Source organism: Halomonas sp. 328 (assembly GCF_015645095.1).
In the GTDB taxonomy this organism is placed as follows: Bacteria; Pseudomonadota; Gammaproteobacteria; order Pseudomonadales; family Halomonadaceae; genus Bisbaumannia.
This window is the reverse complement of the sequence record NZ_JADOTW010000015.1, coordinates 1-54069: the sequence shown is the minus strand read 5'-3', so window position 1 is coordinate 54069 and position 54069 is coordinate 1. Positions and strand designations below refer to the sequence as shown.

Genomic DNA, 54069 nt, shown 5'->3' with positions numbered 1-54069 from the left:
CTCGATACGCTCGGCGGTGGCCGGCGCCTGGATGGCGCCCAGCACGGCGCAGGCGCGGTCGTTATCGCCGAGGAACTTCTCCACGGCCTTGGCCAGGGCCCCGGCCACCTGATCGAAGCTCATGTGGCCGTCGGCGGTCTCGATGCCGCCCTTGGGCACGTAGATCGCCTGGGTGGTGGTGCACATCTGGCCGGAGTAGAGGCTCAGGGTGAAGGCCAGGTTGCGGGTCACCGCCTTGAGGTCGGCGACGCTATCGATGATCACGCTGTTGATGCCGGCCTTCTCGGTGAACACCTGGGCCTGGGTGGCGTTCTGCTCGAGCCACTCGCCGAAGGCGTTGGAACCGGTGAAGTCGATCAGCTTGACCGACGGGTTCAGGGCCAGCTCCTTGGTCACCGGTGCCTCGAGGCTGTCCGGGGCCAGGGCCACCAGGGCCGGGTCGAAGCCCGCCTCGCTGAGCACGTCCTGGGCGATCTTGACGGTCATCGCCACCGGCAGGATGGCGCCCGGGTGGGGCTTGATCACCACCGGGTTGCCGGTGGCCAGGCTGGCGAACAGGCCCGGGTAGGTGTTCCAGGTGGGGAAGGTGGAGCAGGCCACCACCAGGGAGATGCCGCGGGGCACGATATGGAAGCGCTTGTTCATCACCAGCGGGCCGTGCTTGCCCTGGGGCTTGACCCACTGGGCGGTCTCCGGCACCTGAGCCATGGCCTGCCAGGCATAGGTGACGGCTTCCAGGCCGCGATCCTGGGCGTGGGGGGCGCCGGCCTGGAAGGCCATCATCGGCGCCTGGCCACTGGTGTGCATCACTGCCTGGCCGATCAGCGGGCTCTGGGCATTGAGGCGCGCCAGGATCTCCAGGCAGACGCCGACCCGCGCCTGGGCACCGGCGTCGCGCCAGGCGGGCATGGCCGCCTGCATGGCATCGATCAGCGCCGCGGTGTCGGGCTGGTCATAGGTGATGCCCAGCTCGAAGCCGTAGGGGGAGACCTCGGCACCGACGCGCTTGGTGGCGCCGGGGCTGGCCAGGGTGAAGTGCTGCTTGCACAGCGCCTCGAAGGCGGCCGGCGCGTTCTTGACGGCTTCCTCGTCGTACTTCTTGAGGCTCTCGGAATAGGGGGTCCAGAACTCGCGGGAGTGGATGGCCTGGACGGCGCCCTCGAGGGTGTCACGGTGGCGCTCGAAGAACTGCTGGGCTTGCTGGGTCATGGGGGACTCCTGACTCAGGGAGGATATTTTGATACGCGATATCTCCAAAGACTATCCATAGCGTAACGAAACATCAATCGCCACGGGCCAATGACGCCCCGTGCGACTCCCCGACCCCGATCGCCACATGACTGTTTTTCCGGGGTTTTACCACCAGATCACTCGTCAGCCCCCTCCCCTTCGACCATGGTATAAGGGCCGGAAACCCAGCGACAAGGGCGATATTAAGAGGCTGTTTTTACGAGGTTTTTATTACAACCCTCGAGAAACACGATACAAGGATAGAGAAAATGCATCATTGATGCGTATCAAAAAATTCCTATACTCGACGTCATCATCGCTCTTTATGTATCGCTTTCACGGCATCCGAGCCGAATCGAGGAACCATGCCGAATCTGCTGCAACTCGAAGGCCCCCAGCGGGGTGTGCTGCGTATCACCCTGCACCGCCCCGAGGCCCTCAACGCCCTGAATACGGCCCTGCTGGGCGAACTGGCCGAGGTGCTGGCCAGCGCCGACCGGGATGATGCCATCCGCGCCGTGGTGCTCACCGGCAGCCGCCGCGCCTTCGCCGCCGGCGCCGATATCAACGAGATGGCCGAGCGCGACCTGGTGGGCATGCTCGACGATCCCCGTCAGCGCCACTGGGCCGCCATCGCCCGCTTCTCCAAGCCCATCGTCGCCGCCATCAACGGCTTCACCCTGGGCGGCGGCTGCGAGCTGGCCATGCATGCGGACATCCGTATCGCCGGCGAGGACGCCAAGTTCGGCCAGCCGGAGATCAATCTGGGCATCATGCCCGGCGCTGGCGGTACCCAGCGCCTGGTGCGGGCGGTGGGCCAGGCCCTGGCCACCCAGATGGTGCTGACCGGCGAGCCGATCTCCGCCCGCCGTGCCCTGGAAGCGGGACTGATCAGCGAGATCACCCCGCCGGAGCTGACCGTCGAGCGCGCCACCGCCATCGCCGAGCGCATCGCCGAGAAGGCCCCCCTGGCGGTACGCCTGGCCAAGGAGGCCCTGCACAAGGCCCTGGACACCGACCTGGCCACCGGCCTGCGCTTCGAGCGTCACGCCTTTACCGTGCTGGCCGGCACCGCCGATCGCGAGGAGGGCATCAAGGCCTTCCAGGAAAAACGTCGCGCCCAGTTTACCGGACGCTAACGCCCCGCTTTGACGACAGAAGGACAGCGCCATGACCGATCAGCCCCTGCTCTATTCCGTGGACGCGGGTATCGCCCGCATCACCCTCAACCGTCCCGACAGCCTCAACAGCTTCAATGGCGAGATGCACGCCGCCATGCGCGAGGCGCTCAAGGCGGTGCGCCAGGACAAGAGCGTGCGCGTGCTGCTGCTGACCGGTAACGGTCGCGGCTTCTGTGCCGGCCAGGACCTCTCCGACCGCAACGTGGCCCCCGGCGCCGAGGCGCCGGACCTGGGCGAGTCCCTGGAGAAGCGCTACAACCCCATGCTGCGCACCCTGCGTGACCTGCCCTTCCCCACCGTCTGTGCGGTGAATGGCGTGGCCGCCGGCGCCGGCGCCAATATCGCCCTGGCCTGCGACATCGTGCTGGCGGCGCGCTCCGCCAGCTTTATCCAGGCCTTCTGCAAGATCGGCCTGATTCCCGACTCCGGCGGCACCTGGAGCCTGCCGCGCCTGGTGGGCATGGCCCGCGCCAAGGGGCTGGCCATGCTGGGCGACAAGCTCGGCGCCGAACAGGCCGAGCAGTGGGGCCTGATCTGGCGCTGCGTGGACGACGAGGCCCTGGCCGACGAGGCCCTGAGCCTGGCCCGCCATCTGGCCACCCAGCCCACCCAGGGCCTGGCCTATATCAAGCGCGCCCTGCACGCCAGCGACGACAACGGCTTCGACGAGCAGCTCGACCTGGAGCGGGACCTGCAGCGCCTGGCCGGCCGCACCAGCGACTACCGGGAAGGCGTCAGCGCCTTTATGGAAAAGCGCAAGCCAGAGTTCAAAGGGGAATAAGATGTCCGCACTCGACACCCATACTGTGGTAGGCGTGGTCGGCGCGGGCGCCATGGGCGCCGGTATCGCCCAGGTGGCGGCCCAGGCCGGTCACCCGGTACGCCTCCATGACACCCGCGATGGCGCCGCCGAGGCCGGCATCGCCGGCATTCGTACCCAGCTCGAGAAACGCGTGGCCAAGGGCAAGCTGACCCAGGAAGCGGTGGAGGCGGTGATCGACCGCCTCAGCCCGGCGGCCAGCCTGGACGACTTCGCCGGCTGCGGCCTGGTGGTGGAGGCCATCGTCGAGAACCTGGAGGTCAAGCGGGAGCTGTTCGCCCGCCTCGAGGCGATCTGCGGCGAGACGGCGATCCTCGCCAGCAACACCTCTTCGCTCTCCATCACCTCCATTGGCGCCCAACTGGCTCGCCCCGAGCGCCTGGCCGGCCTGCATTTCTTCAATCCGGCACCGGTGATGAAGCTGGTGGAGATCATCTCCGGCCTGGCCACCGAGCCGGCCATCGCCGAGACCCTCTACGCCACCGCGAGCGCCTGGGGCAAGACCCCGGTGCACGCCAGCTCCACCCCGGGCTTTATCGTCAACCGGGTGGCCCGCCCCTTCTATGCGGAAGGCCTGCGCCTGCTGCAGGAAGGCGCCGCCGATGCCGCCACCCTGGACGCCCTGCTGCGCCAGGCCGGCGGCTTCCGCATGGGCCCCTTCGAGCTGATGGACCTGATCGGCCATGACGTCAACTACGCCGTCACCCGCTCGGTGTTCGACGCCTACTATGGCGACACTCGCTTCGAGCCCTCCCTGGTGCAGCTGGCCCTGGTGGAGGCCGGCCGCCTGGGCCGCAAGAGCGGCCAGGGCTTTTACGACTATCGGAAAGGCGCCGACAAGCCGGCGCCGCGCTTCGCCGCCCCGGCCCACGCCGACCTGCCGCCGCTGGTGGTGGAAGGCGAGGCGGGCTTCCTGGCCCCGCTGGTCGAACGCGCCGAGGCCGCCGGCCTCGAGCTGGTGCAGCATCCGGCCCAGGACGCCGAGGCCCTGCCGACCCTGCGCCTGGGCGAGCTGACCCTGGCGCTGAGCGACGGCCGCTGCGCCAGCGAGCGGGCCGCCGACGAGCGCCTGGAAAGCCTGGTGCTCTTCGACCTCTGCCTCGACTATGCCGAGGCCAGCGCCATCGCCCTGGCCGCCAGCGCCGCCACCGATGAGGCCCAGCGGGCCGTCGCCGCCGCCTTCTTCCAGCGTCTCGGCCTGTCCGTGGCCTGGGTCGACGACACCCCGGGCCTGGTGGTACTGCGCACCGTGGCGATGCTCGCCAACGAGGCCGCCGATGCGGTGCATCAGGGCGTCTGCAGCGCCGCCGATGGCGACCTGGCCATGCAGGCCGGGGTCAACTACCCCCGCGGCCCCCTGGCCTGGGCGGAAGCCCTGGGCCTTGGCTATGTGCACCGCACCCTGACCCACCTGCAGCAGAGCTACGGCCAGGATCGTTACCGCGCCGCCTTCCTGCTGCGCCGCAAGGCCATCGCCGAGGAGCGTTTCCATGAGTGAATCCCTGACCCCGCAACAGCTCGCCGAGGCCTGCGCCGAGTCGATGTTCGCCCGTGACGGCGCCAGCCAGGCGCTGGGCATGGAGATCGTCTCGGTAGCCCCGGGCCAGGCGGTGATGCGCATGACGGTGCGCGACACCATGGTGCAGGGCCACGGCAACTGCCACGGCGGTTATATCTTCACCCTGGCCGACTCCGCCTTCGCCTTCGCCTGCAATACTTACGACGAGGCCACCGTGGCCTCGGGCTGCAGCATCGACTACCTGGGCCCGGCCTGGGAGGGCGATGTGCTGACCGCCACCGCCGAGGAGCAGAGCCGCCGCGGCCGCACCGGCGTCTACGACATCACCATCCGCAACCAGCACGGTGACGCCATCGCCCTGTTTCGGGGCCGCTCCTACAAGATCCGCGGCAGCGTACGCCGCCTCGAGGAAACCACCGCCGCAGAGGACCCAGCATGAACGACGCCTATATCATCGACGCCATCCGCACCCCCATCGGTCGCTACGGCGGTGCCCTCGCCCCGGTGCGCGCCGACGACCTGGGCGCCATTCCGATGCGCGCCCTGATGGCCCGCAACGCCTCCGTGGACTGGTCCCAGCTCGACGACATCATCTACGGCTGCGCCAACCAGGCCGGCGAGGACAACCGCAACGTAGCGCGCATGTCGGCGCTGCTGGCGGGCCTGCCGGTGGAGGTGCCCAGCACCACCCTGAACCGCCTGTGCGGCTCCGGCATGGACGCGGTAGGTTACGCCGCCCGGGCCATCAAGGCCGGCGAGGCGGGCCTGATGCTGGCCGGCGGCGTGGAGTCCATGTCCCGGGCGCCTTTCGTGATGGGCAAGGCCGAGCAGGCCTTCTCGCGTAGCGCCGAGATCCATGACACCACCATCGGCTGGCGCTTCGTCAACCGTCAGATGAAGGCCCAGTTCGGCATCGACTCCATGCCGGAGACCGCCGAGAACGTGGCCGAGCAGTTCCATATCTCCCGGGAAGACCAGGATGCCTTCGCCCTGCGCAGCCAGCAGCGCACCGCCGCCGCCATGGAGCGCGGCCGCCTGGCCCAGGAGATCACTCCGGTGGAAGTGCCCCGCCGCAAGCAGGAGCCGCTGGTCATCGATACCGACGAGCACCCCCGCGCCTCCACCACCGCCGAGCAACTGGCCAAGTTGCCCACCCCCTTCCGCGAGGGCGGCAGCGTCACCGCCGGCAACGCCTCCGGGGTCAATGACGGGGCCTGCGCCCTGCTGCTGGCCTCCCGGGCCCAGGCGGAACGCTTCGGCCTCAAGGCCCGCGCGCGAGTGGTCGGCATGGCCACCGCCGGCGTCGAGCCGCGCATCATGGGCTTCGGTCCCGCCCCGGCCACCCGCAAGGTGCTGGCCCAGACCGGCCTGACCCTCGAGCAGATGGACGTGATCGAGCTCAACGAAGCCTTCGCCGCCCAGGCCCTGGCGGTGACCCGCGACCTGGGCCTTGCCGACGACGCCGAACACGTCAACCCCAACGGCGGCGCCATCGCCCTCGGCCACCCGCTGGGCATGAGCGGCGCCCGCCTGATCACCACCGCGCTGCATGAACTCGAGGCCCGCCAGGGACGCTACGCGCTGTGCACCATGTGCATCGGCGTGGGCCAGGGCATCGCCATCATCATCGAGCGCCTGTGACCCATAACGATATCCCTGCCGCCTGGAGACACCCCATGACGATTCAGACCAAGGTTCGCCCCATCGCCAACCTCGACCCGATGGAAACCGCCAGCATCGACGAGCTGCGCGCCACTCAGCTCAAACGCCTGCAGTGGAGCCTGAAGCACGCCTACGACAACGTGCCCTTCTATCGCCAGGCCTTCGACAAGGCCGGCATCCACCCGGAGGACATTCGTTCCCTGGCGGATCTCGGCAAGCTGCCCTTCACCACCAAGGCGGATCTGCGCGACAACTACCCCTTCGGCATGTTCGCCACGCCGATGCGCGACGTGGTGCGGGTGCACGCCTCCAGCGGCACCACCGGCCAGCCCACCGTGGTGGGCTACACCCAGAATGACATCAACACCTGGGCCGACGTGGTGGCCCGCTCGATTCGCGCCGCCGGCGGCCGTCCCGAGGACAAGGTGCACGTGGCCTACGGCTATGGCCTCTTCACCGGCGGCCTCGGCGCCCACTACGGCGCCGAGCGCCTGGGCTGCACCGTGATCCCCATGTCCGGCGGCCAGACCGAGAAACAGGTGCAGCTGATCCGCGATTTCGATCCGGACATCATCATGGTCACCCCCTCCTACATGCTCAATATCGCCGACGAGATGGAGCGCCAGGGCCTCGACCCCCGCCAGTTGGCCCTGCGCGTCGGGATCTTCGGCGCCGAGCCCTGGACCAACGACATGCGCACCGCCCTGGAGCAGCGCCTGGGCATCGACGCCCTGGACATCTATGGCCTCTCCGAGGTGATGGGGCCGGGGGTCGGCATGGAGTGCCTGGAGACCAAGGACGGCCCGACCATCTGGGAAGATCACTTCTACCCGGAGATCATCGACCCGGTCACCGGCGAGGTACTGCCGGACGGCGAGTACGGCGAGCTGGTCTTCACCTCCCTGACCAAGGAAGCCCTGCCGATCATCCGCTACCGCACCCGGGATCTGACACGCCTTCTTCCGGGCACCTCCCGTCCGATGCGTCGTATCGACAAGATCACCGGGCGCAGCGATGACATGCTGATCATCCGCGGGGTCAATGTCTTCCCCACCCAGATCGAGGAGCAGATCCTCAAGGTGGAGCGCCTCTCGCCCCACTACGAGATCGAGGTGAGTCGCCAGGGCAACATGGACATGGTGCGGGTGCGCGTCGAGGCCTGCAGCAACGAGGTAGCCAAGGACAGCGCCGCCTGCGAGCAGCTCGCCAAGGCGCTGCAGCACGGCATCAAGACCTATGTGGGCATCAGCACCAAGATCGAGGTGTGTGGCGTCGAGGAAGTGATGCGCTCCGTCGGCAAGGCCAAGCGCGTCAAGGATCTGCGCTAGCCTGACCGAGTGATCGCGCTGGGAATAGCCGAGGGGCGCTGGGGGCAGGATGGTGCGGGGGTCCGATGCCAGGGATGGCAAAAGTAGCGCCCAGGGAGGGGTTCACAGCGCCCCGCGATAGCCTGCCCCCAGGGTAGCCCCGTACCGCAAGGCAAGCTGTCGTCGTCCTAGCTCCCCCCTATCGTATTTGGCGCCGTCCGGCCTCGCCGGGCGGCGCTTTTTTATGCTTCTCCCGGCATCTCGCTAACTCATCTGAGCCATCCTAGCCAAAGGTCTAAAAGCGACACGCTTTTTATTTATTGATTTATTTTTTCGTGTCACTAAACTCTAGGTTAGATCAACAAGGTCCGATTCCCCGACCCGTCACTGGAGGTCACCCATGTACGCACAGCTGGTCGATACCGGCGCCAAGCGCCTCAAGGATCTGGAAGAGATGAGCGCCGAGGAGCGCGCCTTCCAGGAGCGCATCGACGCCGAGATCAAGATCGAGCCCAAGAACTGGATGCCGGACGGCTACCGCAAGACGCTGATCCGCCAGATTTCCCAGCACGCCCACTCGGAAGTGGTCGGCATGCTGCCGGAAGGCAACTGGCTGACCCGGGCCCCGACCCTCAAGCGCAAGCTGCAGCTGATGGCCAAGATCCAGGACGAGGCGGGCCACGGCCTCTACCTCTACAGCGCCATGGAAACCCTGGGCGCCGACCGGGACGAGGAGATCGAGAAGCTCCACGACGGCAAGGTGAAGTACTCCAGCATCTTCAACTACCCGACCCTGAGCTGGGCCGATATCGGCACCATCGGCTGGCTGGTGGATGGCGCCGCCATCGTCAACCAGGTGCCCCTGCAGCGCACCTCCTATGGCCCCTACTCCCGCGCCATGATCCGCGTCTGCAAGGAGGAGAGCTTCCACCAGCGCCAGGGCTACCAGATCCTGCTGGACCTGATGCAGGGCGGCACCGACGAGCAGAAGGCGATGGTGCAGGACTCCATCAACCGCTTCTGGTGGCCGGTGCTGATGATGTTCGGCCCCAGCGACGCCGACTCCCCCAACAGCGCCCAGTCCATGGCCTGGAAGATCAAGCGTCACAGCAACGACGAGCTGCGTCAGCGCTTCATCGACCAGACCATTCCCCAGCTGGAGTTCCTGGGCTGCACCGCCCCGGACCCGGACCTGAAGTGGAACGAGGCGCGCGGTCACTACGACTTCGGCGAGATCGACTGGACCGAATTCTTCGACGTGCTCAAGGGCAACGGCCCCTGCAACCGCGAGCGCATCGAGACCCGCAAGCAGGCCATCGATGACGGTGCCTGGGTTCGCGAGGCCGCCAAGGCCTATGCCGCCAAGCAGCGCGCCCGCCAGGCCGCCTGATAGCCACCCCCGAATTCAAGAGGATATGACCATGGCAGATTGGCCCCTTTACGAAGTCTTCGTGCGCAGCAAGCACGGCCTGAGCCACAAGCACGTGGGTAGCGTGCATGCCGCGGATCGCCGCATGGCCCTGGAAAATGCCCGCGAGCTCTACACTCGCCGCAACGAAGGCGTCAGCATCTGGGTGGTGCCCGCCAAGGAGATCACCGCCTCCGCCCCGGACGAGAAGGAGCCGCTGTTCGACCCGTCCCAGGACAAGGTCTACCGCCACGCCTCCTTCTACGAGCTGCCGGACGAAGTCGGCCACATGTAAGGGGTGGGAATCATGGAAAACGTGTCACAGACGTCCCAGTCAGCGCTGGTGGAATACCTGCTGCGCCTCGGCGACAACGCCCTGATCCTCGGCCAGCGCCACGCCGAATGGTGTGGCCATGCGCCGGCCCTCGAAGAGGAGATGGGGCTGCTCAACGTGGGCCTCGACCTCTTCGGCCAGGCCCGCCACTGGCTCGGCTATGCCGCCGAGCTGATCAGCGCCGACGGCAGCCAGGGTGAGGTCGACGCCGACCACCTGGCCTTCCGCCGCGACGCCCAGGACTTCCGCAACCTGCTTATCGTCGAGCAGCCCAATGACGACTTCGCCGTGACCCTCGGCCGTCAGTTCCTGTTCGATGCCTGGCACTACCACCTGCTGACCGGCCTGGTGGAGGCCAAGGATCCGCGGGTCGCCGAGATTGCCGCCAAGTCCCTCAAGGAGGCGACCTACCACCTGCGCCGCTCCGCCGAGTGGGTGCGCCGCCTGGGCGACGGCACCGAAGAGAGCCATGCGCGCATGCAGCGGGCCATCGAGCTCCTGTGGCGCTTCACCGGCGAGCTGACCGAGTTCGACGGGGTGGACGAGGCCATGCGCGAGGCGGGCATCGCCCCCGACCCCGAGGCCCTCACCGCCAGCTGGCGCGCCACCGTCGAGCAGGTGCTGGACGAGGCCACCCTGGCCCGCCCGCCCTTCGATGCCTGGATGTACCGTGGCGGCAAGCAGGGCCACCACACCGAGCACCTGGGCTTCTTGCTGGCGGAGATGCAGGCGCTGCCGCGGGCCTACCCGGACGCCACCGTCTGGTAAGCAATAGGAGATTCACGATGTCCGATGCCATTCAGCTGATCGATAGCGATCGTGGGGGCCTGCCCCCGGCCGGCGCCGAGGGCGATGTGGCCGCCGTGATGGCGGTGCTGCAGGAGGTGCTCGACCCGGAAGTGCCCGCGGTCAGCGTGGTGGAACTGGGCATCGTGCGCGAGGTGAGCTGGGTGGAGGGGCGCCTGAGCGTGGCCGTCACCCCCACCTACTCCGGCTGTCCCGCCACCGAGGTGATCGAGGAGGCGATCCATCGCGCCCTGGTCACCGCCGGCTACGCGGATCCGCGGATCGAGCGACGCCTGTCGCCGGCCTGGACCACCGACTGGATCACCGCCGAGGGACGCGACAAACTGCGCGCCTACGGCATCGCCCCGCCGGTGGGCAGCGCCAGCAAGCGTAGCCTGCTGGGCCCGGAGCCCCAGGTGCCCTGCCCCCAGTGCGGCAGCCTCGAGACCGAGCGGGTCAGCGAGTTCGGCTCCACCGCCTGCAAGGCGCTCTACAAGTGCCGCAGCTGCCTCGAGCCCTTCGACTACTTCAAGTGCCTATGAGCCCGGCCTGAGGGCGATGCCTGCCCGGGCCCCCGCGACAACTTCATGTGCCTCAAGCCGGCACGCGATCGACGAGAGATTACTATGAGCCGATTCCACCCCCTGGTCGTCAAGGAAGTCCGCCGCGAGACCCGTGACGCCGTCTCCATCGCCTTCGAGGTTCCCGAGGCGCTCCACGAGGCCTTCCAGTTCACCCAGGGCCAGTACCTGACCCTGCGCCATGAACTCGCCGGCGAGGAGGTGCGTCGCTCCTACTCCATCTGCACCGGCATCCATGAGGGCGAGATTCGTGTGGCGGTCAAGCTGGTGCCCGGCGGCGCCTTCTCTACCTTCGCCAACGAGTCGCTGAAGGTGGGCGACACCCTGGAAGTGATGCCGCCCCAGGGCAAGTTCTTCGTGCCCCTGGACCCGAGCCGCAAGGGCCACTACCTGGCGGTAGCCGCCGGTAGCGGTATCACACCGATCCTGTCGATCATCAGCACCACCCTGGAGACCGAGCCGGAGAGCCGCTTCACCCTGCTCTATGGCAACTTCTCCACCGCCACCACCATGTTCCGCGAGAAGCTCCTGGACCTGAAGAACCGCCATATGGAGCGCCTCAACCTGATCCACGTCTTCAACCGCGAGGAGCAGGACATCGACCTCTACAACGGCATCATCGATGCCGAGAAGTGTCATACCATTTTCAGCCGCTGGCTGGACGTGACCGAGCTGGACGCGGCCTTCCTGTGTGGCCCCCAGGCCATGTCCGAGACCGTGCGGGACGTGCTCAAGGAGCACAAGATGCCCGCCGAGCGCATCCACCTGGAGCTCTTCGGCACCCGCCCCAACGCCAGCGCCCGTCGCCCCCAGGCCGGCGTCGGCCAGGTGGCCCCCGAGAGCTCGCATATCAAGGTGATGATCGACGGCCGCACCCTGGAGTTCGACCTGCCCAGGAACACCCAGAGCATCCTCGATGCCGGCAACGAGCATGGCGCCGACCTGCCCTACTCCTGCAAGGCCGGGGTCTGCTCCACCTGCCTGGCCAAGGTGGTGGAAGGCGAGGTGGAGATGGACGCCAACTACGCCCTGGAAGACTACGAGATCGAGGCCGGCATGGTGCTGAGCTGCCAGTGCTTCCCGGTCAGCGACAAGGTGGTCCTGAACTTCGACCACTAAGCGCCGACCACTAAGCGCCGCGACTCCCCCGCCCCACTCCCGGGGCGGGGCTGCCCACCGATAACGACACTCCCAACGCTGACGACACCCTATGCCTAGCCAACGCCCGCACGGCGCCGTGCACCCGGGAATCAAGTGGGGCCGCTTCACCCTGCGCATCCCCGGGATCCACGTCGACCTGACCCCCAGCACCCAGTTCCAGGGCGGCCTGCTGCTGCTGGCCACCGGTGGCGCCACCGCGCCCCTGCTGATGCAGTACTTCGGCGTCTCCTTCGAGATCGCCTGGACGGTGATGCTGGTGATGTTCTTCTGGGTCTTCGCCCAGACCTTCCTGTTCGGGGACGTCTACTCCGCCGGCGGCATCGCCGCGGGCCTGCCCCTGACCATCATCTTCCTCAACGACTTCAGCCCCGGCCCCGAGGCGATACGCGCCATGATCGCGGTGACCCTGGTGGTCTCCTTCCTGTTCCTGTTCTTCGGCATCACCCGGCTCGGCGAGCGCTTCAACCGCCTGGTGCCCGCCACCCTCAAGGCGGGGATCATCATGGGCGCCGCCGTGGCCGCCTTCCAGTCGGAGCTCAATCGCCTGGAAAGCATGCCCTTCACCCTGCTCACCGCTTGGGTGGTGGTGCTGGCGCTGATGTTCTCGACCCCCTTCGCCCGGCTGCCCAATACCCGCCTGAAGATGCTGGTGGGCGCCAATGCCCTGCTGGTCGCCTTTATGGCCGCCGGCGTGGTGGGCCTGATCAGCGGCGAACTGCGCTTCGATATCCAGTGGGGCCTCTTCGTGCCGCCGGTGCGCGAGACCCTGGATACCCTGGCGCCCTGGTCGGTGGGCCTGCCCTCCTGGGGCGTGATCGTCAGCGCCATCCCCATCGGCGTGATGATCTATATCCTCGCCTTCGGCGACCTGCTGGTGGCGGATACCCTGCTCAAGGGGGCCGACAAGGCGCGCAGCGACGAGAAGCTCGATATCGACCATACCCGCAGCCACTATGTGCTGGCGATCCGCAACCTGGCCCAGCTGGTCACCGCCGGCCCCCTGGTGATGCTGCATGGCCCGATCTGGACCGGGGTGCAGGTGTTCCTGATCGAGCGCTACAAGAAGGGACGCTCCGTCATGGACTCCCTGTTCACCGGCACCACCAACTTCTATCTGCTGGCGATCCCCCTGGGGCTCTTGATGCCGGTGCTGGGACTGATCATGCCGATGCTGCCGGTGGCCCTGTCGGTGACCCTCGTGCTGACCGGCTTCGCCTGCGCCTATGTGGCCATGGCCATGGTGCAGGGCAATATCGAGCGGGGCCTGGTACTGACCATCGGCATGCTGACCGCGGTGATGGGGCCTGCCTGGGGCATCGGCGCCGGTATCCTGCTCTACTTCCTGATGCTGGGCCGAGGGGGCGAACAGGCCGCCGAGCCGGTGGCGGAAGAGGATGTCACCGACGCCCTGGAGCAGGAGGCTCCCTACTCGGCCGAAGGAGAGCGCGCATGAGCTACCGTCGCATTCTCGCCGCCCTGGATGGCTCCCGCCACGCCGAGGCGGTACTGGCCACCGCCCTCGAGCAGGCCCGACTGAACGAGGCCGAGCTGCTGCTGGCCACCGCCGTGCCCCACTACGGGGACGGGGCGCCGATCCTGGTGGCCGATATCGGCGGCCAGGCCCATCGGGCCCGGGAGGCGTTGCAGGTGGAGGCCCGGGAGGCCGGCAAGGCCCTGCTGGCCAAGGCCCAGGCGCGCGCCAAGAACGCGGGGCTCGCCCCCCGCAGCCTGCTACTGGAAGGCGAGGCCGCCGATGCCCTGTGTCGCTGTGCCGCCGAGCATGAGGTGGAACTGCTGGTGATCGGCAGCCGCGGCCTGAGCACCGTCAAGGAGCTGCTGCTGGGCAGCGTCAGCCACAAGGTGGCGCAACTGGCGCCCTGCCCGGTACTGATCGTCAAGTAACCCCCTACCGTGGGTTTCGCCAGGGTGCCATCGCGGCCCCTGGCTTTTTTGGTTCATCGCAGATCAGCGTGAAGCCACAACATGGATGATTCCGGCTTGCTATCGTGGGAGTTTGCGGTTCGGCGCTCCGACTATGCCGAACGATTGGGCGACGAAGTCGCCCCTGGTCGCAGCCAGGATCGCCCTTCGGGCGATATCGCGCGGAATCCGCGCTCCCACGGCGGCATTCACGCCAGAGTGCGAAGAGCCTTTTTTATGTCCCACCCAAACGACGAGGCCGCCCCGAAGGGCGGCCTCGTCTTGCCACGTCAGGGAGCGCTCAGGCGCCGCCCTGCTCTTCCAGCACCTGGGGGATGGTCTGGCGCACATAGCGCCCCGGGGCCGGTTCGAGGATATCCAGCTCGCCCTCGCCGGGCTGGCGGGCGGGGACCCGCTTGTCGGCATCCACATAGCCGTTGTCGATCATCCAGGCCTGCCAGTGGGGCCACCAGGACCCCTCGTTGAAGCTGGCGTCCTCCAGCCAGGCCTCCGGCGAGGCGGGCAGCTCGGCATTGGTCCAGTAGCCGTACTTGTTCTTGTGGGGCGGATTGACGATCCCGGCGATATGCCCGGAGCCGCCCAGCACGAAGGTCACCGGCCCCTTGGGCAGCTGGGTGCCGCCATAGGTGCTCTGCCACTTGGCGATATGGTCTTCCCGGGTGGAGACGAAGTAGCTGGGGGTGGAGATCTTGCGCAGGTCGATCTTGACCCCATCCAGCTCGATGCCACCGGGCTCGATCAGCCGGTTCTCCATGTACATATGGCGCAGGTACCAGCCGTGGGTGGCCGCCGGCAGGTTGGTGCCGTCGGTGTTCCAGTAGAGCAGGTCGAAGGCCGCCGGCTGCTCCCCCTTCAGGTAGTTGCTGACATAGAAGGACCAGAAGAGGTCGTTCTCCCGCAGCAGGTTGAAGGAGAAGGCCATCACCCGGCCATCCAGGTAGCCATCCGCCTCCAGCTGGCACTCGATGCCGGAGAGCACGGTATCGTTGAGGAAAACGCCGATCTCGCCGGGGTCGCTGAAGTCCTGCAGGGTGGCCATGTAGGTCACCGACTTGACCTTGCGCCCGCGACGGGTGCTGGTCAGGTAGGCCACGGTGGAGGCGGTCAGGGTGCCGCCGATGCAGTAGCTGAGCAGGTTCACCGACTTTTCGCCGCAGGCCGACTCGATGGCCTCCATGCTGGCGATGGGGCCCAGCTGCATGTAGTCGGCCCAGGTCAGGTCGCGCTGGGCCGGGCCCGGGTTGCGCCAGGAGATCAGGAACACCGTATGGCCCTGATCCACCAGCCACTTGACCAGGGAGTTGTCCTCGCGAAGGTCGAGGATGTAGTACTTGTTGATCCAGGGCGGTACCACCAGCAGCGGCGTCTTGAACGCCGTCTCGGTGGTGGGCGTGTACTGGATCAGTTGAATCAGCTCGTTCTCGTAGACCACCGAGCCCGGGGTCACCGCCACGTTCTCGCCGATGCGGAAGGCCTCCCGGTCGGTCATGGCCACGTTGATGCCTTCCGCCGAGTTGGCCAGGTCCTCGCGCAACCGCGCCAGCCCCTCCACCAGGTTCTCGCCCTGGGTCTCCAGGGTCAGGCGCATCACCTCGGGGTTGGTGGTGACGAAGTTGCTCGGCGCCACGGCGCTGACGTACTGGCGGGCATAGAACTCCAGGTTGCGCTGCTGCTGGGGCGGCAGGCCGTCGAGGCCCTGCACCAGCTGCTCCACCTGGCGGGAAAAGAGCAGGTACTGCTCCATCAGCGCCCGGTAGAAGGGCTCCTGGTGCCAGGCCTCGTCCTTGAAGCGGCGGTCATGCTTGGCCGGGGCGACCAGCGGCTCGACCTCTTCGCCGGCCAGCAGACGCAGGTTGTGTTGCCAGAGCTGCCACTGATCCTGCATCAACTGCCACTGGGCACCATAGAGCGCCTGGGGGTCGCGCATCAGCGCCTCCAGGCCGGCGCGGAAGGTCTCGCGCATGTCTTCCTGGACCTGCTTGGCGGCCTCGCTGGGGGCCGCCCGGGCCATCAGGTCCTGGAGCACCGCCTGGTACTCCTGGCCGATGCGCTCGAGCTGCTCGCTCCAGCCATCCCACGCTTGGGCACTGGCATTCTGGTCTGACTGCATCCCCGACTCCTTGTTAGTGTCTCGACGGAAATTACTTGGCGGTCCGGGCGGCGCGGCTGGTGGCCCGGGCGGGCCCCTCGGCGGCCTGCCGCGAGGCTGGTGTCCGGGGAGCGACGGCGCCCTCGCCCAGGGCATCGAACCAGGCCCGCTGACACTGGTTTCCCCAGGCCCCCAGGGCCTGGGCATCCTCGACCCACTGGTGCTGGACTCGCTGGGCCAGCTGCCAGGGACGAGCCGCCAGGGCCTCGGCGGAGTCGGCCTCGGTCAGGGCCTGGAACGACTCCTGGGCCAGTTGGCCGTAGCGGGTCAGGGACTGCCGTTGCAGGGCACTCAGGGAGGCGAGGGACTCGGCCAGGGGGGCCGGGAGAGAGGACAGCGGATCCTGCATAACGAGACTCCTTTCGTCACCGTGAAGGGCGCGATCATGGCGCTTGCTGCACTGCACAACAAGCCACTGACAGAGTAGTCCGAGGCGCCGCGCCTTGCAACCGTGGTCTCCTACCCCTGACGGCGGCGAGCGCTGGCGGCGCTGGCGCTGCCCTTGGGCGCCTTGTCGCCACCGCCCTGGGGGTCAGGACCGTTTCCGGCCGGAGATTCCGGCGGCGGCTCGGCGTGGGGTGCGGCGCTGCCGGCCTGGGAGGCGGCCTTGCGCAGCATCTCCATCAGCATTTGCTGGTAGTGACCGAAACCGGCCAGCCCCTGCTCCCAGCCGCTCCCCTGGCCGGCTGCGCCCTTCTGGCCCTGGAAGGCGTGCTTGAAGGCCTCGGGCATCAAGGGGTTATCGAGGAAGGGTTGCAGCAGGCTGAGGGGATCATAGCCTTCGACGCCGGCCTCCATCTGCTGCTTGATGCGCTCCAGCACGGCCTGGTGGTAGGCCTCCACATCGGGCAGGCCCAGGGCCTGGCGGAACTCGGCGGGGGTCAGGTCGAACTCGATATGAATCTTCATGGCGTGCCTCGCTGGGAGTGGTCTTCCCAGTCTAGCGCCGCCATCACGCAAAAGGCGACCGTCTAGCGGTCGCCCTCGGGGACACAAGAGACATCATCACGCCTGGAGGGTCGGGGCTACCCCGGGGGCAGGCCGTCGCGGAGACGCTGTGAGCCCCTCCCTGGGCGCTCGACTTTTTCGTCCATGAAAAAGACGCTCCGCTCCATCCTGCCCCCAGCGCCCCTTGCCCATTCGCACCTCTCCCCTTGATGAGAAAGGTGGGGGTTAACGCAGCACCGGCGTCTCGACGCGAACCTCGGCGTTCTGGGCGCGATGGCGCAGCCAGTGATCCATCAGGGTCAGCGCCATCATCGCCTCGGCGATGGGGGTGGCACGAATGCCGACGCAGGGATCGTGGCGCCCCTTGGTGACCACCTCCACCGGGTTGCCGTGGACATCGATGGAGCGCCCCGGCGTGGTGATGCTGGAGGTGGGCTTCAGGGCCAGGTGGGCGATCAACGGCTGTCCCGAGGAGATCCCGCCCAGCACGCCCCCGGCGTGGTTGGAGAGGAAGCCCTCCGGGGTCATCTCGTCCCGGTGCTCGCTGCCCCGCTGGCTGACCGCGGCGAAGCCGTCGCCGATCTCCACGCCCTTCACCGCATTGATGCTCATCAGCCCATGGGCCAGGTCGGCGTCCAGGCGATCGAAGACCGGCTCGCCGAGCCCCGGTGGCAGCCCCTCGGCCACCACGCTGATCTTCGCCCCCACCGAGTCCTGGTCGCGGCGCAGCTGATCCATATAGGCCTCGAGCTCGGGTACCCGCTCCGGGTCGGGGCAGAAGAAGGCGTTCTGCTCCACCGCTTCCCAGCTCTTGAAGTCGATGGCGAGGGGCCCGAGCTGGCTCATGTAGCCGCGAATGGTGATGCCCTGGGCGGCCAGGTACTGCTTGGCGATGGCCCCGGCGGCCACCCGCATGGCGGTCTCCCGGGCGCTGGAGCGCCCGCCGCCCCGGTAGTCGCGGCGACCGTACTTGTGGTGGTAGCTGTAGTCGGCGTGGGCCGGGCGGAACTGCTCCTTGATATTGGAGTAGTCCTTGGAGCGCTGGTCGGTGTTCTCGATCAGCAGGCCGATCGAGGTGCCGGTGGTGACGCCCTCGAAGACCCCGGAGAGAATCTTCACCCGGTCGGGCTCGCGGCGCTGGGTGGTGTGCCGGGAGGTGCCCGGACGGCGACGATCCAGGTCGCGCTGCAGGTCCGCCTCGCAGAGCGGCACCCCCGGCGGGCAGCCATCGACGATGGCGCCCAGCGCCGGGCCATGGCTCTCGCCGAAGGTGGTCACGGTGAACAGCTTACCGAAGGTATTGCCGGACATGGGCTCTCCTCGCGATGACGGTCAGGCGAAGGACGCCGCATGGGCGTCGAGTTGTTGGGCGGTGAGGGCGAAGACCCCATGGCCCCCGCGCTCGAAGTCGAGCCACAGGAAGGGTACCTCGGGGAAGGCCGCCTCCAGGTGGCGGTCGGAGTTCCCCACCTCGACGATCAGCACCCCCTCGTCGCTGAGGTGGTCGCGGGCCTCGCGCAGGATGCGCCGCACGATGTCCAGGCCATCGCTGCCGGCGCCCAGGGCCAGGGCCGGCTCGTGCTGGAACTCGGCGGGCATGGTGGCCAGGTCCCGGGCGTCCACGTAGGGCGGGTTGGAGACGATCAAATCGTAGCGGCGACCGGCCAGGTTGGCGAAGAGGTCGGACTCCACCGCGCGCACCCGCTCCCCCACGTCGTGGCGGCTGATGTTCTGCCGGGCCACCGCCAGGGCGTCGGCGCTGATATCCGCCAGGTCCACCTCGCAGGTGGGCAGGTGCAGGGCGGTGGCGATGCCGATGCAGCCGGAGCCGGTGCAGAGGTCGAGCACCCGGGCCGGGGGCAGGTCGCCGAACCAGGCGGCGAAGCCCTCCTCGATCAGTTCGGCGATGGGCGAACGGGGAATCAGCACCCGCTCGTCCACGTCGAAGGGGTAACCGGCGAAGAAGGCCTCGCCGAGCAGGTAGGGCAAGGGGCGCCGGTCGCTGATGCGGGAGCGCACCAGGGTCACGATGCGCGCCCGCTCCATGGGCAGCAGGCGGGCATCGAGCACCGCCGGATCCACGTCCCAGGGCAGGTGCAGGGCGCCCAGGGTCAGTGCCACCGCTTCGTCCCAGGGCGAGGCGGTGCCGTGCCCGAAGTGCAGGCCATGGGCATGAAACTCGCTGGCGGCCCAGCGCAGGCAGTCGCGCAGGCTGACCAGCCCCTCGGTGAGGGCCTCGTCGGTGAGGCTCAGGGTGGAATGGGCGGCGGGGCGTTGAGCGGCCACACGGACTCCTGTCTCGGCGAAATCGGTTGGGCGAAAGATTGTACCCGCAGCGCCGTCCGGTTCACAGTCACCGCCGAGTCGCTATACTGGGCGCCAAGTCCAGAATCCCCCAACGAGAGCCCCCATGAGTCGACGCCAGGGTGAACCGCCCGAGGAGGAGATCTCCCTATTCCGCCAGGCCCTGGAAGAGGCCGGCGTGCGCCGCCTAAAGGCCAATCGCGCCGACCCCGGCCGCCCCCGGCGCCAGGCCGAGAGCCTCGCCGAACGCCGCGCCGCGGCCACCGCCGCCGACCCCAGCCAACCCACCAGCCGTACCTCCGACGGTCGGGTGGAGCCGGTGCGCCCCTCGGAGTACCTCGACTTCGCCCTCCCCGACCTGCCCTACCGCACCCAGGCCCAGCTCAAGCGCGGGCGCATTAGCTGGGAGGCGGGCCTCGACCTGCACGGCTACACCCTGGAGGAGGCGCGCCGCGAACTGGAGAGTTTCCTCCACGACGCCCTGGCCCGGCGCAGCCGCTGCGTGCTGGTGGTCCACGGCAAGGCACGCAGCCAGAATGCCCTGGACGACTACCCGGTGCTCAAGAGCCATGTGAATGCCTGGCTGCGGGAGTGGCCCAGCGTGCTGGCCTTCTGTTCCGCCATCGAGGCGGACGGCGGCACCGGGGCGGTCTATATCCTATTGCGGCGCCGTGGCGAGGCCCTCTAGGCCGCGACCTAGGAAGACGCCATCCCGCGGTCTTCTCCCGAGGAGTCCTCCTCCGAGGCCTCTCCCCCCGTCGCGTCGTCGGCGGTCTCGGCATCCGGGGCCCTGAGCTCGGCTTCGTCGATCATCGTCTGCTCTCCCGCCACCCCGGGCACCGACTCGCTGACCGGGGCGAGGGTGGCGACCTTGGGTCCCACATGCACCGCCATCTGCACCCCCTCCGGGGTGGTCTCGTAGCTATCCAGGGCCTGGTCGGCCAGGTGGCGGCCCAGGCGAATCAGCGCCTCGGCACGATGAAACTCGTGGGCGCCGCAGACCGTCTTGGGAATCTCGATCAGCACGTCCGGCGGATAGCCCGCCACCTTGTACTTGGCCAGCGTCGCCTGGGTGATATCGAAGGAGGCCAGGACCATCTCCAGGCGCCCCCAGGCACGCTGGCGGGCGGCCTTGGCCCCCCCGTTGTCGCTGTCGTCCTCGGTGGAGGAGAACCAGCGCTGGGTGCGCCGTCGCACCTCCTCGAACCAGCCGGCGATGCCCCCCTCTTCTTCGCGGGCGGCCTCCTCGGCGGCCTCCTCCGGGGGCAGCAGGGCCTCCAGGCTCACCGGATGGGGACTGTGGGCGGTGACGTTGACCGCCATCACCAGGTCGGCCTGGGCGGAGATGGTGGGCATGATCGGCAGGGGGTTGAGCAGGCCACCATCCACCAGCACCTGCTCGCCGAGATGCACCGGGGTGATCACCCCGGGCACGGCGATGGAGGCGCGAATCGCCTGCAGCAGCGGACCGGACTGGAACCACACCTCCCGTTGGCGTACCAGGTCGGTGGCCACCGTGGTGACCGGAATCTCCAGCTCCTCGATCAGGGTCTCGCCGATCAGGCTCTCCAGCTTGGCCATCACCTTGTTGGCGCGCATCGCTCCCATGGGGCTCCAGCTCACGTCCACCAGGCGCAGCACATCGATATAGTCGAGCTTGCCCACCCAGTCGCGATAGGCGCCCAGCTGACCGGCGGCATAGACCCCGGCCACCAGGGCCCCCATGGAGCACCCCGACAGGGCCACGATCTCGTAGCCGCGGGCCTCCAGGGCCTCGATCACGCCGATATGCGCATAGCCCCGCGCCCCGCCGCTGCCCAGCACCAGGGCCACCCGCTTGCCGGTGCCCGTCGCCTCGCTCATGGCGCCTCCTCAACGTTCCGCGCCTCGCCGCTGCCCAACACCAGGGCCACGCGCTTTCCCGAACCAGTCGCCTCGCTCATGGTGCCTCCTGAACTCGCTGTGACTCGTCTCGTGTCGCCCACCAGGCCAGGATCGCCTCGGCCACCGCATCCACGGCATCCGGCTCCAGGTGCAGGTGGTGACCGCCCGGCAGCACCCGCCGCTCGAGACCCCGCAGCGCCTGGCGCGCCTGCTCGGCATGGGCGCGCCGGCCAAGGATGCCCGCCTCGCCCTCCACCAGCAGCGTCGGCGCCTCGATACTCTTAAGCATGGCGCGGCTCTGCTCCGGTGACAATCGCACCAGGGAGGGACGCAGCAGGCGACCATCGGTACGCAGTCGCACCCGCCCCTCCGCCGTGGGCGCCAGGTTGCGGGCCACCAGGGGCTCGGCGGTCTCGGTATCGATGGGGGTCACGCCCCCCGCCACCCGGGCCGCCAGGGCGGTGGCCGCATCGGGGTAACGGGGCGACGGCGACGAGGGGCGGCGATGGCCGAGCAGGCCCTTGCGCAACTGCTGGGCGACCTCCTCCGCCGGGGTGGTGAGGCTGCCGATACCATCGATCAGCATCAGCCGCTCGACCCGTTCCGGCAGCGCCGCCGCCACCAGGCAAGCCACCCCGGCGCCCATGGAGTGCGCCAACAACGGTGCCGCCGCCAGGCCCAGCTCGTCCAGGGCATCGAGCACCGCATGACAGTTGTCCCAGAGCGCATAGTCGGTGCCCTCGGGACGCGGCGCCGAGTGCCCATGGCCGGGGAAGTCCAGGGCCAGCACGCGGATCTTCCGCGCTTCCACCAGACGGGGCGCCAGCCGCGAGAAACTGGCCGCATTATCCAGCCAGCCATGCAGGGCCAGCCAGGTGGGTGCCTCGGGATCGCCCCAGGCCAGGGCCGCGAGCCGGCCCTCGGCCAGGGTCAGAGATTGGGGCTCATCGCGCATCGCGGCCTCTCCTCTAATAGTGTCTCCAGGGTGGAGAGCAGCACCCGACGGGTCTCGTCCGGGTGCTCCATGGGAAACATATGGGTGCCGGGTACCGTCTCCACCCGCACCCCGTGACGGCGCAGGCGGCGGCGCCGACGCGGAGTGATCAGGTCGGAGTCGCGCCCACCCAGCATGGCCAGGGGCACGCCCAGGCGGTGCGGCAAACGGCTCAGATGATCCGGCAGCTGGCGGAAGATCTCTGCCTCGATCTCCGGATCGAAGGCGAGCCTCGCCCGGCCGTCATCGAGCAGATGGGTGGCACCTTCCACATAGTCGCGCAGGGCGTCATCGGTAAAACGCGAGAAGAGCGGACGCCGCCTGAGGGCGCGATGCATGGCCTCGCGGCCGGGCCACTCGGCGCGGCGCCCCTTGGTGCGCCCGGCCGGGGTCAGGCGATCCATCATGCCCAGCCGCTTGGCGGCCTTCATCACCCAGGCGTCGACCCCCAGCATCAGCGGGGAATCGAGCACCACCACGCAGCGAAAGCGCTCCGGGGCCACCTCGGCGGCCATGGCCATCAGGACCCCGCCCATGGAGTGCCCCACGCCGATCACCGGGGCCTCGAAGGCCGCCAACCGCTCCAGCAGCTCGTCGCGCAGCGCCAGCCAGTTGGGGCCCACCGGGTAGTCCGGGTGGTGGCCCAGGCGGTCGAGGGCCTCGACGCGAAAATGCGCCTCCAGTGGCGCCAGCAGGCTGCGATAGCTGGCCCCGGTGAAGCCATTGGCATGGGCGAAGAGCAGAGTGTCGTGGGCAGGAAGCGGCATAACGAGGATGTCCCAACGTGGCGATAGCAGACTAACGGGTTTACCATCGAGTGGATAGGCGAAGCGCCTTGATCAAACACTTGTTCTAACTCATTTGACGCCAATCCGCCAGGGAGCCCCCCGTGACCCGACCCCGTGATACCCGCCTGCGCAACCGCCTGTTCTTCGCCACCGTACTCGCCGCCATCGTCGTCGGCCTCTGGCTGGCGCGCTGATGGAGCTCGGCGCCCTCTTCTCCCAGACCCTGGAGATCACCCTGCCGGTCTTCGCCATGGTCTTCATCGGCATCGGCCTGAAGCGTCTCGGCTGGATCGATCAGGGTTTTATCAACACCGCCTCGAGCCTGGTGTTCAAGGCGACCTTGCCGACCCTGATCTTCCTCAGCATCGTGCGTGCCGACCTGGACGCCACCCTCAACCCCGCCCTGCTGGGCTACTTTGCCCTGGCCACCCTGGTCAGCTTCGTCCTGATCTGGGGCTGGGCAGCATGGCGGGTGCCTCTGGCCGAGCGGGGCAGCTATATTCAGGGCGCCTTCCGCGGCAACTGCGGCATCGTCGGTCTGGCGCTGGCCGCCGGTATGTACGGGGAGTACGGTCTCTCGGCCGGGGGGGTGCTGCTGGGTGTCGTCATTCTCAGCTACAACAGCCTCTCGGTGCTGGCGCTCGCCGCCTATCAGGGAAAGGCACGCACCGACTGGCGTGGCATCTTCGCCAGTATCCTCAAGAACCCGCTGATCCTCGGGGTGGTGGCGGCCCTGCCCGTCGCCCTGCTCGAGCTCCGCCTGCCTGGCTGGCTGATGACCTCGGGGGACTACTTCGCCTCGCTCTCATTGCCCCTGGCGCTGATCTGTGTGGGGGCCACCCTGTCACTTGGCGCCCTGCTCGACTCCGGGCGACTGGCTACCGGTGCCAGCCTGATCAAGATGGTGACCCTGCCGGCACTCGCCACCGGCGGGGCCTGGCTGGTGGGCTTCGAGGGGCGCGAACTGGGGGTGCTCTTCCTGTTCTTCGCCAGCCCCACGGCGGCGGCGGCCTTCGTGATGGCCAAGGCGATGGGCGGCAATACGGTGCTGACGGCCAATATCATCGCCCTGACCACCCTGATGGCCAGCGTGACCATCACCCTGGGTGCCTTCGGCCTTAAGGCCGCGGGACTGATCTAACCCCGCCCCTCGTCGCGGGAGGCGCCGATCACCACCTCGAACTGCTCCAGGCCACCGCCCTCGGCGGTGGCTTCCGCGGGCATCGGGTTGGCATGGGCCCGCTTGAAGTCGTCGCTGCCCACCCAGGCGCGGAAGGCCGCCTGGCTCTCCCACTCGGTCTCCACCACATAGGGAGCCTGGTTGCCCAGGGGGCGTAGCACCCGCATGGCGATAAAGCCGGGCTGCTGGTCGATCTCGCCGGCACGACGGCGGAAGCGTTCTTCGAATTCCGATTCGAAACCGGCATTCACGAAGACGCGGTTGTTGACGATAAAGGTCATGGGATCTCCTTGAGTCTTAAGTGGCCAGGTCGGCGGGGGTGATCAGGCCACGCAGCCGGGCACAGCCCGCCGCCCAGGCCTCGGCCTCCAGCTCCGCCAGGGCGGCAGTGGCAAAGCCCGGCCCCATGGTGACGCGGCCCTCCACCAGCAGCCCGGTGAGGGCGCCGACCAGCGGCATATGACTGACCAGCACCAGGGGCCTCCCCTCGGGCTGCGTCAGCAGCCAGTCAGCCACCGCCCGGGGGTCGTCATCCGGGGTGATGCCTTCATGGATCTCGAGGGCGACGCCCAGCGCCGCGGCGATGGGCTCGGCGCTCTGTCGGGCGCGGCGGTAGGGACTGGCCAGCACTCGGCAGGGGCCGATTCCGCGGGTCCCGAACCACGCCGCCATGGCGGCCACCTCGCGGTGGCCCCGGGGCGTCAGCTCCCGGGCGCTGTCCGGGCGACCCGCTCCCGCCTCGCCGTGACGCATGATCCACAGTCGCTCGTTCATGAGCCCGGCTCCAGGCGACGGGCCTGCTGGACGTCCTCCCGGGAGAGGATGAACTCCACGTCGCTGCTCTGCTCCCCCTGCATCAACATCTTGGCCATCTGCCGCGCCGGTACGCCCTCGAAGAGCACCTGATAGAGCCCCTCGGCCAGCGGCATGTAGACGCCATCCTCGCGGGCCTTGTCGCGCACCAAGCGTACCGTGTTGACCCCCTCGGCCACCTGACCCAGGGCCGCCACCGCCTCGTCGAGGCCCTTGCCCTGCCCCAGGGCCTGGCCGACCCGGAAGTTGCGCGACAGGGTCGAGGAGCAGGTGACGATCAGGTCGCCGACCCCGGCCAGGCCCAGGAAGGTCATGGGGTTGGCGCCCTGATCCACGGCGAAGCGACTCATCTCGGCCAGGGCCCGGGTCATCAGCATGCTGCGGGTGTTCTCGCCCATGCCCAGCGCCGCGGCCATGCCGGCGGCGATGGCGTAGATGTTCTTCAGAGCCCCGCCCAGCTCCACCCCATGGCGGTCGTTGCTGGCATAGACCCGGAAGTAGTCGCAACCCAGCGCGGTCTGCACCCGGGCCCGGGTCAAGGCATCGTCGCTGGCGATCACCGTGGCGGTGAGCTGCTTGTCGGCCACCTCGGAGGCCAGGTTGGGGCCGGAGAGCACGCCAATATGAGGGAAGCCGGTCTCCTCCTCGAGGATCTGGCTCATCAGCTTGAAGCCCTCCTCCTGGATGCCCTTGGTGGTGCTGACCAGGATCTGCTCGGCATGCAGGTGGGGGCGCGCCTGGCGCACCACCTCGCGGAAGGCCTTGGAGGGAATCGCCACCAGCACCAGCTCGGCGCCGGCCAGCACCTCGGCCATGTCACCCGAGGCGACCACCGCCGGATTGATGGCGTAGTCGGGCAGGTAGCGCCCGTTGCGATGCTCGGCATTGATCTGGGCGACCAGCGCCGGATCCCGCAACCACTGGCGCACCCGGGCGCCGTTATCCGCGGCGATACTGGCGAGTGCGGTGCCGAAGCTACCGCCGCCGAGTACCGCGACCGTCATCTGTTCCTCTGCCATAAGGGGCCCCGCAAGACTGAGTGAGGTCTCGATTGTAGCGAAAAAGACGCCCGAACCGGCAGCCGGTTCGGGCGTCTTCATGCTGTCATCACGAGATGACGATCAGTCGAGCAGGGCCAGCAGGTTATCGATGCTCTCCCGGGCGTCACCGTAGTACATCCGGGTGTTCTCCTTGTAGAAAAGCGGGTTCTCGATGCCCGAGTAGCCGGTGCCCTGGCCACGCTTGCAGACGAACACCACCTTGGACTTCCACACCTCCAGCACCGGCATGCCGGCGATGGGGCTGTTGGGATCCTCCTGAGCCGCCGGGTTGACGATATCGTTGGAGCCGATAACGATCGCCACGTCGGTCTTGGGGAAGTCGTCGTTGATCTCGTCCATCTCCATGACGATGTCATAGGGCACCTTGGCCTCGGCCAGCAGCACGTTCATGTGCCCCGGCAGGCGCCCGGCCACCGGGTGGATGGCGAAACGCACCTCCTTGCCGGCGGCGCGCAGCTTGCGCACCAGTTCGCTGACCGCGTTCTGGGCCTGGGCCACCGCCATGCCGTAGCCCGGCACGATGATCACGCTGTCGGCCTGGTTGAGGCTGCTGGCCACCCCCGCCGCGTCGATGGCCACCTGCTCGCCCTCGATCTCCGCCGCCGGGCCCTGGGTGCCGCCGAAGCCGCCCAGGATCACGCTGAGGAAGTTGCGGTTCATCGCCTTGCACATGATGTACGAGAGGATGGCACCGGAGGAGCCCACCAGGGCGCCGGTGACGATCAGCAGGTCGTTGGAGAGGGTGAAGCCGATGGCCGCCGCCGCCCAGCCGGAGTAGCTGTTGAGCATGGAGACCACCACCGGCATGTCGGCGCCGCCGATGCCCATGATCAGGTGCCAGCCGATGAAGAAGGCCAGGGCCGCCAGCACCAGCAGGGTCCAGAAGCCGGCACCGTTGAGGTAGGCCACCGCCAGCAGCAGCGAAACGGCCGCCGCGCCGGCGTTCAGCCAGTGACCGCCGGGCAGCTTGTGGGGCTTGCCGTCCACCTTGCCGGCCAGCTTGCCGAAGGCCACCACCGAGCCGGTGAAGGTCACCGCGCCGATAAAGATGGCGAAGATCACCTCGAGCTGCAGGAAGGTCAGCTCGGCGGCGTCCTTGGTGGCGACGAGGGCGGCGAAGGCGGAGAACTCGGCCATCGACTCCCCGGCGGCCTGGGCGGCCAGCACCCGAATGCGCTCCAGGTCGGCGCTCCAGGCCACGAAGACCGCCGCCAGGCCGACGAAGGAGTGCAGCGCCGCCACCAGCTGGGGCATCTCGGTCATGCCCACCCGCTTGGCCACCATGACCCCGATCACGGCACCGATCAGGATCATCGGGATCATCAGCCAGTAGTGACCGATGCCCGGGCCGAAGGCGGTGAAGAAGACCGCCAGGCCCATGCCGACGATGCCGTACCACACCGCCCGCTTGGCCTTCTCCTGGTTGCTCAGCCCCCCCAGGGAGAGGATGAACAGCACACTCGCCGCGATAGAAGCGGCAGAAACGAATCCTTGACTCAACATCAGTTTTCTCCGCCCCTCAGGATTTCTGGAACATGGCAAGCATCCGGCGTGTCACCTGGAAGCCACCGACGATATTAATGGTGGCGATCAGCACCGAAATGGCCGCCATCAGCACCACCAGCCAGTTCCCCGAGCCGATCTGCAGCACGGCGCCGAGGATGATGATCCCCGAGATGGCGTTGGTCACCGCCATCAGCGGCGTATGCAGGGAGTGGCTGACGTTCCAGATCACCTGGAAGCCCACGAAACAGGCCAGCACGAAGACGATGAAGTGCTGCATAAAGGAGGCCGGGGCGATCTGCGCCAGCAGCAGCATCAACACGCCGCCGGCCCCCAGCAGGGTCACCTGGCGCTTGGTCTGGGCCTTGAACTCGGCATGCTCGGCGGCACGCTTCTCCTCCGGGGTCGGTGCCTTCTCCTTGGGCTTGGGCTTGGCCGCGGCGATCGCCTTCACCTTGGGGGGCGGCGGCGGGAAGGTGATCTCGCCCTGGTAGGTGACGGTGGCACCGCGGATGACATCGTCCTCCATGTCGTGAACGATCTGCCCGTCCTTCTCCGGGGTCAGGTCGGTCAGCATATGGCGGACATTGGTGGCGTAGAGCAGCGAGGCCTGGGTGGCCATGCGTGACGGGAAGTCGGTGTAGCCCACCACGATGACGCCGTTGTCGGTGACGACACGCTCGTCCGCCACGGTCAGGTCGCAGTTGCCGCCCTTCTCGGCGGCCAGGTCGACGATCACCGAGCCCGGCTTCATGGCCTTGACCATGTCCTCGAGCCACAGCTTGGGGGCCGGCTGGCCGGGGATCAGCGCCGTGGTGATGACGATGTCCACCTCGGGGGCCTGTTCGCGGAACAGGGCCAGCTGCTTCTCGCGAAATTCGGGGCTGGAGGGCTTGGCATAGCCACCGCTCTCGGCGCCGTCGGCGCTCTCGTCGAAGTCGAGGAACAGGAACTCGGCGCCCATGGACTCGATCTGCTCGGCCACTTCCGGACGCACGTCGAAGGCGCGCACCACGGCGCCCAGGCTGGTGGCGGTGCCGATCGCGGCGAGGCCGGCGACGCCGGCGCCGATCACCAGCACCTTGGCCGGCGGCACCTTGCCCGCGGCGGTCACCTGGCCGGTGAAGAAGCGCCCGAACTGGTTGCCCGCCTCGATCACCGCCCGATAGCCGGCGATATTGGCGGTGGACGACAGGGCATCCATCTTCTGGGCGCGGGAGATCCGCGGCACCATGTCCATGGCGATGACATTGGCGCCCTTGGCCTGGCAGGCCGCCAGCAGCGCCTCGTTCTGGGCCGGCCAGAAGAAGCTGATCAGGGTCTGGCCGTCGCGCAGGTACCCGGTCTCGGCCTCGGAGGGCTCGCGCACCTTGATCACCACCTCGGCGTCGCGCCACAGCGCCTCGGCGCTCTCCACCACGCCGACGCCGGCGTCGCGGTAGGCGGCATCGTCGAAGCCGGCGGCCACGCCGGCGCCGCTCTCGATCAGGCACTCATGTCCCAGCTTCTGCAATTGCTGGGCGCTCTCCGGAGTCAGGGCGACCCGCGCTTCACCGCGGGCGCTCTCCTTGGGGGCTCCGATCTTCATGCGCGTCCTCCTCGTCCCTGGGCAGTGATACCGTCGCCGCGGGTCTCTCCTCGCTGGCCGGGTCGGGCCTCGCCAGGCCGGAACCCGCCGAGCCGTGAATCCATCAACGGATGCATGGGCAGTCGCTCCTCGTGTCCAGTGTCACCACTCATGGGTGGTACGTTATTGGGGGGATAAGGAAAATCCCTACTAGTCTCCTTAGTCCAAAAAGGCAAAAGCAAGCCTTTTGTGAAAACTTTGACTTATATAAAAAACTTATCCCGACCATAACCCTGGGCTTATCGTTAAAACAACGACAAGCCATTGTTTATCAAGGATATGAAGGCAAACGCCAGACCATGGAACGGCTTATGGACGCCATAATGAAAGGGTTATTCCTGGGCGTTAGAAATATTGGACCACCTCGCGAGTGGAAGTAATGGTGGCATAGCGCCCGGCCAGCAGCGCCAGGCTGGCCTGGTGCAGGGCCTCGCCGGACCAGGCCCGGCCAGCCAGGTCGGCGAGGGGGAAACAGGCGCAGGCGTCCTCCACCACGCTCAGCGAGAAGCCCAGGCAGGCGCCGTGACGCACCGTGGTGCCCACCGCATGGCCGGTGGTCACGCCGGCCACCACCAGATGCCCCACCCCATGACGGCGCAGCCAGGCCTCCAGGTCGGTGTCCACGAAGGCGCTGTCCATATGCTTGGTGAGCACCCGCTCGCCCTGGGCGGGGGTAACACAGTCCTTGAACTCGGCGCCGGGTTGCCCGGCGCGACGCGGTGACCCCGGGGAGCGGGAGAAGTGGCGCACATGGACGATATGGCCGCTGCCGCCCCGCCAGCAGGCCAGCAGCTCGGCCAGGTTGGCCTCCAGGTCGGGGTTGCTGGGCTCGCCCCAGCCGTCGATGGCCCGCTGCATATCGATGATCACCAGGGCCGCACTCTCGTCGCGGGCATCACAGAGGCGCAGGCTGGTACTTCCGTAGCGGGGGGTCATGGCATCCCTCTCGACAAGGCCGCGGCGGCGGCATTCCCTCAGCATAGGTGCCAAGCGGCGCGCCTGCCGGGAAGCCCCTAAACGCACCTCCTTCGACTGCCGCGCCCTTGACCCGCGCACCAACGCAAACACCCCGCCGAGGCGGGGTGTTGGTGTTGCGACGGCCCGAGACGGGGCTTAGGCGGTCAGCAGCGCATTGAGCCGCTTGACGTAGGCGGCCGGGTCCTCGAGCTGCCCCCCCTCGGCGATGATCGCCTGGTCGAAGAGGATATGCGCCAGGTCGCCGAAGGCGTCGCCCTCGGCGCCCTCCAGGCGGGCCACCAGCGGGTGCTCGGGGTTGAGCTCGAGGATCGGCTTGACCTCGGGCAGCGTCTGGCCGGCGGCCTCCATGATGCGACGCATCTGGAAGCCCATCTCGTGCTCCGGCAGCACCACACAGGCCGGGGAGTCGGTCAGGCGATGGGTCACCTTGACCTCCTGCACCGCCTCGCCCAGGGCCTCCTGGACCCGCTTGACCAGGGCCTCCTTGGCCTTGGCGGTCTCCTCCTGGGCCTGCTTCTCCTCCTCGTTCTCCACCTCGCCCAGGTCGAGCTCGCCCTTGGCCACGTCGACGAAGGCCTTGCCCTCGAACTCGCTGAGGTGGCTCATCAGCCACTCGTCGATGCGGTCGGAGAGCAGCAGCACCTCGATGCCCTTCTTGCGGAAGATCTCCAGGTGCGGGCTGGACTTGGCCGCCTTGAAGCTGTCGGCGACGATGTAGTAGATCTTCTCCTGGCCTTCCTTCATGCGCGACACATAGTCGGCCAGGGATTGGTCCTGGGTGGCGCTGTCGGTATGGGTGGTGGCGAAGCGCAGCAAGCCGGCGATCTTCTCGCGGTTGGCGAAGTCCTCCGCGGGGCCCTCCTTGAGCACCGTGCCGAAGGTGTTCCAGAAGGTCTGGTAGGCCTCGGCGTCCTTGGCCAGCTTCTTGAGCATGTCCAGGCCACGCTTGGTCAGGGCGGACTTGATCTTGTCGACCTGGGGATCCTGCTGCAGCAGCTCCCGGGAGACGTTCAGGGAGAGGTCCTTGGTGTCCACCACGCCCTTGATGAAGCGCAGGTAGAGGGGCAGGAACTGCTCGGCGTCGTCCATGATGAAGACGCGCTGCACATAGAGCTTGACGCCCCGGGCGCCATCCCGCTCGTAGAGGTCGAAGGGGGCACGCCCCGGCACGTAGAGCAGGCTGGTGTACTCCAGCTTGCCTTCCACCTTGTTATGGCTCCAGGTCAGCGGGTCGCTGAAATCATGGGCCACGTGCTTGTAGAAGGCCTGGTACTCCTCGTCGCTGATCTCGCCCTTGGGGCGCGCCCAGAGGGCGGTGGCCTCGTTGACGGTCTCCCAGGTGGTGACCTCGCTGCCCTCGATCTCCTTGCCGTCGTCGTCCTTGGCGGTCTCCACCTTGGGCAGGCGCACCGGCACCTCGATGTGGTCGGAGTACTTGCGCACCAGGCTGCGCAGGCGGAAATCGTCGGCGAACTCCTGGGCGTCCCCCTTGAGGTGCAGGACGATCTCGGTGCCGTGGGCCTCGCGCTCGATGTCGGCGACGCTGAACTCGCCCTCGCCCTTCGAGCGCCACTCGACGCCGGAGGCCTTGTCGCTGCCCGCCTTGCGGGTGCGCACCGTGACCTCGTCGGCGACGATAAAGCCGGAGTAGAAGCCGACCCCGAACTGGCCGATCAGCTTGGCGTCCTTCTGCTGCTCGCCGGAGAGCTGCTGCAGGAACTCGGCGGTGCCGGAGCGGGCGATGGTGCCCAGGTTCTGGATCACCTCGTCGCGGCTCATGCCGATGCCGTTGTCGCGCACGGTGACGGTGCCCGCCTCGCCGTCGTGCTCGATCTCGATGCGCAGCTCGCTGTCGCCTTCGTAGAGGGCGTCGTTGTCCAGGGCCGCATAGCGCAACTTGTCGCAGGCGTCGGCGCCGTTGGAGATCAGCTCACGCAGGAAGATCTCCCGGTTGGAGTAGAGGGAGTGGATCATCAGCTTGAGCAGCTGCTTGACCTCGGTCTGGAAGCCCAGGGTTTCTTCATGAGTGGCGGTGGACATCTGGCAGGGTCCTCATTGAATCACGGAGTTGCTGGCGCGAGGCGCCGGAAAATCGCAGTGAGGTGTCATATGGGGCCCGCCACGGGCTTTTCAAGTCCCTCGCTTAGCCATCGGGCGAAACCAGCAGGGCATGCAGCCGCGCCCGGGCCACCGGCCGGGCCTCGTCTTCCTGCCAGGCGGTCACCGAGACATTGGCCAGGCGCCGCCCCTCCCGGGTGATCTCGCAATGGGCCAGGGTCGGTACCACCCGGGCACTGCGCAGGTAGTCGATGGCGAAGTCGACGATCTTGGGCAGCCGGGGGCTCTCCCCGACTCGCATCAGCTCCAGCAGGCCCGCCGTCTCCATAAAGGCCCCCACCACGCCACCGTGCAGGGCCGGCAGCAGGGGGTTGCCGATATTCTCCGGCCTGGGCGCCAGCCGATAGAGGAAGCGTGGACGCCGCTCGGCCACCTCAATGCCGAGATGGCGGGCATAGGGAATGGCCTCCAGCCAGGCGGCGATATCGCCCCGGGCATGGGTCTCGGCCAGCCAGGTCTGTCGGGGGTCGTGGGTCATGGCGTCGGCTCCGAATCGGCAAACAGGGCCTCGGCGAAGCCCGGTGGGGTATTGCGGGCCCCGAGGCGGGCGAAGTTGCCGATGCCCCGGGCCAGCGGTCGCTCCGGCGCCTGCCAGATCAGCCCCTCGGTAAAGACCACCGACTCGGTCAGGCGTACGACCCAGGCCTCGCCCCAGAGGTCGTGCCCGGCCACCCCGGGACGGAAATGGTCGACCCGCAGGTCGAGGGTGGGACACACCTCCGGGGCCGGCAGGCCGCGCAGTACCGCCGAGCCGCAGAGGGTGTCGAGGAGCAGGGTCAGCACCCCGCCATGCACCAGGCCACGCCGGGCGTCCCCCAGTAGCGTCTCCTGCCAGGGCAGACGCATCCGCAAGCGCGGCGACACCGCCGTCACCTCAAGGCCCAAGGCCCGAGTATGGGGAATCACCCCCACGAAGCGGTTCATGGCCGCCAGCCACTCTGACTCGCTTCGCTGTCGATCATCAGCCTGCATGTCGCCCCCGAATTCGAACAATTGTTTTAATCTAGCGCCGATCGCCCCGCCGCCGCAATCTTCACGGCCAGGCTTACTCTCCGCGAAACACGCCTCGGCCCCGGGCCCCACTATCCATGTCGGTTCACGGCGACACTACTCAGACGGCGTCAGATGGGCGAGGATGAAGGGATGCCACGCCCCTCTCAGCATGACGCCCAGGAATTCGCCATGGCCCCGAATCGCAACTCTCCCTTCCATCCCGCCCAGCTCAAGCGTCGTCTGATCTCCCTGGCCACCGCCACCGCCCTCTGCCTGCCACTGGCCCAGGCCGTCCAGGCCGATGACCGTGCCCTGCGCGAGGCACTGAGCGCGGCCCGCGATCAACAGTGGAGCCGTATCGACGAGGCCGCCATCGAGGGCCATGTGCTGGCCGGCTACGTGGAGTACCACCGCCTGCGAGCGCGGCTGCCCCAGGCGCAACCCGCCGAGGTGCTGGCTTATATCGAGCGCCACCAGGACTCGCCCTTGGCCGGCTGGATGCGCAACCAGGCGATCACCCGCTACGGCCAGGCCGGTGACAAGGCCCGCCTGCTGGCGGTCAGCGACGGCGCCCCGGAGGGCACCGAGCGACAGTGCTACTACTATGACGCCCTGCTCGACCGCGACCCCGAGGCGGCGGCCCGGGGCGGCCTGTCACTCTGGTTCGCGGGACGCTCCCAACCGGATGCCTGCAACCCGCTCTTCTCACGCCTTCGCGCCCAGGGGGTGATCGGCGAGCCCGAGACCTGGGAGCGCCTGATCCTGGCCTGGAAGGCCGGCGAGACCGGGCTGGCCGGCTTCCTGGGCCGCCAGTTGGGCAGCGGCTGGCAGCCGGCCCTGGACGCCTATGAGCGAGTCCGCGGCGACTATGCCGCCATCGCCGAGGCGGCTCCCCGCCTCGGCGATCACCCGGCGACCCCCGGCCTGGTCAGCGGCGCCATGCATGGCCTGACCCGAGCCGATACCGCCGCCGCCCTGAGCACCTGGCGCCGCCTGGCGCCGCGACTCGAGCTGGGCGAGGAGCGCCGCCAGGCCATCGAGCGGGACCTGGCCTTCTACTCCATGGTGCGCAATGTCCCCGAGAACCGTGCCTGGGTCGACGAGGCGCTGCCACGCCTGGCCACCGGCGACCTGCTGGAGCTGCGGGTGCGTACCGCCCTGGGCGCCCGGGACTGGCGTGGGGCGCGGGACTGGATCGCCCTGATGCCCGACGACACCCGCCATAACAGTCGCTGGCAATACTGGCAGGCCCGCGCCCTGGAACAGCTCGGCGATAGCCCGGGAGCCCAGGCCGCCTACGAGCGCGCCGCCGAGGGGCGCAGCTTCTTCGCCTTCGCCGCCGCCGACCGCCTCGGCCGGCCTTATGCCCTGGGCGATGAACGCAACCGCTACAGCGAAGCCGAGCGCCGCGAGGTGGCCCAGTGGCCGGTGGTGCGCCGCACCGAGGCACTGCGGCGCATCAACGAACCGGGCCTGGCCAACAGCGAGTGGCTGGGGGCCGTGGCGCGCGCCGATGGCGAGACCGCACGAAGGCTGGCCGACTACGCGGCAAGCCAGGGCTGGCATGCCAAGCTGGTGCAGACCACCATCGCGGGACGGATGTGGGACGCCCTGGAATGGCGCTTTCCCGCCGCCTACCGCGACAGCTTCCAGCGCTGGGGCGGTGAAGCCGGGGTCGATCCCTACCTGCTGATGGCCATTGCCCGCCGCGAGAGTGCCTACAATGCCGAGGCCCTCTCCCCCGCCGGCGCCCGGGGCCTGATGCAGTTGATGCCGGGCACCGCGACCCTGGTCAGTCGCCAGCTGGGCCTCGCCGATCCGGGGCCCTACGGGGTCCTGGAGCCGGAGCTCAATATTCGCCTGGGCAGTACCTATCTCGGCGACATGCTGGGCCGCTACAGCGGCAACCGCCTGGCGGCGGCCGCCGCCTACAACGCCGGCCCCGGTCGGGTCGATCGCTGGCTGCGCGACTCGCCCCGGGAGTTCGACCTCTTCGTGGAGAGCATTCCCTTTCGCGAGACCCGCGACTATGTGCAGGCGATCATGACCTATCGGGTGATCTTCGAGAGCCTGGCCAATGGCGGCGAGAGCCGCGGTATCGCCCTGCTGAGTGCCAGCGAGGCCAACGGCAGCTACGATACCTCGCTACTGGCTCGACAATAGACGCCCGGGCTTCGCTGGAAGCTGGATAACAGCCTGATGTGAATCGCCCCCATGGCAAGCCATGGGGGCGAATTTCTTCCAGCTTCAAGCTGATGGCTTACCGTTCCGGACGCCGGCCGGGGGGGTTAGCCGGGCTGGCGCTCCAGGGCCAGCCTGATCCCCAGAGCCACCATCACCGCCCCGGTCACGCCATCCAGGCCCCGTGCGACCCAGCGCTTGGCCAACCAGTGGCCGGCGCTGCTCACCATCAAGGCGAGGCTGATCTGCCACAGGTTGGCGATCACGAAGTGCACCCCGGCCAGGAACAGCGACTTGGCCAGGGCCGGATCCCCGGGGGCGATAAACTGGGGCAGGAAGGCCATGTAGAAGACCACCGTCTTGGGGTTGAGCACATTGGAGAGGAACCCTTCCCGCAGCGGCTGCCAGACCGGCACCCGCCGGCTGGCGGCGCCGCGTACCCCGGCCACCGGCAACAGGCGTCCGCGGCGGGCGCTGAGCAGGCTCTGCAGGCCAAGCCAGATCAGGTAGCCGGCGCCGGCCAGCTTGAGCAGCGAGAAGGCCCAGGCCGATTGCAGCAGGATCAGCGAGATCCCCAGCGCCGAGATCGCGGCATGCACGAAGAGCCCGCAGCAGATCGCCAGGCTGGTCAACACGCCATCGCGAACCCCGCCACGGCTGGCGTTGCGAATCACCAGCAGGGTATCGACCCCGGGGCTCAGGGTCAGCAGGGTGATGGCCACCAGGAAAGGCCAGAACTGGGCATCGATCCACATGGCTCAGAGCACCCCCAGTTCCCTCAGCCGCTCCTTGAGGTAGCTGTCGGCGGTATGCCGCTCGGAGAGCACCACCTCGGGGCGCGGATGCAGGAACAGCGGCAGCGACACCCGGGACTGCTCCCGCGCCGCTCCGCTGGGGTTGACCACCCGGTGGGTCGTGGAAGGGAAATGGCCCCGGGAGGCTTCCTGGAGCATGTCCCCCACATTGATCACCAGTTGGCCCGGATCGCAGGGCACTGCCAGCCACTCCCCCTCCCGGGTGCGCACCTCGAGTCCCGGCTCGTTGGCCGCCGGCAGCACGGTGATCAGGTTGATGTCCTCATGGGCCGCGGCACGCACCGCCCCGGGCAGCTCGTCGCCGCCCAGGGGCGGATAATGCAGCACCCGCAGCAGGGTCTGCTGGCTGTCCTCGATCATCCGCGACAGGGGCTCCCGGAAGTGAGCGGCGATCTCGGCCGGGGTCTCGGCCTCGATCCAGCCCAGCAGGGTCGCCGCCAGGGTCTCGGCGCGACGATAGTAGTCGAGGATCTCGTCGCGCAGCGCCGGCGGAATCCGCCCCCAGGGGTAGACGTGGTAGTACTCCTTGAGATCCTTGACGCTCTGTCCCTTGGCGGTCTCGGAGACCTCCGGCGGAAAGTAGCCGTCCTGACGCACCGGGTCATAGCGCCAGTCCAGCGCCTCCTCGCTGCGGAAGAAGGCCAGCCAGTGGCGGTAGATCGAGGTCAGCAGTTCCGGCGGCAGGGGGTGGTTGCGCAGTACCGCGAAACCGGTCTCGCGCAGCGAAGCGACGAAGCGTTGACGGGCATCATCCTGGGTGAAATCGACATTCTGGACGTGCATGTTTTTTCCATCTACAGTGATTTCGGGGCATCCAAATGGGGCTCATGTCGTCATCTTGACGCATCCCCGATGCTGATGCACCATCGATTGCGTTGGTTTGCAAGATGAAAGTCGTCAGTTGTTGATCGATCCTTCGAGACTCCCAGTGCGCCTTCTTCTTCGCGTCAGCCACGCACTACGGACCCGTGCCTCACGAGAGGAAAGGGTCCAGCAACATTATTTAGCTAGTAAGGAATTCGACGATGGCAACTGGCACTGTCAAGTGGTTCAACGACACCAAGGGCTACGGCTTCATCTCTCCGGATGATGGTGGCGACGACCTCTTTGCACACTTCTCCGAAATCCAGGCCGATGGCTTCAAGACCCTGCAGGACGGTCAGAAGGTTTCCTTCGAGGTCACTCAGGGCAAGAAGGGCCTCCAGGCCTCCAACATCCGCGTCGAAGGCTAAGCCCAGACTCGGACGCCAGTTGTCGGCCCCCGCGGTACGCAAATGGCACCAACAAGAAGGTCCGCCTCGGCGGACCTTCTTGCGTTTATGCCCCTTGCCATGCCTCAGGAGTCGATATCGCTCTCGGCTCCCGGCAGCTCGTCGAGGGAAGACTCGCCAGGCACCTGGCTCTCGGCCTCCTCGAACTGCTCCTCGATGCGTCGCTGCGCCTCCTCGAAACGGCGCTCGGTCTCCTCCAGGAACTGATCGATATCGGAGTCGGTGGTCTCGCCCGGCATGGCGGTCTGCTCATCCAGGCGGCCAGGCTCCTCGGTGAGCACATCCTGCTGGCTCGGCTCCGGCACTTCCTCGCCGGGGATCGCCGCGCCGGATGTCTCCTCGGCCGGCAACGGCTCGTCGGCGGCCTCATCCGGGAGCGACTCGTCCATCGCCTCGGCGGCGACCGGCTCCTCCGCGGCCTCCTCGGGCAGCATCTCGTCGGTGGTTTCCTCCGGTGCCGCGTCCATGACTGCCGGGGCCTGCTCTTCCTGGGTCGGCGCCTCCGGCTCGTCTCCATTGCCGCAGGCAGCCAGCAACAGGGCCGTGGCGGCAGCCAGGGGAATCCAGGGTTTCATGCTCATACAGGGTCTCCAGCTAATGGATGGCGAGAAATCATCGTGGTGTCATATTCCAGCAAAGGCCCGGGACACAGGCAAGTCAAATCACCCGCCTCGGCGGGCAGCGAGAATGCCGCAAGGTGGCTTATTCGGCCAGGGGAGCCAGGCGAAACTCCAGCAGGCCGGTTTCCTCACGCAGCCGCTCCACCAGGCGCCCCAGGTTCTGGCGATCGTGGGTCTGCAGGGTCATATGGTACTCGAAGACGCTACCCCGCTGGCTCAGCCGGTAACTGAGTGCCTTGATACGAAAGCCCTGCTCGCGGATCATCCGGCGCACCTCCGCTTCCCCCGGCGCCGCCTCCACCGGGAAGGCGAGCATATGATCGGCGAAGTGCTGTCCCGGCATGCGCGCCTCCACCCAGCGAAACAGCGACAGGGTCACCAGGGTGATCAGGGTCACGCTGACCGCGGGGAACAGGAAGCCGATGCCGTAGAGGATCCCCAGCGCCGCGGTCATCCAGATCGAGGCGGCGGTGGTCAGGCCGCGTACCGTCAGGCCCTCCTTGAAGATCACCCCGGCGCCCAGGAAGCCGATCCCGGTCATGATGCCCTGGGCCATGCGGGTGGGGTCGGTGGTGACGGCCGTGGTCGGCAGCATCCCGCCCAGCCAGTCGCCCTGGTGGGTGGTGACGATCATCAGCAGCGCCGAGGCCAGGCACACCAGGGCGTGGGTGCGAAAGCCGGCGGGGCGCCCGTGATAGCTGCGCTCCAGCCCGATCAGGCTGCCCGCCAGCCAGGCCGCGGCCAGGTAGACCAGGATCATCACTTGGTCGGTCGTCATCCCCGCCCCCCGCTATCACTCCTTGTCGACTCCATCATAGTTCAATGCTGACAAGGACTTGCGTAGAGTTTCCCGGCGGCTGTCAACGCTTGAGCGGGGATATCGCCATTGGCGTTGACCTGGATCAGGCGTTGATCCAGGGTCACTCGGCTGTCACCGATAGCCGGTGTTATAGTCGTTCACCGGGGTCGATCCCCGCCCACCTGGATGATCATGGAGCCGGTCTTGACGCAGCAACTCAGGGACTTTCTCGACGCCCTCCTGCATGCCCTACGTAACCTGACGCCGATCCTCGTGGTGGTGGTGGGCTTCCAGGCCCTGCTGCTGCGGGAGTGGCCCGAGGGCGGCCTGAGCATGGCGGTGGGCCTGCTGATCGTGGCCCTCGGGGTCGCCCTCTTCCTGCGCGGCCTGGAGCTGAGCATCTTCCCGGTCGGCAAGCGCCTGGCCAACCAGTTCGCCCGGCGCGGCTCGCTACCGGTGCTGCTGACCTTCGGCTTCGCCATCGGCTTCTCGGCGGTAATAGCGGAGCCGGCGCTGATCGCCGTGGCGGAACAGGCCGAGACCATCAGCGACGGGCGCATCGAGGCCCTGACCCTGCGCCTGATCGTCGCCACCTCGGTGGGCCTGGTGATGGCCCTCGGGGTGCTGCGGGTCATTCTCGGCCACCCGCTGCACCCCTACATGATCGTCGGCTACCTGACGGTGGTGCTGGTGACCTTCTTCGCCCCGGAGGAGATCGTCGGCCTGGCCTACGACTCCGGCGGCGTGACCACCAATATCGTCACCGTGCCGCTGATCGCCGCCCTGGGGCTGGGGCTGGCGGCCTCGATCCGTGGCCGCAACCCCTTGATCGACGGCTTCGGCCTGGTGGCCCTGGCGGTGATGGTGCCGATGATCAGCGTGCAGCTCTACGGCATCCTGGTCTATGCCGACCCCGGTAGCCTGCCCGACGGCGAGGCCATGGCCCTGGCCGCGGAGAGCAGCAAGCTGCCCGGCGGAGCGCTGGCCATGGTCATGGACCTGTTCGAGATGCTGCGCGACGTGCTGCCGATCCTCCTGGTGGTGCTCTTCTTCCAGTACGCCATCCTCAGGCGCAACCTGTCCAACCCCCTCAAGGTGGGTGTCGGCTTCGCCCTGGTAATCGTCGGCCTCTACGCCTTCGTGGTGGGACTCAAGCTGGGCCTCTTCCCCATCGGCGAGCGCATGGCAGAGCAGTTGATCGGCTTCGATACCTGGCTCTGGGTCTACCTCTTCGCCTTTGCCATCGGCTTCGCCACCACCATGGCGGAACCGGCGCTGATCGCCGTGGGCCAGCAGGCAGAGGAAGCCGCCGCGGGCAAGATCCGCGGCAGCGTGATCCGGATCCTGGTGGCCTTCGGCGTGGCCATCGGCATCACCCTCGGGGTACACCGCATCATCAGCGGCGACTCCATCCACTACTATATTATCGGCGGCTATACCCTGGTGATCCTGCTCACCTTCCTGGCCCCCCGCTATATCGTGGCCCTGGCCTTCGACCTGGGCGGCGTGACGACCTCCGAGGTGACGGTGCCCCTGGTCACCGCCCTGGGCATCGGCCTGGCCAGCCATATCGACGGCCGCAGCGCACTGATCGACGGCTTCGGGCTGATCGCCTTTGCCTCGATCTTCCCTATCGTGACGGTAATGAGCTATGCCATCCTCGTCGACAGGATGGCGGCATTGCGAGGTGAAAGCCCATGAAGTTTGCCCTGCTAGTGGCCATCGTGCCCGAGGAGCTCGAGCAGGAGTGCATCGACGCCGCCAAGCGGGCCGGCGCCAGCGGCATGACCCTGATGTCGGGCCGTGGCATCGGCGACGAGCCCAAGAAGACCTTCTTCGGCCTGACCTACGAGGGCAGCCAGACGGTGATGCTGCTGGCCCTGGAGAAGGGCCTGTCGCTGAAGGTGCTCAAGGCCGTGCGGGATATCGTCAACCCCGAGGGGCAAGACTCCCAGGGGCTGGTGATGACCCTGCCCATCGAGCACCTGGGCGGCATCGACATGAGTCAGGTGAAGCACTTCGAGGAACAGCTGCGCGACAGCCTGTGAGCCAATAACCGAGGGAGACGACCCATGCAGGTCAAGGACATCATGGTACGGGACGTGGTCACCGTATCGCCCTTCGCCACCCTGCGCGAGGCCATGAGCCTGATGAAGCGCCATGACCTCAAGTCGCTGGTGGTGGAGCAGCAGACCCCCCAGGACGCCTGGGGGCTGATCACCTACACCAATGTGCTCAAGACGATCGTCGCCGAGGCCGGCGACATCGACCTCGTCAATGTCTATGACGTCTGTGCCCGGCCCGCCATCTCCGTGGGCGAGAGCCTGGACGTGCGCCATGTGGCCAGCCTGATGACCCAGAACGGCATCAAGCGCCTGCTGGTGCTACGCGACAACGAGTTGCAGGGCCTGGTGACCATGAACGATATCGTCGGCAGTGTGATGGAGATGATCGACTAGCGCCGTTTCCGGCTTGCCGATACCACAACGGGCCGCCCAAGGGCGGCCCGTTGTGGTTGGAACAGCAGGGCGAATCAGGCCAGGGCCTTCTCCACCACCTCGTAGACATTGGGCGAGAGCGCCTCGTCACGAATGCGCTCCAGCTCCGCTTTCATCAGCGCCTGGCGGGTCTCGTCGAAACGTGCCCAGCGGGTCAGCGGAGTGATGATGCGCGCGGCGATCTCCGGGTTGAGGCGATTGAGCTCGATCACCACGTCGGCCAGGAGCCGATAGCCCTCGCCATCGATGCGGTGGAAGTTGACCCGGTTCTGGCCGGCGAAGGCACCGATCAGGGCACGCACCTTGTTGGGGTTCTTCAGCGAGAAGGCCGGGTGGTTCATCAGGAACTTGACCCGCTCGAGCACGTCCTCCTGGGGACGGGTCACCTGGATGGTGAACCACTGATCCATCACCAGGGGGTCGTGGGCCCACTGCTCGCCGAAGGCCTTGAGGGCGGGCTCCGCCAGGTCGCTGCGCGAGCTGTGGGTGAGCAGGGTCAGGGCGGCACGCACGTCGGTCATGTTGTGGCCGGCCGCGAACTGCTGCCGGGCCAGCTCGATGGCGTGCTCGTCCTCGATGCTCATCAGGTAGGAGAGCGCCACGTTCTTGAGGCTGCGGCGGGCGATCTGTGCCGGCTCCGGGGCATAGGGGGCATCGCTGAGGTTGGCCTCGTAGACCGCCAGGAACTCATCGCGCAGCGCCATCGCCAGGCCCTGCTTGACGAAGGTGCGCGCGGCATGGATGGCGTCCACGTCGACCACCGGCTGCTGCTCGGCAATATAGGCCTCGGAGGGCAGGGTCAGCATCTCGGCGAGCACCGCCTTGTCGTCGCTCTCCTCGCTGAGCAGGATGCGGAAGGCCTCGATCACCCGGGAGTCCATCACCTTCTCGACGCCATTGCGGTGGGCGGCGATCAGGTCGTCCAGCGCCAGCATGGCCAGGCGCTGGCCGGCGTCCCAACGGTTGAAGCCGTCGGAGTCGTTGGCCAGCAGGAAGGCCAGGTCCTCGCGGCCATAGGGGAAGCGCAGCTTGACCGGCGCCGAGAAGCCGCGCAAGAGCGACGGCACCGGCGCCTCGACCACCTCGGTGAAGACGAAGTGCTGCTCCTCCTCACGCAGGTGCAGCACGGTGTCGGTGCCGAGCGCCTCGCCATCCAGGGTCAGCGACAGGTCGCGGCCGCTCTTGGTGCCCACCAGGCCCAGGCGCACGGGGATATGCAGCGGCTGCTTGTCGGGCTGCCCCGGGGTGGCCGGGGTACGCTGGCGCAGGGTCAGGTGGTACTCCCCCTTGGCATAGTCGTAGTGACCGTTGGCGTCGATCTCCGGGGTGCCGGCCTGGGCGTACCAGCGCATGAACTGGGAGAGGTCCTGCCCCGAGACCTCGGCCATGCAGCCGACGAAGTCCTCGATGGTCACCGCCTGGCCGTCGAAGCGCTCGAAGTAGCGGTCGGCTCCGCGGCGGAAGGTCTCCCAGCCCAGCAGGTTGCGCAGCATGCGCACCACCTCGGCGCCTTTCTCGTAGATGGTCAGGGTGTAGAAGTTGCCGATCTCGATATAGTGATCCGGGCGCACCGGGTGGGCGGTGGGGCCGGCATCCTCGGCGAACTGGGCGGTGCGGAAGAAGGAGACGTCCTCGATGCGCTTGACCGGCGCCGAGTTGGTATCGGCGCTGAAGCACTGATCGCGGAACACCGTGAAGCCCTCCTTCAAGGAGAGCTGGAACCAGTCGCGACAGGTGACCCGGTTGCCGGACCAGTTATGGAAGTACTCATGGGCGACGATGCCCTCGACCCGCTGGAAGGCGGCGTCGGTGGCGGTCTGGGGATGGGTCAGCACCGCCGCCGAGTTGAAGATATTGAGGCCCTTGTTCTCCATGGCCCCCATGTTGAAGTCGTTGACCGCGACGATCATGAACAGGTCCAGGTCATACTCGCGGCCGTAGGTCTCCTCGTCCCACCGCATGGCGCGCTTCAGGGAGGCCATGGCGTGGTCGGTCTTGCCCAGGTTCTCCTCCTCGACCCAGATCTGCAGGGTCACCTCGCGGCCACTGGCGGTGGTGAAGCGATCCTCGACCTTTTCCAGGTCGCCGGCCACCAGGGCGAAGAGGTAGCTGGGCTTGGGGTGCGGGTCCTCCCAGGTGACGAAGTGGCGACCATTCGGCAGCTCGCCGCGCTCCACCGGGTTGCCGTTGGCCAGCAGCACCGGTTCCCGCTCGGCATCACCGATCACCGTGGTGGTGAAGGTGGCCATCACGTCGGGGCGATCCGGGTAGAAGGTGATGCGCCGGAAGCCCTCGGCCTCGCACTGGGTACAGAACATGCTGCCGGAGCGATAGAGCCCCTCCAGGGCGGTATTGGCGGCAGGGTCGATCACCACCTCGGTCTCCAGGGCGAAGCGCTCCGGCACCCGGTGCACGGTCAGCCCGCCATCGTCCTGGGTGTACTCGTCCGGATTGAGCGCCTGGCCGTCGATGGCAATGCGCTCCAGCCGCAGCCCCTCGCCGTCCAGCGCCAGGGGCAGCGCTTCGCCGCCCCGCGCCGGGTTGCGCTCCAGCTGCAGCCGGGCGCTGACCCTGGTGGCCGAAGGCGCCAGGTCGAACTTCAACTCGGTGTGGGTCACGCGGTAGGCGGGGGGCTGGTAGTCGTGCAGGTAGGTGGGCTGGGGGTCTGACATCGAGTCTGGCTCCTGTTCGCGAATTGACCCCATTGTACGGTCCCGGGGACGGAAGACTCAAAGGCGGCTCGAGCAACGACAGGATCAGCCGCTGGCACGCTGCTTGGAAGCCCGGGGCTAACCTGGGGACAGGTCGTCGCGGGGCGCTGTTCCTGTCCCCCGCGCCCCTCAGGCTCGCCCAGGAGGCCTGGGGCGAAACCAGGGCCAGCGGACTAACGCTCCAGGGGCGAGCGCGAGGCCATCCCGCGCAACGGGCAGGATCCCATGCCCGGCTCGGGACGGGTATGGATCCACACCCCCAGCAGCAGCAGGCCGCCGATGATGGTGACCTTGAGCCACAGCAGGCCCAGGGTGAAGAGCAGCACCAGGATGGAGGCGCCCAGCATCAGCACGGCGAGGCGCTTGGCCGGACGCGGAATGGCCCGCTCCTCCTCCCAGGCCACCACCGGCGGGCCGAAGCGCGGATGCTCGCGGATCCAGCGGGCGAAGCGGGGCGAGCCGCGAGAGGCCGCCCACACCGCCAGCAGCAGGAAACAGGTGGTGGGCATCAGCGGCACGAAGACGCCGATCATGCTCAGGCCGAAACTGATCCAGGCCAGCACCAGGTAGCCGGGACGCAGCCAGCCGCTCACTTCCACGTCGTCTCGCATCGCCGCCTCCCCCTCGATGATTGCCCTGCTGACCATTCAAGACTAGCCGGCCATGGCGTTGAAATGGGTTTTTTCCATCGTCCGACTAGGCTAATCCAATAGTGACACCCTGTCGCGATCCAACACCACGCTCGCCCGGGAGGCCCGCATGCGCGCAACCCTGTCACTGATCGCCCTGCTGCTCGGCCTGCTCTCCCCGGTCACGGGACAGGCCGACGAGCGCCTGCGACTGGTGGCCACCACCGGCATGATCGGCGATGCCGTGACGCTCATCGGTGGCGACCGGGTGGCGGTAGAGACATTGATGGGCCCCGGGGTCGACCCCCACCTCTACCGCCAGACGCGCCGCGACATCCTCGCCATGACCCGGGCCGACGCGGTCTTCTGGCACGGCCTGGCGCTGGAGCTGCAGCTGGAGGAATTCCTCGAGCGCCTCGCCGCCCATACGCCGGTCTATGCCGTCGGCGAGGCGGTACCGGAGGCGGCCCGCCTGCCGGCCGGCGACTTCGCCGGCCAGTTCGACCCCCATGTGTGGATGGATCCCGGTCGCTGGCGCCACGTGGTGGTGGCGATCCGCGATGCCCTGACCGAGCTGGACCCCGCCGGCCGAGACGCCTTCGCCGCGCACACCGATGCCTACCTGGCCGAGCTCGAGGCCCTGGATGCCTATGCCCATGAGGTGCTGGGCAGCCTCCCGGAGGGGCGTCGCCTGCTGGTCACCGCCCACGACGCCTTCGGCTACCTGGGCGCCACCTATGACCTGGAAGTGGTGGGCATCCAGGGCATCTCCACCGACAGCGAGGCGGGGCTGGCGCGTATCGAGGCGCTGGTGCGCCTGCTGGTGGAGCGTCGCGTCCCGGCGATCTTCGTCGAGTCCTCGGTGGACGAGCGCCACGTGCGGGCCTTGGTGGAGGGCGCCGCGGCCCGGGGCCGGACGGTGGCCATCGGTGGCACCCTCTTCTCCGATGCCATGGGGCCCCCGGGCAGCTACGAGGGCAGCTACCTGGGCATGCTCGATCATAACCTGACCACCATCGCCCGGGCCCTGGGGGGCGAGGCCCCGCCCCGGGGACGCCTGGGTCGACTGACGGAGGCGCCCCCATGAGCGGGGCCCAGGACCCAGCCGACAGCCCCCTGGCCATCCAGGGGCTGACGGTCAGCTATGGCGAACGCCTGGCCCTGCTGGGCGTCGACTTCGTGACGCCACCGGGCCAGCTGAGCGCCATCGTCGGCCCCAATGGGGCCGGCAAGTCGACCCTGCTCAAGGCGGCCCTGGGGATCCAGCCCCGAGTCGCCGGGGACCTGCTGGTCCGCGGCCGCCCCCTGCCCCGGCCACCGCGCCATATCGCCTATGTGCCCCAGCGCTCGAGCATCGACTGGGACTTCCCCGCCACCGCCCTCGACGTGGTGCTGATGGGCCTCTACGGCGGCCTACGCTGGTGGCAGCCCACGCGGCACCGACATCGCCACTGGGCCCGGGAGTGCCTGGCCCGGGTCGGCATGGAGGCGTTCGCGGAGCGCCAGATCGGCCGCCTCTCCGGCGGCCAACAGCAGCGCATCTTCCTCGCCCGGGCCCTGGCCCAGGAGGCCGAGCTGCTGCTGCTCGACGAACCCTTTGCCGGGGTCGATGCGGCCACCGAGCGGGCCATCGTGGAGCTCTTTCGCACCTTCAAGGCCCAGGGCGGCAGCGTGCTCTGCGTCCACCACGACCTGGCCACCCTGGGTGACTATTTCGACCATCTGCTGCTGCTGGACGTGGAGGTGGTCGCCGACGGGCCGGTGGCCGAGGCCTTTACCGCCGCCAACCTGCAGCAGGCCTATGGCGGACGCCTGACGGCAGCCCAGCTGGCACGACTGCTGCCGGTCTCGGAGGCCTCCCGGCCATGATGGAGGCCTGGCTCGCCGCCCTGACCTTTAGCGCGGGCTACAACACCCGGCTGGTCACCCTCGGCTCCCTGCTGCTGGGCGCAGCGGCGGGCATGGTGGGCAGCCATGTGCTGCTGCGCAAGCGCGCCCTGATCAGCGATGCGGTCAGCCATGCCACCCTGCCGGGCCTGGCCGCGGCCTTTATCCTGATCGCCCTGATGCAGGGTGACGGCCGCTGGCTGCCGGGCCTCCTGCTGGGGGCGGCAGCCAGCGCCGCCCTGGGGCTGGTCGCGGTGCAGGCCATGAGCCGCCATACCCGACTCGGGGAAGACAGCGCCATCGGCGCGGTGCTGTCGGTCTTCTTCGGCCTCGGTGTGGTGCTCCTGACGGTCATCCAGGCCATGCCGGTGGGGGGACAGGCCGGACTTTCCGGCTACCTGGTAGGCGCCACCGCCGGCATGCTGGCCAGCGAAGCCTGGCTGATCGGAGGCATGGCGCTGGGCCTGCTGGTGGCCCTGATCATCCTCCACCGTCCCCTGCTGCTGCTCTGCTTCGACCCCGAGCATGCCTGGACCCAGGGAGTCCACCTGCAGCGCGCCGACGCCTGGCTGCTGGGCCTGCTGCTGGCGGTCACCGTGGTGGGGCTACGCATCACCGGGCTGATCCTGATCGTGGCCCTGACCATCATTCCGCCGGTCACCGCCCGCTTCTGGACCGACCGCCCCCATGCCCTGGTGATGATCGCCGCCGCCACCGGCGCCCTGGCCGGCTACCTGGGGGTGACCCTGTCCAGTGTCCATCCGCGCCTGCCCACCGGCGCCCTGGTGGTGCTCGCCGCCTTCGTCCTCTTCCTGGTCTCGCTGCTGGCCGCCCCCCGGCGGGGCCTGCTGGCCCGACTGATCGACCGCTACCGTTTCGTGCAGCGGGTGCACTGCCGCCAGGGGCTACTGGCCCTGGCCCGGGACGAGGCGATCTTCGATCCCACCACCCTGCGGATCCTCCATCGGCTCGGCCATATCCGCCGTGATGGCCTGGCCACCGCCCAGGGACGGGCCGCCGCCCGGGATGCCCACCACGAGGAACGCCTCTGGACCTACTATCGCCACGCCTACCCGGAGGAAGCGGCACGACTCGGCACCCATCGCCTCGACCCCATCTCCCGGCTGCTGCCCCCGGACCTGATCGATGAGCTGGAACGCCGCCTGCCCCCGGAGAAGCCCCATGAGTGAGTGCCTGATGCGACGCCGGCTAGCCGCGGAGGCATCCGATGGCTGAGTTTCTGATGCTGAGCCTCGTACCTCTGCTCGTCGCCAGTCTGTGCAGCCTGAGCTGTGCCCTGCTGGGCAACTTCCTGGTGCTGCGCCGCCAGGCATTGATCGGCGATGCCATCAGCCATGTGGCCCTACCGGGCATCGTCGCCAGCTTCCTGCTGACCGGCACCCTGGCCCCCCCCGCCATGCTGCTGGGTGCCGGGGTCGCGGCCCTGATCACCCTGGCGCTGATCGAGCTGATCCAACGCCTGGGACGGGTGGACGCCAGTGCCGCCATGGGGGTCGCCTTCACCGCCCTCTTCGCCCTGGGGGTGCTGATGCTGGAGTGGAGCGGCGCCAGCGGCGTCCACCTGGACGTGGAGCACGCCCTCTACGGTAACCTGGAGAGCCTGGTGTGGTTCGAGGGGAACCGGCTGGCGGCGCTCTGGGATCCCCAGGCCCTGGCGGGGCTGCCACCACAACTCGCCCGAGTGGCCTGGGTGACGCTGCTGGTGGGGCTCTTCGTGATGCTGGCCTGGCGTCCCCTGGTGCTGGGCAGCTTCGATGCCGGCTTCGCGGCGAGCCTGGGCGCTCGTCCCGGACTGACTCAGGGCCTGCTGGTGGTGATGGTGGCGGTGGCCGCCATCGCCGCCTTCGAGGCGGTGGGTTCGATCCTGGTGATCGCCATGTTTATCTGCCCTCCGGCGGCGGCGCGACTGATGACCGACCGCCTGTCCCGCCAACTGGCCTGGAGCCTGGTCTTCGCCCTGCTCAGCGCCATACTGGGCGTCATCCTGGCCGGCCATGGTCCCGGCTGGCTGGGCATCGATGCGGGACTCAGCGCCGCCGGCATGATCAGCGTGGTGGCCGGGCTGATTCTGCTGCTGGCCTGCCGCTTCGGCCCACGGCGGCGGCGCATCGCTCCGCCCCTCGCCTGACACCGGGCTTGCCAGGCCGTCGTCGCGCTGTCATCGTTCTGTCACAACAAGGTCAACCTAGGAATAATTTGACATGCCCGTCCTGCGTTTATTGAGCCTGCCCGCCCTGGGCCTGCTGCTGTGGCTGAGCTGGCAGCTCGGCCTGCCCCTCTGGTCCTGGCTCGATGAGGTGGTCTTCTGGTCGCTCAATGCCAGCATCCACGAGGCGGCCCCCCTCTGGGTCACCTTCCTGGCGGCCATCAATAACCGCAGCTTCGACCTGGTGATTATCGCCGCCATGCTGGCCATCATCCTCTGGGCCATCCGGCGAGAAGGCCCCGGCGGCTGGCAACGCTGGGGCGGCATCTGCGTGGTGATGCTGCTCAGTGCCGGGCTGACCAACGAGATCCTGCGCAACCTGATCGATGTGCAGCGCCTGAGTCCGACCCTGCTCTACCCCGAGGCCAACCTGGTCTCCGAGCTGGTCACCTTCCCCACCAAGGATCGCTCCGGCAACAGCTTCCCCGGGGATCATGGCGTGATGTCGATGATCTTCGCCGCCTTTATGCTGCGCTTCGGCGGTCGCCCCATCCGCATCGCCGGCCTGCTGCTGATGCTGGTGGCCTCGGCCCCCCGGGTCCTGGTGGGCGCCCACTGGCTGAGCGACCTGTTGGTAGGCTCCCTGGCCATCGTCCTGCTGACCCAGCCCTGGGTGCTGTGTAGCCGGCTGGGCCCCTGGGCCGCCGACGGTATCGCCAAGGGACTGACTCGCATCAGCCCTCGCTGGCTCCGCTAAGATGTAGCCGGCTCTTGTCTGGAGACCCCGGGCCGCCGACGGTATCGCCAAGGGACTGACTCGCATCGGCCCTCGTTGGCTCCGCTAAGGCCTGATATGCGACCGACTCTTGCCGACAAGGAAAGAGTCCATTGAGCCCAGCCCCCTTGGCGCCTCTTGCCGACGGCGTATGCTGGATGGATTCCCCCTCTCAGGAGACCTTCCATGCGCCAGGTGCTCTATCTTTCCCATGGCTCCCCGGACCTGGTGTTGCGCCAGCATCCGGCCCGGGACTTCCTCACCGAGCTGGGTCGGCGCCTGCCGCCCCCGCGGGGTGCCCTGGTGGTCTCGGCCCATTATGAGACCCCGGACATTCGCCTGGGCGCTGCCCCGGCGCCGGAGACGCTCCACGACTTCTCCGGCTTCCCCGAGGCCCTCTATCGGCTGCGCTACCCTGCCCCGGGCCTGCCCGAAGCGGCCAAGCGACTCGCCGACCGCCTCGGAGCCCAGGGCCTCTCGACGCGTCTCGAGCCGGAACGGCCCCTCGATCATGGCGTCTGGTCGCCCCTCTCCCTGGTCTGGCCCGAGGCCCGGGTGCCACTGATGCCGGTCAGCGTGCCCATGGCGGCCAGTCACGACGAGCTGCGCCGCTACGCCCGCACCCTCGGCGAGTTCGCCGAGGCCGAGGGGCTCTGGCTGATCGGCTCCGGCGCCGCCACCCATAACCTGGGCGACCGCAAGCCCTTCGCCGCGCCCCCGGACGCCTGGGCCCAGGCCTTCCACGACTGGGTCCGGGACCGCGCCGCCGCGGGCGACCCGGAGGCGCTGCTGGCCTGGGAAACCCGGGCCCCCGCCGGCCGCCATGCGCACCCGACGGCGGAGCACCTGCTGCCGCTGCTGATCTGCGCCGCCGCCCTGGAAGGCGAGCCGCTGCGCGCCCTCCACGAGAGTTTTACCTTCGGCAACCTGAGCATGCTGATGCTGGCAAGCCCGCCCCTCGCCGGGGCCTGGGAGCGGGGAACCGCGGCCTGAACGCGGCGAGCCCGCCGAATGGCGGGCCCGCTGGTGTTACTGGATGGGGATCTGGCGACGCCGGGAAGGACGCGTCTCGTCGCGAGGTACGGTGATGGTCAGTACCCCCTTGGCGAAGCTCGCCTGGATCTCCTCCGCCTTGGCGTCCTCGGGAAGATCCAGTACCCGACAGAAGCTGCCGTAGCTGCGCTCCACCCGGCGATAGCGCCCTTCCTCCTCGACCTGCTCCTGGCGCTTCTCGCCCTCGACGATCAGGCGCCGCTCGTCCAGGGTCAGCTTGACGTCCTGCTCGTCGACCCCGGGCACCTCGATGGAGATGCGGTAGGCCGAATCGTCCTCGCGGATATCGATGCTGGGTCGCAGCAGGGTCGGCGGCTCGGCGAAGCGCTGCCCCAGGGTGGGCATGCCGAAGCGCGACAGGGTCTCGTCCATCCAGCGATCCAGCTCCTGGTGCAGCTGCAGCGCCGGTGGCAGCGGACGTTCCGGAGCCGGGGGCGCCACCGACGCCTCGCCACGGGACTCGCTCTTGAACCAGTTCCAGGGAGAGAACTTCTGCAGATTCATGACTCCACCTCCTCGAGGGACACATGAACTGACTCGATACGATTCAAGAGTTGGTGGCGCCCGGCCACTTTTCAAGCCTCGGCGACGCCTTCCCTGACCGGGATCAAGTCCCCGGGACTCAGTCGCGGAAATTGTTGTACTGCAGGGCGAGCTCGGGCCCCTGCTCGCCCTTGAGCAGGGCGATGACCGCCTGCAGGTCGTCGCGCTTCTTGCCGGTGACGCGCACCTTGTCGCCCTGGATCTGGGCCTGCACCTTGAGCTTGGCGTCCTTGATCAGCTTGACGACCTGCTTGCACTCGGCGGCCTCCAGCCCCTGCTTGAGCTTGACCTCCTGGCGCGCCTTGACGCCGCCCAGCTGCGGCTCCTGGGGATCCATGCAGCGGGCATCGATGCCCCGGGCGATCAGGCGATTGCGCAGCACATCGAGCATCTGCTGCAGCTGGAAATCCTCGTCGGCCTCGATATGCACCACCTCGCCCTCGAGGCGGAAGCTGGCATCGACACCGCGGAAATCGAAGCGGGTCTGGATCTCGCGATTGGCCTGGTCCACCGCGTTGGTGGCCTCGTGGCCGTCGAATTCGGAAACGATATCGAAGGAAGGCATGGGCAACTCCTGACTATGGATGCGGCGATTCTAGCCCAGCCGGGCGGGCCTTTCATCCGCCACCGGGTCATCCGCAACCAGGGATTTGCTCATCTGCCAGGCGGCACAACCATCCACATAGTAGTCGTCCAGCCAGCGGGTCAGGCGAAAGCCCCGACGGCGATAGAGGGCCAGGGCCGGTCGATTGTCGGCGCGCACCTCCAGGTGCAGGGAGTCGCAGCCACGCGCCCGAGCCTCCCCTTCCAGGTGCTCCAGCAGGGCCCGACCCAGACCGCCGCCGCGAGCCTCGGGGGCCACGCAGAAGGAGTAGAGCCGGGCCCGGCGGCTGTTGCGGCGCAGCAGCAGGGTGCCATAGCCGAGAATGGCCTCGCCATCCGCCAGTAGCCAGGTGCTGGCATGGGCCGGCCCCAGCAGGTGCGCCAACTGGCGACGAGTGAAGCGATCACCGACGAAGCAGCGCTGCTCGAGGGCATAGAGGGCGGACAGGTCCTCGGGGCGACCGGGCCGCAGTTGGGCTTGCATGAAGGCATCCTCAACAAAGATACCGGGATATTGTGCGATGCCCCCGAGGCCCTGTCATCGCCCGGGATGATGAAATAAATCAATTGTTCTTCCACCGGGGGCCTCGCCATGCTGCGCCCATGGCCGCCGTCCCGGCGGCCCACCCCGAGGTCCCCCATGCACGCCCTACGCATCGTCGTCGACAGGCTCAGCGACTGGTCCCCCTACTACCCCAGCGACGACCTGATCGACGCCGCCACCTACCTCTCACGATCGCCCTTGGAGGAGGAGGCCGCGGGTACCCGGGTCATCAACCTGTGTGGCGACCTGGAGTACCTGGGGCGCGGCTACTACGTCTCGCTGCTGGCCCAGGCTCGGGGCCAGCGCGTACTACCCACGGTGGAGACCCTCAACCAGCTGGCGCGCAAGTCGCTAGTCGACCTGGAGCTGGAGGGGCTGGCGCCGCTGCTGGGCAGCCTGGCCCGTCAGGGAGCCCTGGCCGGCGGCGACCTGCGCCTCAGGGTGATGTTCGGCGAGTGCGAGCCCCCCGCCCTGGCGCGCCTGGCCCGCCGCCTCTTCGAGCGCCTGCCGTGCCCGCTGCTGGAGGCCCAGCTGAGCCGCCGCCAGGACCAGTGGCGCCTGACCCGGCTGCGCCCCCTGCGACTGAGCGCCCTCAGCGGCGACGAACAGGACCGCTTCGCCGCCGCCCTCAACCGTCACTCGCGGCGCATCTGGCGCACGCCCCGGGCCCGCCGTCGCTACCGCTTCGACCTGGCCATGCTGGTGGATCCCCAGGAGGCCCTGCCACCCAGCAACCGCGGCGCCTTGAAGCGCTTTATCCGAGCCGGCCGGCGCCTGGGCATCGACGTCTCCCTGATCACCCACCGTGACCGAGGCCGCCTGGCCGAGTTCGATGGACTCTTCATTCGCGAGACCACCGCCCTGGACCACCCCAGCTATCAACTGGCGCGCCGCGCCGAGCACGAAGGGCTGGTGGTGATCGACGACAGCCGCTCCATCCTGCGCTGCACCAACAAGGTCTACCTGCACACCCTGCTCGAAGCCAAGGGCATCCCGGCCCCCCAGGGGCACCTGCTCCAGCGCAGCGAACGTCACCGGCTGACCGAGCTGGCCTCGACCCTCGGCTATCCACGCGTCCTCAAGGTGCCGGACGGCGCCTTCTCCCGGGGCATCGTCAAGATCGAGAGCGCCGAGGCCCTGCTGCGGGAAGCGGCGCGCCTCTTCGAGAGCTCGGCGTTACTGCTGCTGCAGGAGTGGCTACCCACCGACTTCGACTGGCGCATCGGCATCCTCGACGGCCGGCCGCTGTTCGCCAGCCGCTACTACATGGCGCGGGGGCACTGGCAGATCTACGACCACTCGGCGGGCAAGGTGCGTAGCGGCGGTTTCAGCACCCATGCCATCGAGGAGGTCCCGGCGGCGGTGGTGCGCACGGCACTGAAGGCCACGCGGCTGATCGGCGACGGCCTCTATGGCGTCGACCTCAAGCAGATCGGCGAACGGGTGGTGGTGATCGAGATCAACGACAACCCCAATATCGATGCCGGCATCGAGGATCGGGTCCTGGGGGATCGCCTCTACGAGACGCTGATGGGGGTCTTCCTGTCACGCATGGAGGCACAGCGGCGCCGGCTCGGGGAAACGAGCGGGACAATGACGAAACGCTGATTGGCGAAGGTGACGCGCTTGGCTCCCCGAGCAGGACTCGAACCTGCGACCCAATGATTAACAGTCATTTGCTCTACCAACTGAGCTATCGGGGA

54 protein-coding genes and 1 tRNA gene (1 of these 55 only partly in view) are annotated in these 54069 nt (G+C 68.0%); 27 read left to right on the top strand and 28 right to left on the bottom strand.

The window, feature by feature from the left end; all coding sequences use genetic code 11:
• A protein-coding gene (gene paaN, locus IHD13_RS09280) for a phenylacetic acid degradation protein PaaN (RefSeq protein ID WP_195860763.1) crosses the window boundary here: on the bottom strand, positions 1-1209 show its 5' portion. 471 nt of this gene lie to the left of the window's left edge; the window shows 1209 of its 1680 coding nt (coding positions 1-1209); the start codon lies at positions 1207-1209; its stop codon lies beyond the left edge, outside the window.
• Between the two features lie 386 nt (positions 1210-1595).
• Here paaN and paaF point away from each other — a divergent pair, with 386 nt between their 5' ends.
• The 13 genes from paaF (at position 1596) to IHD13_RS09215 (ending at position 13891) form a co-directional block, all read left to right on the top strand.
• The gene (gene paaF, locus IHD13_RS09275) at positions 1596-2369 is read left to right on the top strand and encodes a 2,3-dehydroadipyl-CoA hydratase PaaF (RefSeq protein WP_195860762.1); all 774 of its coding nucleotides are present in this window, start codon (positions 1596-1598) and stop codon (positions 2367-2369) included.
• A 31-nt stretch (positions 2370-2400) separates the two neighbouring features.
• Entirely contained in the window at positions 2401-3192 is a 792-nt protein-coding gene (gene paaG / locus IHD13_RS09270) for a 2-(1,2-epoxy-1,2-dihydrophenyl)acetyl-CoA isomerase PaaG (RefSeq protein WP_195860761.1), read from the top strand.
• 1 nt (position 3193) lies between these two features.
• Positions 3194-4729 (top strand): 3-hydroxyacyl-CoA dehydrogenase PaaH, encoded by a 1536-nt coding sequence (gene paaH / locus IHD13_RS09265; RefSeq protein ID WP_195860760.1) that lies wholly within the window; start codon positions 3194-3196, stop codon positions 4727-4729.
• Positions 4722-5189, top strand: coding sequence for a hydroxyphenylacetyl-CoA thioesterase PaaI (gene paaI, locus IHD13_RS09260; protein ID WP_195860759.1), 468 nt, complete (start codon positions 4722-4724; stop codon positions 5187-5189). Before paaH ends, paaI begins: the two co-directional genes overlap by 8 nt.
• Entirely contained in the window at positions 5186-6391 is a 1206-nt protein-coding gene (gene pcaF / locus IHD13_RS09255) for a 3-oxoadipyl-CoA thiolase (protein WP_195860758.1), read from the top strand. Before paaI ends, pcaF begins: the two co-directional genes overlap by 4 nt.
• A gap of 35 nt (positions 6392-6426) precedes the next feature.
• Positions 6427-7740, top strand: a complete 1314-nt coding sequence (gene paaK, locus IHD13_RS09250; protein WP_195860757.1) for a phenylacetate--CoA ligase PaaK — start codon at positions 6427-6429, stop codon at positions 7738-7740.
• 379 nt (positions 7741-8119) lie between these two features.
• Positions 8120-9109, top strand: a complete 990-nt coding sequence (gene paaA, locus IHD13_RS09245; protein ID WP_195860756.1) for a 1,2-phenylacetyl-CoA epoxidase subunit PaaA — start codon at positions 8120-8122, stop codon at positions 9107-9109.
• A gap of 31 nt (positions 9110-9140) precedes the next feature.
• A complete protein-coding gene (gene paaB / locus IHD13_RS09240) occupies positions 9141-9422 on the top strand; it encodes a 1,2-phenylacetyl-CoA epoxidase subunit PaaB (RefSeq protein ID WP_146804040.1) in 282 nt (93 codons plus the stop codon).
• Positions 9423-9434: 12 nt separating this feature from the next.
• Complete coding sequence (gene paaC / locus IHD13_RS09235; RefSeq protein ID WP_195860755.1) at positions 9435-10229, top strand: 1,2-phenylacetyl-CoA epoxidase subunit PaaC; 795 nt, start codon at positions 9435-9437, stop codon at positions 10227-10229.
• 17 nt (positions 10230-10246) lie between these two features.
• Positions 10247-10789, top strand: a complete 543-nt coding sequence (gene paaD / locus IHD13_RS09230; RefSeq protein ID WP_195860754.1) for a 1,2-phenylacetyl-CoA epoxidase subunit PaaD — start codon at positions 10247-10249, stop codon at positions 10787-10789.
• An 84-nt stretch (positions 10790-10873) separates the two neighbouring features.
• On the top strand, positions 10874-11947 hold the full coding sequence (gene paaE, locus IHD13_RS09225) for a 1,2-phenylacetyl-CoA epoxidase subunit PaaE (RefSeq protein ID WP_195860753.1): 1074 nt from the start codon (positions 10874-10876) through the stop codon (positions 11945-11947).
• A gap of 91 nt (positions 11948-12038) precedes the next feature.
• Positions 12039-13442 carry a hypothetical protein gene (locus IHD13_RS09220; protein WP_195860752.1) on the top strand — a complete coding sequence of 468 codons (1404 nt, stop codon included), beginning with the start codon at positions 12039-12041 and terminating at the stop codon, positions 13440-13442.
• Positions 13439-13891 (top strand): universal stress protein, encoded by a 453-nt coding sequence (locus IHD13_RS09215; RefSeq protein WP_195860751.1) that lies wholly within the window; start codon positions 13439-13441, stop codon positions 13889-13891. The genes IHD13_RS09220 and IHD13_RS09215 overlap by 4 nt, the downstream gene beginning before the upstream one ends.
• Positions 13892-14210: 319 nt before the next feature.
• Here IHD13_RS09215 and phaC read toward each other — a convergent pair whose 3' ends face one another.
• The 5 genes from phaC to prmB form a co-directional block, all read right to left on the bottom strand.
• Positions 14211-16040 carry a class I poly(R)-hydroxyalkanoic acid synthase gene (gene phaC / locus IHD13_RS09210; protein WP_195860750.1) on the bottom strand — a complete coding sequence of 610 codons (1830 nt, stop codon included), beginning with the start codon at positions 16038-16040 and terminating at the stop codon, positions 14211-14213.
• Between the two features lie 31 nt (positions 16041-16071).
• Positions 16072-16428, bottom strand: coding sequence for a phasin family protein (locus tag IHD13_RS09205; protein WP_195860749.1), 357 nt, complete (start codon positions 16426-16428; stop codon positions 16072-16074).
• A gap of 110 nt (positions 16429-16538) precedes the next feature.
• Positions 16539-16988: a hypothetical protein gene (locus IHD13_RS09200; RefSeq protein ID WP_195860748.1), complete on the bottom strand. Its 450-nt coding sequence runs from the start codon at positions 16986-16988 to the stop codon at positions 16539-16541.
• A 264-nt stretch (positions 16989-17252) separates the two neighbouring features.
• Positions 17253-18338 carry a chorismate synthase gene (aroC, locus tag IHD13_RS09195; RefSeq protein ID WP_195860747.1) on the bottom strand — a complete coding sequence of 362 codons (1086 nt, stop codon included), beginning with the start codon at positions 18336-18338 and terminating at the stop codon, positions 17253-17255.
• A gap of 21 nt (positions 18339-18359) precedes the next feature.
• Positions 18360-19313 carry a 50S ribosomal protein L3 N(5)-glutamine methyltransferase gene (gene prmB, locus IHD13_RS09190; protein WP_195860746.1) on the bottom strand — a complete coding sequence of 318 codons (954 nt, stop codon included), beginning with the start codon at positions 19311-19313 and terminating at the stop codon, positions 18360-18362.
• 124 nt (positions 19314-19437) lie between these two features.
• Between prmB and IHD13_RS09185 the strand changes: the two genes are divergently transcribed.
• The gene (locus tag IHD13_RS09185; RefSeq protein ID WP_195860745.1) at positions 19438-20019 is read left to right on the top strand and encodes a Smr/MutS family protein; all 582 of its coding nucleotides are present in this window, start codon (positions 19438-19440) and stop codon (positions 20017-20019) included.
• 8 nt (positions 20020-20027) lie between these two features.
• On the opposite strand, the gene IHD13_RS09180 is transcribed toward IHD13_RS09185, so the two are convergent.
• From IHD13_RS09180 to IHD13_RS09170, 3 genes are all read right to left on the bottom strand, one after another.
• Positions 20028-21194 carry a patatin-like phospholipase family protein gene (locus tag IHD13_RS09180; protein WP_442786567.1) on the bottom strand — a complete coding sequence of 389 codons (1167 nt, stop codon included), beginning with the start codon at positions 21192-21194 and terminating at the stop codon, positions 20028-20030.
• A gap of 76 nt (positions 21195-21270) precedes the next feature.
• Entirely contained in the window at positions 21271-22170 is a 900-nt protein-coding gene (locus IHD13_RS09175; protein WP_195860744.1) for an alpha/beta fold hydrolase, read from the bottom strand.
• Positions 22146-22976, bottom strand: a complete 831-nt coding sequence (locus IHD13_RS09170) for an alpha/beta fold hydrolase (protein ID WP_195860743.1) — start codon at positions 22974-22976, stop codon at positions 22146-22148. The genes IHD13_RS09175 and IHD13_RS09170 overlap by 25 nt, the downstream gene beginning before the upstream one ends.
• Positions 22977-23190: 214 nt before the next feature.
• Between IHD13_RS09170 and IHD13_RS09165 the strand changes: the two genes are divergently transcribed.
• Entirely contained in the window at positions 23191-24138 is a 948-nt protein-coding gene (locus IHD13_RS09165; protein ID WP_195860742.1) for an AEC family transporter, read from the top strand.
• On the opposite strand, the gene IHD13_RS09160 is transcribed toward IHD13_RS09165, so the two are convergent.
• The 9 genes from IHD13_RS09160 to IHD13_RS09120 all read right to left on the bottom strand — a co-directional run bounded on the left by IHD13_RS09160 (position 24135) and on the right by IHD13_RS09120 (position 33249).
• Positions 24135-24458: an antibiotic biosynthesis monooxygenase family protein gene (locus tag IHD13_RS09160; protein ID WP_195860741.1), complete on the bottom strand. Its 324-nt coding sequence runs from the start codon at positions 24456-24458 to the stop codon at positions 24135-24137. The genes IHD13_RS09165 and IHD13_RS09160 overlap by 4 nt on opposite strands.
• A 16-nt stretch (positions 24459-24474) precedes the next feature.
• On the bottom strand, positions 24475-24951 hold the full coding sequence (gene sixA / locus IHD13_RS09155; RefSeq protein ID WP_195860740.1) for a phosphohistidine phosphatase SixA: 477 nt from the start codon (positions 24949-24951) through the stop codon (positions 24475-24477).
• Positions 24948-26009, bottom strand: coding sequence for an NAD(P)H-dependent glycerol-3-phosphate dehydrogenase (locus tag IHD13_RS09150; protein WP_195860739.1), 1062 nt, complete (start codon positions 26007-26009; stop codon positions 24948-24950). The genes sixA and IHD13_RS09150 overlap by 4 nt, the downstream gene beginning before the upstream one ends.
• Positions 26010-26111: 102 nt before the next feature.
• Entirely contained in the window at positions 26112-27554 is a 1443-nt protein-coding gene (locus IHD13_RS09145; RefSeq protein WP_195860738.1) for an NAD(P)(+) transhydrogenase (Re/Si-specific) subunit beta, read from the bottom strand.
• Positions 27555-27570: 16 nt separating this feature from the next.
• On the bottom strand, positions 27571-29142 hold the full coding sequence (locus IHD13_RS09140; protein WP_195860737.1) for a Re/Si-specific NAD(P)(+) transhydrogenase subunit alpha: 1572 nt from the start codon (positions 29140-29142) through the stop codon (positions 27571-27573).
• Between the two features lie 384 nt (positions 29143-29526).
• Positions 29527-30117 carry a cysteine hydrolase family protein gene (locus tag IHD13_RS09135; RefSeq protein ID WP_195860736.1) on the bottom strand — a complete coding sequence of 197 codons (591 nt, stop codon included), beginning with the start codon at positions 30115-30117 and terminating at the stop codon, positions 29527-29529.
• Between the two features lie 177 nt (positions 30118-30294).
• Positions 30295-32199: a molecular chaperone HtpG gene (gene htpG / locus IHD13_RS09130; RefSeq protein WP_195860735.1), complete on the bottom strand. Its 1905-nt coding sequence runs from the start codon at positions 32197-32199 to the stop codon at positions 30295-30297.
• A gap of 103 nt (positions 32200-32302) precedes the next feature.
• Positions 32303-32755, bottom strand: a complete 453-nt coding sequence (locus IHD13_RS09125; protein ID WP_195860734.1) for a PaaI family thioesterase — start codon at positions 32753-32755, stop codon at positions 32303-32305.
• A complete protein-coding gene (locus IHD13_RS09120) occupies positions 32752-33249 on the bottom strand; it encodes a PaaI family thioesterase (RefSeq protein WP_195860733.1) in 498 nt (165 codons plus the stop codon). Before IHD13_RS09120 ends, IHD13_RS09125 begins: the two co-directional genes overlap by 4 nt.
• Positions 33250-33459: 210 nt before the next feature.
• Here IHD13_RS09120 and IHD13_RS09115 point away from each other — a divergent pair, with 210 nt between their 5' ends.
• The gene (locus IHD13_RS09115; RefSeq protein WP_195860809.1) at positions 33460-35433 is read left to right on the top strand and encodes a transglycosylase SLT domain-containing protein; all 1974 of its coding nucleotides are present in this window, start codon (positions 33460-33462) and stop codon (positions 35431-35433) included.
• 125 nt (positions 35434-35558) lie between these two features.
• On the opposite strand, the gene IHD13_RS09110 is transcribed toward IHD13_RS09115, so the two are convergent.
• Positions 35559-36206 carry a LysE family translocator gene (locus tag IHD13_RS09110; RefSeq protein ID WP_195860732.1) on the bottom strand — a complete coding sequence of 216 codons (648 nt, stop codon included), beginning with the start codon at positions 36204-36206 and terminating at the stop codon, positions 35559-35561.
• 3 nt (positions 36207-36209) lie between these two features.
• On the bottom strand, positions 36210-37049 hold the full coding sequence (locus IHD13_RS09105; RefSeq protein ID WP_195860731.1) for an isopenicillin N synthase family dioxygenase: 840 nt from the start codon (positions 37047-37049) through the stop codon (positions 36210-36212).
• A 242-nt stretch (positions 37050-37291) separates the two neighbouring features.
• Here IHD13_RS09105 and IHD13_RS09100 point away from each other — a divergent pair, with 242 nt between their 5' ends.
• Positions 37292-37498, top strand: coding sequence for a cold-shock protein (locus IHD13_RS09100; protein ID WP_195860730.1), 207 nt, complete (start codon positions 37292-37294; stop codon positions 37496-37498).
• Positions 37499-37602: 104 nt separating this feature from the next.
• Here IHD13_RS09100 and IHD13_RS09095 read toward each other — a convergent pair whose 3' ends face one another.
• Both IHD13_RS09095 and IHD13_RS09090 read right to left on the bottom strand, forming a co-directional pair.
• Positions 37603-38118, bottom strand: coding sequence for a hypothetical protein (locus IHD13_RS09095; RefSeq protein WP_195860729.1), 516 nt, complete (start codon positions 38116-38118; stop codon positions 37603-37605).
• 121 nt (positions 38119-38239) lie between these two features.
• Positions 38240-38935, bottom strand: coding sequence for an MgtC/SapB family protein (locus IHD13_RS09090; protein WP_195860728.1), 696 nt, complete (start codon positions 38933-38935; stop codon positions 38240-38242).
• Positions 38936-39160: 225 nt separating this feature from the next.
• Between IHD13_RS09090 and IHD13_RS18560 the strand changes: the two genes are divergently transcribed.
• The 3 genes from IHD13_RS18560 to IHD13_RS09075 are packed head-to-tail and all read left to right on the top strand — an operon-like array spanning position 39161 to position 41415.
• Positions 39161-40657, top strand: a complete 1497-nt coding sequence (locus IHD13_RS18560) for a DUF1538 domain-containing protein (protein WP_326838335.1) — start codon at positions 39161-39163, stop codon at positions 40655-40657.
• Positions 40654-41004: a P-II family nitrogen regulator gene (locus IHD13_RS09080; protein ID WP_195860726.1), complete on the top strand. Its 351-nt coding sequence runs from the start codon at positions 40654-40656 to the stop codon at positions 41002-41004. The genes IHD13_RS18560 and IHD13_RS09080 overlap by 4 nt, the downstream gene beginning before the upstream one ends.
• Before the next feature lie 24 nt (positions 41005-41028).
• On the top strand, positions 41029-41415 hold the full coding sequence (locus tag IHD13_RS09075; protein WP_195860725.1) for a CBS domain-containing protein: 387 nt from the start codon (positions 41029-41031) through the stop codon (positions 41413-41415).
• A 74-nt stretch (positions 41416-41489) separates the two neighbouring features.
• Here IHD13_RS09075 and pepN read toward each other — a convergent pair whose 3' ends face one another.
• Together pepN and IHD13_RS09065 are read right to left on the bottom strand one after the other, a co-directional pair.
• Positions 41490-44126, bottom strand: coding sequence for an aminopeptidase N (gene pepN / locus IHD13_RS09070; protein ID WP_195860724.1), 2637 nt, complete (start codon positions 44124-44126; stop codon positions 41490-41492).
• A gap of 212 nt (positions 44127-44338) precedes the next feature.
• Positions 44339-44776 carry a YbaN family protein gene (locus tag IHD13_RS09065; protein ID WP_195860723.1) on the bottom strand — a complete coding sequence of 146 codons (438 nt, stop codon included), beginning with the start codon at positions 44774-44776 and terminating at the stop codon, positions 44339-44341.
• A gap of 148 nt (positions 44777-44924) precedes the next feature.
• Here IHD13_RS09065 and IHD13_RS09060 point away from each other — a divergent pair, with 148 nt between their 5' ends.
• The 6 genes from IHD13_RS09060 (at position 44925) to IHD13_RS09035 (ending at position 50616) form a co-directional block, all read left to right on the top strand.
• The gene (locus tag IHD13_RS09060) at positions 44925-45881 is read left to right on the top strand and encodes a metal ABC transporter solute-binding protein, Zn/Mn family (protein WP_195860722.1); all 957 of its coding nucleotides are present in this window, start codon (positions 44925-44927) and stop codon (positions 45879-45881) included.
• The gene (locus IHD13_RS09055; RefSeq protein ID WP_195860721.1) at positions 45878-46663 is read left to right on the top strand and encodes a metal ABC transporter ATP-binding protein; all 786 of its coding nucleotides are present in this window, start codon (positions 45878-45880) and stop codon (positions 46661-46663) included. Before IHD13_RS09060 ends, IHD13_RS09055 begins: the two co-directional genes overlap by 4 nt.
• Positions 46660-47871, top strand: coding sequence for a metal ABC transporter permease (locus IHD13_RS09050; protein ID WP_230086226.1), 1212 nt, complete (start codon positions 46660-46662; stop codon positions 47869-47871). The genes IHD13_RS09055 and IHD13_RS09050 overlap by 4 nt, the downstream gene beginning before the upstream one ends.
• 38 nt (positions 47872-47909) lie before the next feature.
• Positions 47910-48830: a metal ABC transporter permease gene (locus tag IHD13_RS09045; protein ID WP_195860720.1), complete on the top strand. Its 921-nt coding sequence runs from the start codon at positions 47910-47912 to the stop codon at positions 48828-48830.
• A gap of 73 nt (positions 48831-48903) precedes the next feature.
• On the top strand, positions 48904-49605 hold the full coding sequence (locus tag IHD13_RS09040; RefSeq protein ID WP_195860719.1) for a phosphatase PAP2 family protein: 702 nt from the start codon (positions 48904-48906) through the stop codon (positions 49603-49605).
• Positions 49606-49809: 204 nt separating this feature from the next.
• Entirely contained in the window at positions 49810-50616 is an 807-nt protein-coding gene (locus tag IHD13_RS09035; protein WP_195860718.1) for a DODA-type extradiol aromatic ring-opening family dioxygenase, read from the top strand.
• A gap of 36 nt (positions 50617-50652) precedes the next feature.
• Here the strand turns inward: IHD13_RS09035 and IHD13_RS09030 are convergent, their stop codons facing one another.
• From IHD13_RS09030 to IHD13_RS09020, 3 genes are all read right to left on the bottom strand, one after another.
• On the bottom strand, positions 50653-51180 hold the full coding sequence (locus IHD13_RS09030) for an Hsp20/alpha crystallin family protein (RefSeq protein ID WP_195860717.1): 528 nt from the start codon (positions 51178-51180) through the stop codon (positions 50653-50655).
• Between the two features lie 118 nt (positions 51181-51298).
• Positions 51299-51784 carry a YajQ family cyclic di-GMP-binding protein gene (locus IHD13_RS09025; protein ID WP_195860716.1) on the bottom strand — a complete coding sequence of 162 codons (486 nt, stop codon included), beginning with the start codon at positions 51782-51784 and terminating at the stop codon, positions 51299-51301.
• A 30-nt stretch (positions 51785-51814) separates the two neighbouring features.
• Positions 51815-52306, bottom strand: coding sequence for a GNAT family N-acetyltransferase (locus IHD13_RS09020; RefSeq protein WP_195860715.1), 492 nt, complete (start codon positions 52304-52306; stop codon positions 51815-51817).
• Positions 52307-52462: 156 nt separating this feature from the next.
• Between IHD13_RS09020 and IHD13_RS09015 the strand changes: the two genes are divergently transcribed.
• Positions 52463-53974, top strand: a complete 1512-nt coding sequence (locus IHD13_RS09015; protein WP_195860714.1) for a RimK family protein — start codon at positions 52463-52465, stop codon at positions 53972-53974.
• 19 nt (positions 53975-53993) lie between these two features.
• Here the strand turns inward: IHD13_RS09015 and IHD13_RS09010 are convergent.
• A tRNA-Asn gene (locus IHD13_RS09010) sits at positions 53994-54069 on the bottom strand.

What these genes read in the sequence shown, in the direction of transcription:
- IHD13_RS09200 (WP_195860748.1), bottom strand. Translation starts at nt 16,988, where the DNA reads ATGAAGATTCATATCGAGTTCGACCTGACCCCCGCCGAGTTCCGCCAG.
- IHD13_RS09040 (WP_195860719.1), top strand. Translation starts at nt 48,904, where the DNA reads ATGCCCGTCCTGCGTTTATTGAGCCTGCCCGCCCTGGGCCTGCTGCTG.
- IHD13_RS09180 (WP_442786567.1), bottom strand. Translation starts at nt 21,194, where the DNA reads ATGAGCGAGGCGACGGGCACCGGCAAGCGGGTGGCCCTGGTGCTGGGC.
- paaA (WP_195860756.1), top strand. Translation starts at nt 8,120, where the DNA reads ATGTACGCACAGCTGGTCGATACCGGCGCCAAGCGCCTCAAGGATCTG.
- paaG (WP_195860761.1), top strand. Translation starts at nt 2,401, where the DNA reads ATGACCGATCAGCCCCTGCTCTATTCCGTGGACGCGGGTATCGCCCGC.
- paaK (WP_195860757.1), top strand. Translation starts at nt 6,427, where the DNA reads ATGACGATTCAGACCAAGGTTCGCCCCATCGCCAACCTCGACCCGATG.
- IHD13_RS09160 (WP_195860741.1), bottom strand. Translation starts at nt 24,458, where the DNA reads ATGACCTTTATCGTCAACAACCGCGTCTTCGTGAATGCCGGTTTCGAA.
- htpG (WP_195860735.1), bottom strand. Translation starts at nt 32,199, where the DNA reads ATGTCCACCGCCACTCATGAAGAAACCCTGGGCTTCCAGACCGAGGTC.
- IHD13_RS09030 (WP_195860717.1), bottom strand. Translation starts at nt 51,180, where the DNA reads ATGAATCTGCAGAAGTTCTCTCCCTGGAACTGGTTCAAGAGCGAGTCC.
- IHD13_RS09060 (WP_195860722.1), top strand. Translation starts at nt 44,925, where the DNA reads ATGCGCGCAACCCTGTCACTGATCGCCCTGCTGCTCGGCCTGCTCTCC.
- pcaF (WP_195860758.1), top strand. Translation starts at nt 5,186, where the DNA reads ATGAACGACGCCTATATCATCGACGCCATCCGCACCCCCATCGGTCGC.
- paaD (WP_195860754.1), top strand. Translation starts at nt 10,247, where the DNA reads ATGTCCGATGCCATTCAGCTGATCGATAGCGATCGTGGGGGCCTGCCC.
- IHD13_RS09075 (WP_195860725.1), top strand. Translation starts at nt 41,029, where the DNA reads ATGCAGGTCAAGGACATCATGGTACGGGACGTGGTCACCGTATCGCCC.
- IHD13_RS09150 (WP_195860739.1), bottom strand. Translation starts at nt 26,009, where the DNA reads ATGGCAGAGGAACAGATGACGGTCGCGGTACTCGGCGGCGGTAGCTTC.
- IHD13_RS09110 (WP_195860732.1), bottom strand. Translation starts at nt 36,206, where the DNA reads ATGTGGATCGATGCCCAGTTCTGGCCTTTCCTGGTGGCCATCACCCTG.
- IHD13_RS09080 (WP_195860726.1), top strand. Translation starts at nt 40,654, where the DNA reads ATGAAGTTTGCCCTGCTAGTGGCCATCGTGCCCGAGGAGCTCGAGCAG.
- paaB (WP_146804040.1), top strand. Translation starts at nt 9,141, where the DNA reads ATGGCAGATTGGCCCCTTTACGAAGTCTTCGTGCGCAGCAAGCACGGC.
- IHD13_RS09100 (WP_195860730.1), top strand. Translation starts at nt 37,292, where the DNA reads ATGGCAACTGGCACTGTCAAGTGGTTCAACGACACCAAGGGCTACGGC.
- IHD13_RS09140 (WP_195860737.1), bottom strand. Translation starts at nt 29,142, where the DNA reads ATGAAGATCGGAGCCCCCAAGGAGAGCGCCCGCGGTGAAGCGCGGGTC.
- IHD13_RS09135 (WP_195860736.1), bottom strand. Translation starts at nt 30,117, where the DNA reads ATGACCCCCCGCTACGGAAGTACCAGCCTGCGCCTCTGTGATGCCCGC.
- paaF (WP_195860762.1), top strand. Translation starts at nt 1,596, where the DNA reads ATGCCGAATCTGCTGCAACTCGAAGGCCCCCAGCGGGGTGTGCTGCGT.
- IHD13_RS09185 (WP_195860745.1), top strand. Translation starts at nt 19,438, where the DNA reads ATGAGTCGACGCCAGGGTGAACCGCCCGAGGAGGAGATCTCCCTATTC.
- aroC (WP_195860747.1), bottom strand. Translation starts at nt 18,338, where the DNA reads ATGTCCGGCAATACCTTCGGTAAGCTGTTCACCGTGACCACCTTCGGC.
- paaE (WP_195860753.1), top strand. Translation starts at nt 10,874, where the DNA reads ATGAGCCGATTCCACCCCCTGGTCGTCAAGGAAGTCCGCCGCGAGACC.
- IHD13_RS09175 (WP_195860744.1), bottom strand. Translation starts at nt 22,170, where the DNA reads ATGCGCGATGAGCCCCAATCTCTGACCCTGGCCGAGGGCCGGCTCGCG.
- IHD13_RS09165 (WP_195860742.1), top strand. Translation starts at nt 23,191, where the DNA reads ATGGAGCTCGGCGCCCTCTTCTCCCAGACCCTGGAGATCACCCTGCCG.
- phaC (WP_195860750.1), bottom strand. Translation starts at nt 16,040, where the DNA reads ATGCAGTCAGACCAGAATGCCAGTGCCCAAGCGTGGGATGGCTGGAGC.
- IHD13_RS09055 (WP_195860721.1), top strand. Translation starts at nt 45,878, where the DNA reads ATGAGCGGGGCCCAGGACCCAGCCGACAGCCCCCTGGCCATCCAGGGG.
- IHD13_RS09220 (WP_195860752.1), top strand. Translation starts at nt 12,039, where the DNA reads ATGCCTAGCCAACGCCCGCACGGCGCCGTGCACCCGGGAATCAAGTGG.
- IHD13_RS09020 (WP_195860715.1), bottom strand. Translation starts at nt 52,306, where the DNA reads ATGCAAGCCCAACTGCGGCCCGGTCGCCCCGAGGACCTGTCCGCCCTC.
- IHD13_RS09170 (WP_195860743.1), bottom strand. Translation starts at nt 22,976, where the DNA reads ATGCCGCTTCCTGCCCACGACACTCTGCTCTTCGCCCATGCCAATGGC.
- IHD13_RS09115 (WP_195860809.1), top strand. Translation starts at nt 33,460, where the DNA reads ATGGCCCCGAATCGCAACTCTCCCTTCCATCCCGCCCAGCTCAAGCGT.
- IHD13_RS09120 (WP_195860733.1), bottom strand. Translation starts at nt 33,249, where the DNA reads ATGCAGGCTGATGATCGACAGCGAAGCGAGTCAGAGTGGCTGGCGGCC.
- sixA (WP_195860740.1), bottom strand. Translation starts at nt 24,951, where the DNA reads ATGAACGAGCGACTGTGGATCATGCGTCACGGCGAGGCGGGAGCGGGT.
- IHD13_RS09025 (WP_195860716.1), bottom strand. Translation starts at nt 51,784, where the DNA reads ATGCCTTCCTTCGATATCGTTTCCGAATTCGACGGCCACGAGGCCACC.
- IHD13_RS09095 (WP_195860729.1), bottom strand. Translation starts at nt 38,118, where the DNA reads ATGAGCATGAAACCCTGGATTCCCCTGGCTGCCGCCACGGCCCTGTTG.
- IHD13_RS09145 (WP_195860738.1), bottom strand. Translation starts at nt 27,554, where the DNA reads ATGTTGAGTCAAGGATTCGTTTCTGCCGCTTCTATCGCGGCGAGTGTG.
- pepN (WP_195860724.1), bottom strand. Translation starts at nt 44,126, where the DNA reads ATGTCAGACCCCCAGCCCACCTACCTGCACGACTACCAGCCCCCCGCC.
- IHD13_RS09015 (WP_195860714.1), top strand. Translation starts at nt 52,463, where the DNA reads ATGCACGCCCTACGCATCGTCGTCGACAGGCTCAGCGACTGGTCCCCC.
- IHD13_RS09035 (WP_195860718.1), top strand. Translation starts at nt 49,810, where the DNA reads ATGCGCCAGGTGCTCTATCTTTCCCATGGCTCCCCGGACCTGGTGTTG.
- IHD13_RS09125 (WP_195860734.1), bottom strand. Translation starts at nt 32,755, where the DNA reads ATGACCCACGACCCCCGACAGACCTGGCTGGCCGAGACCCATGCCCGG.
- IHD13_RS09205 (WP_195860749.1), bottom strand. Translation starts at nt 16,428, where the DNA reads ATGCAGGATCCGCTGTCCTCTCTCCCGGCCCCCCTGGCCGAGTCCCTC.
- IHD13_RS09215 (WP_195860751.1), top strand. Translation starts at nt 13,439, where the DNA reads ATGAGCTACCGTCGCATTCTCGCCGCCCTGGATGGCTCCCGCCACGCC.
- paaC (WP_195860755.1), top strand. Translation starts at nt 9,435, where the DNA reads ATGGAAAACGTGTCACAGACGTCCCAGTCAGCGCTGGTGGAATACCTG.
- paaH (WP_195860760.1), top strand. Translation starts at nt 3,194, where the DNA reads ATGTCCGCACTCGACACCCATACTGTGGTAGGCGTGGTCGGCGCGGGC.
- IHD13_RS09090 (WP_195860728.1), bottom strand. Translation starts at nt 38,935, where the DNA reads ATGACGACCGACCAAGTGATGATCCTGGTCTACCTGGCCGCGGCCTGG.
- IHD13_RS09105 (WP_195860731.1), bottom strand. Translation starts at nt 37,049, where the DNA reads ATGCACGTCCAGAATGTCGATTTCACCCAGGATGATGCCCGTCAACGC.
- IHD13_RS09065 (WP_195860723.1), bottom strand. Translation starts at nt 44,776, where the DNA reads ATGCGAGACGACGTGGAAGTGAGCGGCTGGCTGCGTCCCGGCTACCTG.
- IHD13_RS09050 (WP_230086226.1), top strand. Translation starts at nt 46,660, where the DNA reads ATGATGGAGGCCTGGCTCGCCGCCCTGACCTTTAGCGCGGGCTACAAC.
- IHD13_RS09045 (WP_195860720.1), top strand. Translation starts at nt 47,910, where the DNA reads ATGGCTGAGTTTCTGATGCTGAGCCTCGTACCTCTGCTCGTCGCCAGT.
- paaI (WP_195860759.1), top strand. Translation starts at nt 4,722, where the DNA reads ATGAGTGAATCCCTGACCCCGCAACAGCTCGCCGAGGCCTGCGCCGAG.